55 protein-coding genes and 1 pseudogene (2 of these 56 only partly in view) are annotated in these 57671 nt (G+C 45.4%); 39 read left to right on the top strand and 17 right to left on the bottom strand.

The window, feature by feature from the left end; all coding sequences use genetic code 11:
• The 10 genes from MKX41_RS19390 to MKX41_RS19345 all read left to right on the top strand — a co-directional run.
• A protein-coding gene (locus MKX41_RS19390) for a CgeB family protein (protein WP_340974987.1) crosses the window boundary here: on the top strand, positions 1-747 show its 3' portion. Its footprint begins 369 nt before the window's first position; only the last 747 of its 1116 coding nucleotides appear in the window; its start codon lies off the left edge, out of view; it ends in the stop codon at positions 745-747.
• Between the two features lie 511 nt (positions 748-1258).
• A complete protein-coding gene (locus MKX41_RS19385; protein WP_340972707.1) occupies positions 1259-2722 on the top strand; it encodes a glycosyltransferase family 4 protein in 1464 nt (487 codons plus the stop codon).
• Between the two features lie 637 nt (positions 2723-3359).
• A complete protein-coding gene (gene wecB / locus MKX41_RS19380; RefSeq protein ID WP_340972705.1) occupies positions 3360-4454 on the top strand; it encodes a non-hydrolyzing UDP-N-acetylglucosamine 2-epimerase in 1095 nt (364 codons plus the stop codon).
• Positions 4444-5430, top strand: a complete 987-nt coding sequence (locus tag MKX41_RS19375) for a polysaccharide biosynthesis protein (RefSeq protein WP_076285977.1) — start codon at positions 4444-4446, stop codon at positions 5428-5430. Before wecB ends, MKX41_RS19375 begins: the two co-directional genes overlap by 11 nt.
• The gene (locus MKX41_RS19370; RefSeq protein ID WP_339266961.1) at positions 5427-6266 is read left to right on the top strand and encodes a dTDP-4-dehydrorhamnose reductase family protein; all 840 of its coding nucleotides are present in this window, start codon (positions 5427-5429) and stop codon (positions 6264-6266) included. Before MKX41_RS19375 ends, MKX41_RS19370 begins: the two co-directional genes overlap by 4 nt.
• Positions 6263-7246 carry an NAD-dependent epimerase/dehydratase family protein gene (locus tag MKX41_RS19365; RefSeq protein WP_340972704.1) on the top strand — a complete coding sequence of 328 codons (984 nt, stop codon included), beginning with the start codon at positions 6263-6265 and terminating at the stop codon, positions 7244-7246. Before MKX41_RS19370 ends, MKX41_RS19365 begins: the two co-directional genes overlap by 4 nt.
• The gene (locus MKX41_RS19360; RefSeq protein WP_340972703.1) at positions 7243-7959 is read left to right on the top strand and encodes a glycosyltransferase; all 717 of its coding nucleotides are present in this window, start codon (positions 7243-7245) and stop codon (positions 7957-7959) included. Before MKX41_RS19365 ends, MKX41_RS19360 begins: the two co-directional genes overlap by 4 nt.
• A gap of 7 nt (positions 7960-7966) precedes the next feature.
• Complete coding sequence (locus MKX41_RS19355) at positions 7967-8542, top strand: class I SAM-dependent methyltransferase (protein WP_340972701.1); 576 nt, start codon at positions 7967-7969, stop codon at positions 8540-8542.
• Between the two features lie 31 nt (positions 8543-8573).
• The gene (locus tag MKX41_RS19350) at positions 8574-9296 is read left to right on the top strand and encodes a glycosyltransferase (RefSeq protein ID WP_339266954.1); all 723 of its coding nucleotides are present in this window, start codon (positions 8574-8576) and stop codon (positions 9294-9296) included.
• Complete coding sequence (locus MKX41_RS19345; RefSeq protein ID WP_339798431.1) at positions 9293-10333, top strand: glycosyltransferase family 4 protein; 1041 nt, start codon at positions 9293-9295, stop codon at positions 10331-10333. Before MKX41_RS19350 ends, MKX41_RS19345 begins: the two co-directional genes overlap by 4 nt.
• A gap of 66 nt (positions 10334-10399) precedes the next feature.
• Here MKX41_RS19345 and MKX41_RS19340 read toward each other — a convergent pair whose 3' ends face one another.
• Positions 10400-11470, bottom strand: coding sequence for a glycosyltransferase family 4 protein (locus MKX41_RS19340; protein WP_340972700.1), 1071 nt, complete (start codon positions 11468-11470; stop codon positions 10400-10402).
• Between the two features lie 201 nt (positions 11471-11671).
• On the opposite strand from MKX41_RS19340, the gene MKX41_RS19335 reads away from it, so the two are divergent.
• Positions 11672-12781, top strand: a complete 1110-nt coding sequence (locus tag MKX41_RS19335; RefSeq protein WP_339798427.1) for a YhcN/YlaJ family sporulation lipoprotein — start codon at positions 11672-11674, stop codon at positions 12779-12781.
• Between the two features lie 88 nt (positions 12782-12869).
• On the opposite strand, the gene nagA is transcribed toward MKX41_RS19335, so the two are convergent.
• The 8 genes from nagA to MKX41_RS19295 form a co-directional block, all read right to left on the bottom strand.
• A complete protein-coding gene (gene nagA / locus MKX41_RS19330; RefSeq protein ID WP_340972699.1) occupies positions 12870-14057 on the bottom strand; it encodes an N-acetylglucosamine-6-phosphate deacetylase in 1188 nt (395 codons plus the stop codon).
• Positions 14045-14773, bottom strand: coding sequence for a glucosamine-6-phosphate deaminase (gene nagB, locus MKX41_RS19325; protein ID WP_042191461.1), 729 nt, complete (start codon positions 14771-14773; stop codon positions 14045-14047). The genes nagA and nagB overlap by 13 nt, the downstream gene beginning before the upstream one ends.
• A complete protein-coding gene (locus MKX41_RS19320; RefSeq protein ID WP_042191459.1) occupies positions 14773-15651 on the bottom strand; it encodes a MurR/RpiR family transcriptional regulator in 879 nt (292 codons plus the stop codon). The genes nagB and MKX41_RS19320 overlap by 1 nt, the downstream gene beginning before the upstream one ends.
• A gap of 236 nt (positions 15652-15887) precedes the next feature.
• Positions 15888-16865, bottom strand: a complete 978-nt coding sequence (locus MKX41_RS19315) for a LacI family DNA-binding transcriptional regulator (protein ID WP_340972696.1) — start codon at positions 16863-16865, stop codon at positions 15888-15890.
• A gap of 291 nt (positions 16866-17156) precedes the next feature.
• Positions 17157-18956, bottom strand: coding sequence for an FTR1 family iron permease (locus MKX41_RS19310; protein ID WP_340972695.1), 1800 nt, complete (start codon positions 18954-18956; stop codon positions 17157-17159).
• Positions 18957-19014: 58 nt separating this feature from the next.
• Entirely contained in the window at positions 19015-20346 is a 1332-nt protein-coding gene (gene efeB / locus MKX41_RS19305) for an iron uptake transporter deferrochelatase/peroxidase subunit (RefSeq protein ID WP_340972694.1), read from the bottom strand.
• A gap of 5 nt (positions 20347-20351) precedes the next feature.
• Positions 20352-21251, bottom strand: a complete 900-nt coding sequence (efeO, locus tag MKX41_RS19300) for an iron uptake system protein EfeO (RefSeq protein ID WP_340972692.1) — start codon at positions 21249-21251, stop codon at positions 20352-20354.
• A gap of 616 nt (positions 21252-21867) precedes the next feature.
• Positions 21868-22035 carry a hypothetical protein gene (locus MKX41_RS19295; protein WP_179085837.1) on the bottom strand — a complete coding sequence of 56 codons (168 nt, stop codon included), beginning with the start codon at positions 22033-22035 and terminating at the stop codon, positions 21868-21870.
• A 246-nt stretch (positions 22036-22281) separates the two neighbouring features.
• Here MKX41_RS19295 and MKX41_RS19290 point away from each other — a divergent pair, with 246 nt between their 5' ends.
• The 8 genes from MKX41_RS19290 to MKX41_RS19255 all read left to right on the top strand — a co-directional run bounded on the left by MKX41_RS19290 (position 22282) and on the right by MKX41_RS19255 (position 31496).
• Entirely contained in the window at positions 22282-22506 is a 225-nt protein-coding gene (locus MKX41_RS19290; protein WP_019908812.1) for a helix-turn-helix domain-containing protein, read from the top strand.
• A 317-nt stretch (positions 22507-22823) separates the two neighbouring features.
• Complete coding sequence (locus MKX41_RS19285) at positions 22824-23813, top strand: LacI family DNA-binding transcriptional regulator (RefSeq protein ID WP_340972691.1); 990 nt, start codon at positions 22824-22826, stop codon at positions 23811-23813.
• A 21-nt stretch (positions 23814-23834) separates the two neighbouring features.
• Complete coding sequence (locus tag MKX41_RS19280; protein WP_340972690.1) at positions 23835-24812, top strand: N-acetylglucosamine kinase; 978 nt, start codon at positions 23835-23837, stop codon at positions 24810-24812.
• Positions 24809-26107 carry a 6-phospho-beta-glucosidase gene (locus tag MKX41_RS19275; RefSeq protein WP_340972689.1) on the top strand — a complete coding sequence of 433 codons (1299 nt, stop codon included), beginning with the start codon at positions 24809-24811 and terminating at the stop codon, positions 26105-26107. Before MKX41_RS19280 ends, MKX41_RS19275 begins: the two co-directional genes overlap by 4 nt.
• A 24-nt stretch (positions 26108-26131) precedes the next feature.
• A complete protein-coding gene (locus MKX41_RS19270) occupies positions 26132-27058 on the top strand; it encodes an ABC transporter permease (RefSeq protein WP_042191444.1) in 927 nt (308 codons plus the stop codon).
• A gap of 95 nt (positions 27059-27153) precedes the next feature.
• The gene (locus MKX41_RS19265) at positions 27154-28044 is read left to right on the top strand and encodes a carbohydrate ABC transporter permease (protein WP_042191442.1); all 891 of its coding nucleotides are present in this window, start codon (positions 27154-27156) and stop codon (positions 28042-28044) included.
• Between the two features lie 34 nt (positions 28045-28078).
• A complete protein-coding gene (locus MKX41_RS19260; protein WP_340972688.1) occupies positions 28079-29725 on the top strand; it encodes an extracellular solute-binding protein in 1647 nt (548 codons plus the stop codon).
• A 37-nt stretch (positions 29726-29762) separates the two neighbouring features.
• On the top strand, positions 29763-31496 hold the full coding sequence (locus MKX41_RS19255; protein WP_340972687.1) for a family 10 glycosylhydrolase: 1734 nt from the start codon (positions 29763-29765) through the stop codon (positions 31494-31496).
• 258 nt (positions 31497-31754) lie between these two features.
• Here the strand turns inward: MKX41_RS19255 and MKX41_RS19250 are convergent, their stop codons facing one another.
• Complete coding sequence (locus tag MKX41_RS19250) at positions 31755-32075, bottom strand: hypothetical protein (RefSeq protein ID WP_042191436.1); 321 nt, start codon at positions 32073-32075, stop codon at positions 31755-31757.
• Positions 32076-32309: 234 nt separating this feature from the next.
• On the opposite strand from MKX41_RS19250, the gene MKX41_RS19245 reads away from it, so the two are divergent.
• The 4 genes from MKX41_RS19245 to MKX41_RS19230 all read left to right on the top strand — a co-directional run bounded on the left by MKX41_RS19245 (position 32310) and on the right by MKX41_RS19230 (position 37572).
• The gene (locus MKX41_RS19245; RefSeq protein ID WP_042191434.1) at positions 32310-32624 is read left to right on the top strand and encodes a hypothetical protein; all 315 of its coding nucleotides are present in this window, start codon (positions 32310-32312) and stop codon (positions 32622-32624) included.
• Between the two features lie 233 nt (positions 32625-32857).
• Positions 32858-33883 carry a helix-turn-helix transcriptional regulator gene (locus tag MKX41_RS19240; RefSeq protein WP_339266925.1) on the top strand — a complete coding sequence of 342 codons (1026 nt, stop codon included), beginning with the start codon at positions 32858-32860 and terminating at the stop codon, positions 33881-33883.
• A gap of 171 nt (positions 33884-34054) precedes the next feature.
• On the top strand, positions 34055-35836 hold the full coding sequence (locus tag MKX41_RS19235; protein ID WP_340974985.1) for an ABC transporter ATP-binding protein: 1782 nt from the start codon (positions 34055-34057) through the stop codon (positions 35834-35836).
• Positions 35833-37572, top strand: coding sequence for an ABC transporter ATP-binding protein (locus tag MKX41_RS19230; RefSeq protein WP_339266923.1), 1740 nt, complete (start codon positions 35833-35835; stop codon positions 37570-37572). The genes MKX41_RS19235 and MKX41_RS19230 overlap by 4 nt, the downstream gene beginning before the upstream one ends.
• Positions 37573-37735: 163 nt before the next feature.
• Here MKX41_RS19230 and MKX41_RS19225 read toward each other — a convergent pair whose 3' ends face one another.
• The 3 genes from MKX41_RS19225 to MKX41_RS19215 form a co-directional block, all read right to left on the bottom strand.
• Positions 37736-38905, bottom strand: coding sequence for a DUF4179 domain-containing protein (locus tag MKX41_RS19225; RefSeq protein ID WP_339266922.1), 1170 nt, complete (start codon positions 38903-38905; stop codon positions 37736-37738).
• Entirely contained in the window at positions 38892-39425 is a 534-nt protein-coding gene (locus tag MKX41_RS19220) for an RNA polymerase sigma factor (protein WP_339266920.1), read from the bottom strand. The genes MKX41_RS19225 and MKX41_RS19220 overlap by 14 nt, the downstream gene beginning before the upstream one ends.
• A 288-nt stretch (positions 39426-39713) precedes the next feature.
• Positions 39714-40751 (bottom strand): helix-turn-helix domain-containing protein, encoded by a 1038-nt coding sequence (locus tag MKX41_RS19215; protein WP_340972684.1) that lies wholly within the window; start codon positions 40749-40751, stop codon positions 39714-39716.
• 364 nt (positions 40752-41115) lie between these two features.
• On the opposite strand from MKX41_RS19215, the gene MKX41_RS19210 reads away from it, so the two are divergent.
• The 6 genes from MKX41_RS19210 to MKX41_RS19185 all read left to right on the top strand — a co-directional run bounded on the left by MKX41_RS19210 (position 41116) and on the right by MKX41_RS19185 (position 45301).
• Entirely contained in the window at positions 41116-41406 is a 291-nt protein-coding gene (locus tag MKX41_RS19210; protein ID WP_405176794.1) for an ArsR/SmtB family transcription factor, read from the top strand.
• A 16-nt stretch (positions 41407-41422) separates the two neighbouring features.
• Complete coding sequence (locus tag MKX41_RS19205; protein WP_339798397.1) at positions 41423-42421, top strand: NADP-dependent oxidoreductase; 999 nt, start codon at positions 41423-41425, stop codon at positions 42419-42421.
• Positions 42422-42577: 156 nt separating this feature from the next.
• The gene (locus MKX41_RS19200; RefSeq protein WP_340972683.1) at positions 42578-43222 is read left to right on the top strand and encodes a hypothetical protein; all 645 of its coding nucleotides are present in this window, start codon (positions 42578-42580) and stop codon (positions 43220-43222) included.
• A 150-nt stretch (positions 43223-43372) separates the two neighbouring features.
• Positions 43373-43930 carry an RNA polymerase sigma factor gene (locus MKX41_RS19195; RefSeq protein WP_076300428.1) on the top strand — a complete coding sequence of 186 codons (558 nt, stop codon included), beginning with the start codon at positions 43373-43375 and terminating at the stop codon, positions 43928-43930.
• Positions 43927-44874, top strand: a complete 948-nt coding sequence (locus MKX41_RS19190) for a hypothetical protein (RefSeq protein WP_340972682.1) — start codon at positions 43927-43929, stop codon at positions 44872-44874. Before MKX41_RS19195 ends, MKX41_RS19190 begins: the two co-directional genes overlap by 4 nt.
• A gap of 103 nt (positions 44875-44977) precedes the next feature.
• Positions 44978-45301 carry a hypothetical protein gene (locus MKX41_RS19185; RefSeq protein ID WP_076300430.1) on the top strand — a complete coding sequence of 108 codons (324 nt, stop codon included), beginning with the start codon at positions 44978-44980 and terminating at the stop codon, positions 45299-45301.
• Between the two features lie 88 nt (positions 45302-45389).
• Here the strand turns inward: MKX41_RS19185 and MKX41_RS19180 are convergent, their stop codons facing one another.
• Positions 45390-46112 (bottom strand): YheC/YheD family protein, encoded by a 723-nt coding sequence (locus tag MKX41_RS19180; RefSeq protein ID WP_340972680.1) that lies wholly within the window; start codon positions 46110-46112, stop codon positions 45390-45392.
• 237 nt (positions 46113-46349) lie between these two features.
• On the opposite strand from MKX41_RS19180, the gene MKX41_RS19175 reads away from it, so the two are divergent.
• Positions 46350-46742, top strand: a complete 393-nt coding sequence (locus MKX41_RS19175; RefSeq protein WP_042130783.1) for a hypothetical protein — start codon at positions 46350-46352, stop codon at positions 46740-46742.
• Between the two features lie 50 nt (positions 46743-46792).
• On the opposite strand, the gene MKX41_RS19170 is transcribed toward MKX41_RS19175, so the two are convergent.
• Positions 46793-47485 carry a DUF421 domain-containing protein gene (locus MKX41_RS19170; RefSeq protein ID WP_340972678.1) on the bottom strand — a complete coding sequence of 231 codons (693 nt, stop codon included), beginning with the start codon at positions 47483-47485 and terminating at the stop codon, positions 46793-46795.
• 217 nt (positions 47486-47702) lie between these two features.
• Between MKX41_RS19170 and MKX41_RS19165 the strand changes: the two genes are divergently transcribed.
• From MKX41_RS19165 to MKX41_RS19150, 4 genes are all read left to right on the top strand, one after another.
• Positions 47703-48161 (top strand): hypothetical protein, encoded by a 459-nt coding sequence (locus tag MKX41_RS19165; RefSeq protein ID WP_340972677.1) that lies wholly within the window; start codon positions 47703-47705, stop codon positions 48159-48161.
• Positions 48162-48939: 778 nt separating this feature from the next.
• Complete coding sequence (locus MKX41_RS19160; protein WP_076286012.1) at positions 48940-49320, top strand: FlxA-like family protein; 381 nt, start codon at positions 48940-48942, stop codon at positions 49318-49320.
• 188 nt (positions 49321-49508) lie between these two features.
• Entirely contained in the window at positions 49509-50381 is an 873-nt protein-coding gene (locus MKX41_RS19155; protein WP_340972676.1) for an AraC family transcriptional regulator, read from the top strand.
• A gap of 156 nt (positions 50382-50537) precedes the next feature.
• On the top strand, positions 50538-51932 hold the full coding sequence (locus MKX41_RS19150) for a hypothetical protein (RefSeq protein ID WP_340972675.1): 1395 nt from the start codon (positions 50538-50540) through the stop codon (positions 51930-51932).
• Positions 51933-52111: 179 nt separating this feature from the next.
• On the opposite strand, the gene MKX41_RS19145 is transcribed toward MKX41_RS19150, so the two are convergent.
• Complete coding sequence (locus MKX41_RS19145) at positions 52112-52303, bottom strand: hypothetical protein (RefSeq protein ID WP_340972674.1); 192 nt, start codon at positions 52301-52303, stop codon at positions 52112-52114.
• Between the two features lie 84 nt (positions 52304-52387).
• On the opposite strand from MKX41_RS19145, the pseudogene MKX41_RS19140 reads away from it, so the two are divergent.
• The 3 genes and pseudogenes from MKX41_RS19140 to MKX41_RS19130 form a co-directional block, all read left to right on the top strand.
• Positions 52388-53749, top strand: a pseudogene (locus MKX41_RS19140) (SMI1/KNR4 family protein); the annotation flags it as partial.
• A 42-nt stretch (positions 53750-53791) separates the two neighbouring features.
• On the top strand, positions 53792-54100 hold the full coding sequence (locus MKX41_RS19135; RefSeq protein ID WP_340974982.1) for an immunity 51 family protein: 309 nt from the start codon (positions 53792-53794) through the stop codon (positions 54098-54100).
• A 305-nt stretch (positions 54101-54405) separates the two neighbouring features.
• A complete protein-coding gene (locus MKX41_RS19130) occupies positions 54406-54870 on the top strand; it encodes a hypothetical protein (RefSeq protein ID WP_042191399.1) in 465 nt (154 codons plus the stop codon).
• Between the two features lie 188 nt (positions 54871-55058).
• Here MKX41_RS19130 and pdxR read toward each other — a convergent pair whose 3' ends face one another.
• Complete coding sequence (gene pdxR / locus MKX41_RS19125) at positions 55059-56489, bottom strand: MocR-like pyridoxine biosynthesis transcription factor PdxR (protein ID WP_340972672.1); 1431 nt, start codon at positions 56487-56489, stop codon at positions 55059-55061.
• Positions 56490-56661: 172 nt separating this feature from the next.
• Between pdxR and MKX41_RS19120 the strand changes: the two genes are divergently transcribed.
• Entirely contained in the window at positions 56662-57210 is a 549-nt protein-coding gene (locus MKX41_RS19120) for a pyridoxamine 5'-phosphate oxidase family protein (protein WP_340972670.1), read from the top strand.
• 245 nt (positions 57211-57455) lie between these two features.
• Positions 57456-57671, top strand: partial view of a phosphotransferase gene (locus MKX41_RS19115; protein ID WP_076300484.1) — the start only. It continues 714 nt past the right edge of the window; 216 of the gene's 930 nt are visible here — the first part of the coding sequence; it begins with the start codon at positions 57456-57458; the stop codon falls past the right edge of the window.

Below are 57671 nucleotides of genomic sequence, written 5' to 3'. Positions count from 1 at the left end.
GGCATTCGGACAGCTATTTGGCTTACTGATGATCCTTATTACACTGACTTTACGGTCAAGATTGTGGCTCACTACGATTTTGTATTCACACTTGAACGTAATTGTATTGATTTCTATCGGGGACTTGGTTGCCCTGAGGTCCATTATCTTCCTTTTGCTGCTCACCTGGAGCATTACCGTCCTACTACAACACGTTCGTCAGTGAATCGGGAAGTTAGCTTTATTGGCTCCGCCTATTGGAACCGGGTGAACTTCTTCCGTGAGATTCTTCCTGATTTAATGAACTATAACACAGTGATTAACGGAATCTGGTGGGATCGTCTGCCTGAGGCCCCGCTCTACGGTGACCGTATTGAAATTGGCAAATGGATGTCCCCACAAGAGACGTCAGTAGCTTACAGCGGCTCCAAAATCGTCATTAACCTCCACCGCTCGCACATTGATGAAGTGGTTAATAACAATACGCTTTCGATTCCTGCCGTTTCTCCTAATCCGCGTACCTTTGAAATTGCAGCAACGGGCACGTTGCAATTAGTAGATGCTAGAGATGATATGGGATCTTTCTACAAACCGGATGAAGAAATTGTGACCTTTGCGAGTCCTCAGGAAATGATGGATAAGATCCGTTATTACTTAACCCATGAGGAGGAACGCCGGGCAATCGCGCTGCGTGCTTTTGAACGGACGCTCAAGGATCACACTTACGCAAAACGTATTTACCAGATGCTACAAGTAATCTACGGCTAGGCTTGGGTCTGAACTGGATATGGAAATGTGCGCTTAGCAGGGGACAGGTGTCGTGCCGGCATCTGTTCTTCCTCGATATACTGTAGAACCGGACCTCAGCATACGCCTGCAACCTGATGAAAAGAAGCTGATGGAGCGGCTTGGATAGCTGAACGGAGGCAAAGGTGGGTTATGGGCTGAGAGGGCGAGGCTCGGGCTAAGCGAATGCTTCCGAAGCGAGTTTTATTGCGAAGTAAGAAACTTGAGCAACGCTTCGTAAAACTAAGCGGATGCTTTCGAAGCGAGTTTTACTGCGAAGTAAGAAACTTGAGCAACGCTTCGTAAAACTAAGCGAATGCTTCCGAAGCGAGTTTTACTGCGAAGTAAGAAACTTGAGCAACGCTTCGTAAAACTAAGCGAATGCTTCCGAAGCGAGTTTTACTGCGAAGTAAGAAACTTGAGCAACGCTTCGTAAAACTTTTAGGGAGGTGAATGGCTGCTCCAGGCCCTCGTTAGGGAGCGCCGAAACGCCATGGCTGATAAAGCTACAATCGTCCTCTTTTCACATGTATCTAATACACGCAGTATTACCGGAGCGGAGAAGCTGTTGTTGTTTTTCGCTCAGGAGCTTTCTCCGTACTTTAATTGTATTCTCGTTGCACCACAGGACGGCAAGCTGACTGCTCAGGCTCGAAGCTTCGGAATAAGTGTACAGTTGCTCTCGATTCCTCTTTTATATGGAATGTACACTCCTTATGCAGGGCTCGAGGCAGATGCTCGTAAATTCCAGGAAAGCAGGGAGTACCACGAGTTAACAGACTGGCTGACCTCTCTGCGCCCGGCGTTTATTATTACAAGTACCTGTGTCCATGCTTTGCCAGCAATGGCTGCCAAGTCACTGGGCATTCCGGTGGTATGGAAAATATCAGAGACGATAACAGACAATGAATATACACCCATTAGTGTAGGGCTGATTCATCGGAATAGTGATGAGATTCTGGCTATTTCACAAACGGCAGCAGCTTGCTTTCCAGAGGAAGTAAGAGCGGAGAAAGTGATTCAGCTTCCCCCTTCTTGGAATGACAAAGAGATGATGATTGAGGCTTGGAGCAAGCTTCGGGGCGAACGACGGCGAGAGCTAAAGATTAAACCGCAGGAGCAGCTGGTCGGTTATATTTCTTCCTTTATTAATAAGGAAAAAGGATTGGAACATTTTGTGAAAATGGCTGTGCTTGTGTACGCGGTCCATCCTAGTGCCAAATTTGTTGTCATAGGTTCAGCTGGTGACAAAAGCTACTATGATCGGTGTGTCCGCAAGGTAAAGCTCGAGGGTCTGTATACCCGATTTAAATTTGTTGGTTATGCTGAATGCCTTCCATCTGCTTATTGCGCTATGGATGTGCTGGTTGTTCCCAGCCTGATCCGCGAAGGCTTTGGAATGACCGCTTTGGAAGGAATGGCTTTTGGAAAGCCTGTGGTCGCTTACGACTCCGGGGGCTTGCGGGAAATCCTGCACTCAGCAGGCTGCGGCGAAAATCTCGTGCCCGCGTCGGACATTTCCGCGCTGGCCGAAAGAGTCAACGTTATGCTGGCGCAGCCGGGACTGGCGATAACCATAGGCGCCCAAGCGCGGGAGCGAGTCGACGCCGTTTATGGTCCGGCGGCTTATCGGAGCCGCCTGCAGGGTCTTGCGGAGATGTGGAGCCTCCGCTATTGCAGCGCACCACCGGTGCGCGAGGCTGACAGCGTGGTGGAACCACCCGCTGTCCTGCCTGAATTGCCCGCTGCGTCGCCGGCTTTGCCGCGAAGCAAGGGCCTGCCGAGCCGCGTCGCCCGCAAGCGACGCGGCAAAGCCCGGGCGCGCCGGCGAAGCGGGCGCCCGTTGGTTTTACGCCGCGCTGCTCGCAAGCGGCGTAAGGGTTCTGCCCGGCGGCGGAGCACCGTCGGGGGCAAGCGCCGCCGAGCCCGCCGGGGTGGGCGGCGGCGCGCTGCGTAAGTGCCTCGCTTGCCGCGAAGGTGGCAAGCTGAGCGGAAAGAGGGGCATTTATGCTCCAGATTATCGCGAATTCGGCTAAAAGAGCGAAAAGAGGGGTATAAATGCCCCAGATTATCGCGAATTCGGCTAAACGTGCAAAAAGAGGGGTATAAATGCCCCAGATTGTCGCGAATTCGGCTAAACGTGCAAAAAGAGGGGTATAAATGCCCCAGATTGTCGCGAATCCGGCTAAACGAGCGAAAAGAAGGGTATAAATGCCCCAGATTGCCGCGAATTCGGCTAAAAGAGCGAAAAGATCGGTATAAATCCCGCAAATTGTCGCGATTCGAGCCGGAACCGCCAAATGAACGGTATAAATCCCGCAGATTGTCGCGATTCCAGCCGGAACCGCCAAATGAGCGGTATAAATCCCGCAAATTGCCGCGATTCGAGCCGGAACCGTCAAATGAACGGTATAAATCCCGCAGATTGTCGCGATTCCAGCCGGAACCGCCAAAAGAGCGGTATAAATGCCCCAGATTGTCTCAATCTGCTATTCTACCAATCCTGCTAAAAGCCCAACCCGCGCTTCTAGCAGTCTCAGTCCACCCGACTGAGCCAAGTCAGACTATCATCAAACAGGCAGGGGAGTGAACTCATGAAGATCATGACGATTTTAGGCACGAGGCCTGAAATCATCCGCCTCAGTGTTATCATTCCGCTTCTCGACGAACATGCTGAGCGGCACATCCTGGTGCATACCGGCCAGAACTTCACCGCCAGTCTCAGCGGCATTTTCTTTGCAGAGCTGGGACTGCGGGCGCCGGATTATGTGCTGCAGGATAAGCAAGCGGGACTCGGCGGCCAGCTTGCCGCCATGTTCGGAGGACTAGAGAGCATTTTACAGAAAGAACAGCCAGACCGTGTCTTGCTTCTGGGGGATACGAATAGCGCCTTATGCGCGATTTTGGCCGAACGAATGGGTATTCCGGTGGTGCATATGGAGGCAGGCAACCGCTGCTATGACCTAAAAGTGCCCGAAGAGAAAAACCGCCGTGTCATAGATGCCGTTTCGACCATTAATATGCCATATACACAGCAGAGCAAAAGACACCTAATCAGCGAAGGCTTCCCAAGCAGACGTATTGTGTTAACAGGAAATCCGATTCATGAGGTCATGACTCATTTTGAATCGAAAATCCAGGCTAGCAGCATTCTGGAGCAGCTGAATCTTACCTCAGGGCAGTATTTCCTTGTAACAGCACATCGTGCAGAGAATGTAGATGATCCAGAGTCCCTTGTACAAATTATGTCAGGTCTTAACGCAGTGGCTGAGCATTTTGGAATTCGTTTAATATGCAGCATTCATCCTCGCACTCGCTCCAAACTAACTGAGCAATTTTCTCTTCCAATGAACCCTCTCGTTGAATTTCATGAGCCCTTCGGATTTTTTGATTTTGTTTATTTGGAACAGCACGCCTTGTGTGCCATCACCGACAGTGGGACCGTACAGGAGGAATGCTGCTTGATGAAAGTACCAACCGTTACGATTCGCAGAACAACAGAGCGTCCCGAAACGGTAGATTGCGGAAGTAACGTGGTGTCAGGTGTTGACCAGAAAAGTATTCTACGTAGCGTCAAGCTGATGGCGGCGCTCCGCCCCGATTGGGAGGCTCCGGAAGGTTACTTGACTCCGGATGTTTCGGTAAAGGTAGTTAAATTTTTGCTTGGAGGGAACCTGCATGTTCAATAATAAACGGATTGTGGTCACAGGCGGCACCGGTTCCTGGGGGCATGAGCTGATTAGGCAACTTCTGCCGCAAAATCCTAAGGAAATCATCGTATTCTCCCGCAGTGAGTCCGCTCAGGTGGCGATGAGCCGGGAGTTCGAGGATCAACGACTCAGCTTTATCATTGGCGATATCCGTGACAAGGATGCGCTGGTCGCCGCGTGCCGTGGCGTTGATTATATCTTCCATTTGGCGGCGCTCAAACATGTTCCGGTCTGTGAGGATCAGCCGTATGAAGCGCTCAAAACCAATGTTGTTGGCACTCAGAATGTAATCGAAGCAGCCATTGTGAATGGCGTCGAGAAGGCCATTTACATCTCAACGGATAAGGCTGCAAACCCGTCGAACTTCTATGGAATGACCAAAGCGATTGGGGAAAAATTGTTCGTCTATGCCAATCTAATTGGCTCAAACACCCGTTTTGTAACCGTACGTGGAGGTAATGTGCTCGGAACGAACGGCAGCGTCGTACATTTGTTCATGAAGCAGATCAAGGACAAGGGACAGGTACGTATTACCGATATGAAAATGACCCGCTTCTTTTTCACACTACGCGATGCGATTACGTTGTTATTTAAAGCTTCTGAGGTTAGCTTAGGTGGAGAAATCTTTGTCATGACGATGCCTACTTGCCGGATTATCGACCTGGCTGAGGTGTTAATCGAGGCCTCTGGAGAGCCGAATGTAAGTATTATCGAGACCGGAATTCGTCCGGGGGAGAAAATACACGAGATTCTAATGAGCGATTTCGAAAGCTTAACAACCGTTGTCTACGATGAACAGTATCTAGTGATTCTCCCTACGCTGAACATGCCAGAGTTAAAGGCACATTATAGCGCTTATCCTCATGTCTCTTTTAATAGTTTCAGCTCCGAGACGAATCTAATGGATCAGGAAGAGATCAAAAGCATCTTGATTCGAGGAGGTTTCCTGCAATGAAGCTGCTTATCCTTGGTGGAAACGGTATGGCGGGGCATATGCTGGCGGATTATTTCCGCCGCCAGGGCAAGCATCACGTCTTCCATACAACCCGGGATAAGAGCGATCTTGGCGGGCTGTATGTAGATGCGAACGATATAGCCGGAGTAGAGAAGCTGGTCGATATCGTCTCCCCTCATTGCATCATTAACGCGATGGGGGTACTCAATCAATTCGCAGAACGTGACAAAATAGGGGCTTACCACGTGAATGGCTTTCTTCCTCACCACTTGTGGCGGATGGCGGAAGCTGTTCATGCAAGACTTATTCATATCAGTACCGACTGCGTGTTTGAAGGAACACGCGGGGGGTACACAGAAGAGGATGTTCCTGATGGAACCTCTGCCTATGCGATTTCGAAAAGTCTTGGCGAGGTGCGGCAACCTGGGCATCTTACGATCCGGACTTCGATTATTGGTCCGGAAATCCGCCCAGACGGCATTGGTTTGATGGATTGGTTTCTGGCACAGCGTGGTCAAGTGTCAGGATACCGCCGGGTGATGTGGAACGGAGTCACTACACTCCAATTAGCTAAGGCAATGGATACGCTGCTGGATTCCACGGTATCGGGGCTGATCCATTTAGCACATCCGAAGCCGGTAAGTAAGTATGAGCTGCTTCAGCATATTCAGGCTGCTTTTCATAAAGAGGATGTGGAAATCATCCCTGAGGATGAACATGTTCAAGATCGAACATTAGTGAATACAAGAACGGATGTTGATTTGCCGTTGCCTTCGTACCCATTGATGCTGCAAGAACTGGCTGACTGGATGAAACAGTCAGAGATGTCCCCATGAAAGGTCAAAAACTACTGATTACCGGGGCTGCCGGATTCACCGGTCGACATGCTGTTCATTTGTTCTTGGCAGGAGGCGCTGAGGTTACCGCTGTGGTGCGTCCGCCATCCACAGCGGGTGCCCTTCCTTCCGCTTTGTTTCCAGAAGGAGTGAAGGTTTATTACTGTGATTTAAGCAATCGGAAGGCTGTAGCTGAGATGATCAAGGAAACTGCACCGGAGGCTGTCCTTCATTTGGCAGGAAACAACTCGGTGCCCGAGTCTTGGCGTAACCCTTTGCTCTTTATGGAGACGAATGTGATGGCAACGTTATATTTGCTAGAAGCCATGCGAAGTCTACCTACCAGTCGAATTCTTGTAGTAGGCTCGCGACTTAAATTCAAACCGGGTGTGGTGGCAGGACCCCTACACCCATATAGCCTAAGCAAAACAATAGAAGAACTGGTGTCTCTGGCTTGGGGGACGCTGTTTAAACAGCCCGTTCTGCTGGCTGAGCCCTGCAACCTAATCGGTCCCGGTCCTTCTACTGGTTTCTGCTCTTTATTGGCACAGCATATTGTTCGTAGTGAAGTACATGTAGGCGAAGAAATCCCTCCCTTTAAACTATCATCTCGCTATGCATTACGTGATTTTTTGGATGTACGCGATGCTGTAAGAGCTTATGACTTTATATTGCGCGAAGGTACTAATGGAACCATTTATCAAATCGACTCAGGGACACAACGGCAACTTGGGGATATTGCGGAGCAACTGATAAGCCGCTCCAGTGCTTCAATTTCGATGGACTGGGGACCAGCACAAGCTGCTCTCTCTATTCCGGTTAACGGAGTGGCGGGGGATAAACTAATAACTTCAGATGCCTTTGCAACACCTGAAGACAATGTATCTTCACTGGGCTGGAAGCCGGGAATTGAGTTTGGTCAGTCCTTAACAGATATTTTGGACTATTGCCGCGTGAACTGGGAAGGACGGATGTTATGAGACCGAAAGTATCGGTAGTGATTCCTTTTTATAACTGCCCTTATATAGAGCATGCTTTGCAAAGTGTGCTTTCACAGTCTTGGGAGCCATACGAGATCATCGTCGTCGATGATGGCTCGACTGTTCATACAGATTTGATCAGACCGTATTTTCCACGAATTCATTATTTGGGAAAAAGTAACGGAGGGACTGCCACCGCACTGAATCACGGCATTTTGCATGCAAGCGGAGACTATGTGGCCTGGCTCAGCTCAGATGATTTATTCTACCGAGACAAAATCAATAATCAGGTGCTGTTCATGGAGCAGAACAACCTGTTCATCTCTTATACCAACTTCAATTTTATTAACGCTCAATCTCAACTAGTTCAGATGAACGCATCGCTATTGTTTCCTAGTCACCTCGATTATTTACGTTGTTTTTTACAGGGGAACCCTATTAATGGCTGCACGGTGATGTTCAAACGAGAGGTATTTGGAGCGATTGGGCTATTTGATGAATCACTTCCCTATACACATGACTATGATTTATGGTACCGCGCGATTCTGAACGGGTATGCACCTGTGATGCTGAATCAGTCACTCACCGCTTACCGTAATCATGAAGGGATGGGGACGCTTAAGTATTACGATGTCATTATGGCAGAGGCAGCTGCAACCAACGCTCGCTACAAGGGTCCGCTCCAACACTTGATCACTTCGATGGGGGGGTAAGAAGGTTATGTACCGGGAAATTGAAGTGAATGACTTTCTACCAATCTTATTGGAGCAGTTGAAATTCTGTGAAAGTATACTGGATATCGGCAGTGGCACCGGTACTCTGCTTGAACGGTATGAAGCCGCAGTCGTCCTAGGACTAGAAATTCACAGACCTTACCTACTGCATCGTGAATATAAATCACCTCACATTATTCCAGTGCATGGTGATGCTAGTCATATGGATAAATTATTTCTTCCTAAGACGTTCTCGGCAGTCACTTTTATCGATTCCATAGAACACTTTGAAAGGAAGGAAGGACAGAGATTACTCGGGATGGCCGAGAGAATCGCCTATAATCGTGTAGTCGTGTTTACACCTCGGGGTTTTTTTCCGCAGGAGGGAACGGACCATTATCACTTGCAAGGAGAACATTATCAAAAGCATCGGAGCGGATGGGAGCCGGTGGACTTTATGGAGCTGGGATATGCTGTAACTGTACTTAAAGGCTTTCATCATGCTCAAAATCCATCGTTTCGTGAGGCGTATGGTGAAGGCCATGCTCCGGTAGATGCCTTATTGGCTTGCAAAACAGTATAAAGAGCGAGCTTCAGGTGAAGGAGGTGAGCGCATGAGTGAAGAACCTAAAGTGTCGGTGATCATTCCTTTTTATAACTGTCCATATGTGGATCTCGCCATCCAAAGCGTCTTGGAACAAAGTTATTCGAACATAGAGATCATTGTAATCGATGATGGATCTACTCTTTGGATGGAGAAGCTTGAGCCCTTCAAGGATAAGATTATTTATATACGAAAAAGCAATGGAGGAACCGCCTCCGCACTAAACAGAGGGATAGGAGTTGCTACCGGAACTTATTTTTCCTGGCTAAGTGCTGACGATTTATTTCATCCAAATAAAATCAATCACCAGATGCAAATGCTCAAGAGCACAGATACTTTGTTTAATTATACAGCCTATTATTATGTAAACGAGCAGGGTGGGCGGATTTCAGAGACGATAAGTATGATTTTTGACAGCAGGGCACAGTTTATTGAGACCATGATGTTAGGCTGTCCGGTGAATGGAAGTACGGTTCTTCTCCATATGGATATCTTCCGCACAGTAGGGAAATTTAATGAGAAATTGTTGTATACACAAGATTATGATCTATGGCTGCGTATTTTGCCGTATTATACATGGTCTTATATAGAGGAACCGCTGCTTGATTACCGAGTTCATAACGAAATGGGCTCAGTGATTCACAAAGAGGAGCAGAAAAAGGAGATTGAGCAGGTACAAGCAAGACATCGCCGGGTTCTATCACGCTTGTTGCAAAAGGAGAGAGGGAAATGAAATTAATATTTCCTGTTCTAACTCTAACTAGGGGCGGGGCGCAGCGTATGCTCACGGAGCTGGCTAATCGTCTGACAGAAATGGGTCATGAAGTGACGATCCTCTTACCCAGTGATGGTGTCGTAGAATACGAGATGAAATGTAAACTGATCTATGCAAAAGAAGGAGAACTGGCAGCAAGCGATTTTCCTGCAGGAGATGTGATTATCTCCAACTTCTATACCACAGTCGAGGTCTCACAGCGGGCAAGTGAAGAGGGGAAAGGCATTCATGTTCGATTGGCGCTTTGTTATGAGCCTACCTTTTTACCTGACAATAGCCGTTCTTTTTCATCGTATAATATTGCATCCAACCTACTGGTTCTATCACACTGGCAACAGGGAGTTGTCCAGATGAACCATGGGATTAAAGGGAGAATCGTACCGATCGGGGTAGGTCCTGTTTTTAAAAATACGAAAATCCGTGATCGTAATAAAAGGCTGGTAATTTCCGCGATTATGCGCAAACCAGAGGGCGGATTCTCAGCTCACCGTGAGCAGGATTATTTACTTCAGCAATTAAACAAGGTTAAAGCCCACCATCCAGAGGTTGAAATATATTTAATTTCTCCTCCCGGAGAACAAGCGGAATCTGCAACGCTACAAGCCCTAGTGAACGACGAACGTTACCAAATAAGAACTCCAGCGAATGATACAGAACTTTGTTTCCACTATAGTGAGAGCGACATTTTTGTAAGTTCGAGTACGTATGATACGGGTTCGTTACCAGGGATCGAGGCTATGCGTTGTGGTGCAGCGCTGGTTACGGTTTACGCCGGTGGGAATAAGGAATATTGTACACATGGTCATAACTGTTTAATGTCCTACCGATTTCAGAATCGGCTTGCAGATGACATTATAACCTTAATCAGAGACCCGTCTTTACGCCAACGATTGGCTCGTAAGGGGGAAGAGGTTTCACAGGATTTCACTTGGGAAAAAAGTACAAGAATATTTCAAAATATGTTATTTGAGATTGTATCAAGAGATCCATCTTAGTATGTCCCAAAATTATCAAAGAACCTTCAAATCCACAAAAAAAGTGGTTTGAAGGTTCTTTTGCAGTTAGAAGATGGCAAAGGAGTTCATCATCTCACGAAAAGACTGCGCATATTTTTCCGTACCGTAACGTGAAACCATATAATTTCTTCCTTGCTGGCGGAGTGCATTTCGCATTGGCATATTGTTCATTAGCTCTAGCCCTTCATTGACGGCCATTTGTATGTTGCCAAGAGGATAAAATTTACCGGAAATATTATGCACAATAAAAGATCTAACGCCGTCGGAATCCGTGCTAAGCACGGGACAAGTGCAGCAAATGGCTTCGGCAACAGCATATCCAAATCCCTCTGTAACCGAGGTGGATAACAGAAACCCTCCAGAATTGGCTATGGAGGAATAATAAATCGGCATCACATGATTTGGAATATTGGTAAAGGTGCTCAGACGGTCGTTCAGACCTAAGGTCTGCAATTCTTCTTGGAAGAGCTGCTTTTGATCCTCTGTGGCTAATTCAGGATCATGAAACATCCATAAATGAATGTTTGGTTTGTGAAGGCGAATTTGATGGGCGATTCTCAAATATTCCCGCCAATTTTTGTTGCTTTCCAGACGTCCGACCCAAGCAATGACCGGATTAGCCGGAGGCTCAGCAGGGATGTGCTGAAAGGACTGAACATCAACAATATTGGAAATGACATACCGATGCAGCCATGGACAGATTTCAATAAACAGCTCCAGTAAATGATCCGTTGGTGGGATTAGGACAGCGTTACAGTAGGAGCGGAAATAAGGAATAGCGTCTTTGATTAGATCTTCCGCATGACTCCGTTTTCCAAGACCTTGAGATTCGTATATCAAAATACCGCCATAACCGAGCTCACGCAGACGCTTAAGCAATAAATAATCGGATGTAACAATAATGGCATCATAGTTATGCGTCTCAAGTACTTCTTTGATCTCCTCATCTATAGAGGAAATGAAGACCGGAAAGTTAGCCTTATTCTGGCTTCCTGAACCAGGCATTAGATATAAAACATGACATTCGATCCCATTACGCTGGAGACTCTCGCACCGCAGTTTATTTAAAGTCTCCACCCCGCCACTCGGTATATAAAACGTGAATAAAACTTTCATGCACGTGCCTCCTGACTTTTGCGGAGCAATACCGACTAGTTGAAATACGGCTTACTGTTTATAAGATACGCCGATGTGCATTCGCAGGTGACGGTAAACAGACATAGTTCCAAATCCTTTCAGGATAGCTTGTTCTTCGGAAGGTCATGCTAACGACTGTTACGCTGCACACATACAACAATAGAGATGGAGGATGAATTCATGATGCGATCCAAGATCAGCATGTCAGTCTCAGCCGCATTACTTCTAGGCTTGGTGAGTATTACAGGGTGTGGGACGAACACGGCAGAAAAGACTAATGTGCAAACTAATAGTGTCCGGGGGGTAAATGACGGACGTATCGGTGTAAACTCCGTGCGCGGAGGAACAATGGGTACGCATAATATTACAAAAATGGAGGTCAGTCAGGAGCTTGCTGATCGTATTGCTGCTATGCCTGAAGTTCGCACTGCGAACGTAATGCTTGCAGGTAAAAATGCGTATGTCGCCGTAACGTTACATGATACAACTACTGGTCTTCGGGCCAAAGGTACTACATCTTATCGAGCCAAATCGTCTACAGTTCCTCACAATTATGGACCGACTGGAGTAATGTCGGGTACAGGAAGAGTGAAAATAGGACGCGATGGAATGAATGATACAGGGGCCGTAACGAATGGAACGAACGGAGCTCTGAGAGGCACTGTGAATACAGTCCCTGGTACAACAAGCACTGGACCTGCAACACTTGGCATGGGTACTCACAGAAATGGAACAACCGGAATGGGAAGTCTGGGAACAGGTACAGGTACAGGAACGACTGGGACAAGAACCCATACTTATAATAATGGACCTCTGCTGAATAGCAACGGTTCGAAACATGATGTCAATATGGGAATGGGTATTGGTAACGGAATGGGCATGGGAACCAGAAATACAACCGGAACCGGGACAGGAATGACAGATGGTTTGGGGACTGGAATGGGCATTCGCAGTACCACTCCAAACTACACCAATAGTACGCATGGAACGAATTACAGAAGTAATTCGACACACATGAACAGTACTCATTCGACTCACATGAACAATACAAATAACACTATGAATATGAAAGAAACAGATACAGTAACTAAAGAAATTAAAGCGAAAATCGCTGCTGAAGTTAAAAAACATGATGCAACAATTAAGGATGTATATGTATCAGCAAACCCAGACTTTGTAGAGCGTGTTAACGTTTATGCAGAAGAGGCCCGTGCGGGTCATCCGATCAAGGGTTTTGTGGATGAATTCCGAACGATGGTTGAACGAATTTTCCCGACGCGTAATTATTAATCAATAGTTCGATTTTATAAACCAAAAAAAGCAACAGTCCTCACCTTTGTGGCGAGAATTGTTGCTTTTTTATTATATTACCACCTTATTAAATGGTAATTTGGCGGCCGCCAATCCATACGCCTCGCAAATTCAATTCAGCGTCAAGACGCAGGATATCACCACGTTTTCCGGCTTCCAAGGTACCGATGGAACGCTCCATTCCAATCGATATCGCCGGAGTAAGGCTTGCAGCACGGGAGGCTTCTTCTAAGCTGAGCCCTACTTCTTGTATGAGATAACGGAAGCCACGAATCATTGTAAGTGTACTACCCGCCAATGCGGCAGGATTATCTTTAAGTGTGGCGATGCCATCTTGAACCAGCACAGGTAAATCACCGATTGTATATTCACCATCACTAAGACCAGTAGCAGACATGGCATCTGTAATTAATAACAAATTGTTATCTTTTTTTAGATTAGCCACTAGAGAAATCGCTGCAGGATGAACATGTATGCCATCGGCGATGATCTCCGCACGTATGCGTTTATCGAATAGTACAGCACCAGCAGTTCCAGGCTTGCGGTGATGTAGCGGTGTCATTGCATTAAACATATGCACGGCTTGATTTAACCCGGCATCTGCCGCGGCAATAACCTCTTCAAAGGAAGCATCGGTGTGACCGAGAGCAGCGGTAATACCATGCTTACGGAGCCAGAGGATAGCTTCTAGTGCACCTTCGCGTTCCGGAGCCAAGGTGACTTGCCGGATCATGCCCGGATAATCATTCTCCCATTGTTCCAGCCACTCAATATTGGCAAGAACAATATGCTCAGGGTTTTGTGCACCGGACCATTTTGGGCTGATGAACGGTCCTTCCAAATGCATGCCCGCGATTTGTGTGTATGGCATCTCAGTGGCGCGATATGCGTTTATTTCAGCAAATACTTGGTCAATGGCTGGCTTAGAGGCAGTCATAGTCGTAGCCAGCATGGTAGTTGTGCCTTGGGAGCTGTGAAATTTAGTGATGGTATTTAAAGATTCAGCATCACTATACATAAAGTCGTGGCCAGCTCCACCATGAACATGCACATCTACAAATCCAGGGATGAGCAGGTCTTCCGAAGCTTGACCATCAGCTGGCCAGTGCGCGTAAGCCTCTGGAAGCCATGCTGCCTCGCCGGCATAATGAATTTGCTCACCTGATACGGCAATCACGCCATGCTCAATTAATCCTTGGGGAGTCAGAACCTTACCAAACAGTAATTTTCCTGGTTCTTTATTTATTTCAGCCATTTTCCTGCTCCTTCATCTACAAGGACGATTACATTCGGATGGCTCTGCAGTAAAGATGCAGGGCATTGGGTAGTAATCGGACCTTCAACGGCATTCCGGATGGCTTCAGCTTTGCCAGCACCGCGTACTAACAATAGAATCTGGCGAGCTTTGAGAATGCCTCCGATGCCCATGGTTATTGCTTGCCGAGGTACATCGTCCAAAGAGTCGAAGAATCTGGCATTTGCTTCCCGTGTGTCTTCAAGCAAATCAACGACATGGGTTTTGCTGCTCAGATTGGTATCTGGTTCATTGAAACCGATATGACCGTTGCTTCCAATCCCGAGGATCTGCAAGTCAACCGGTCCGTTCTCTTCCAGCATTTTGTCGTATGCGAGGCACTCCGCTTCCATATCTGCTGCATTGCCGTTAGGGATATGTGTCTGTCCTGGATCAATATCAATATGATTGAATAATTGCTCGTTCATGAAACTGCGATAGCTCTGCGGGTGATCAACAGGCAATCCGATATACTCATCCAAATTGAAGGAAGTGGCTTTCGAGAAGCTTACAAGTCCTTTTTGGTGCATTTCAACCAATTTGGCATAAACACCAACTGGGGAACTTCCGGTCGCTAGACCGAGCACCGCTTTTGGATTGCTTTGAAGCAGGCTGGCGATAAGATTCGCACCCGTTTGTACAAAATCTTCATCACTATTGAACTTAAGAATATTCATTAAGATTGACCTCCTCGTTTGTTTCGGTAATGTTGGACATTCAAATAAGATTGCTCCAGTCTAGGAATAAAATCCCCAAAACGGGTGCTGACCATTCCAGTAAACAAAATATCAATGATGTGTAGCTGGGCAATACGTGAAGCCATATCTCCTCGGCGCATTCCTTTTTCCAGAGAAGAGGAGAAGAGTGGAATATCAGCCAGAGTTGCCAAGGTGCTGCTGCCGTAAGAGGTTAGAGCGATGGTGCTTGCTCCGCTGGCTTTGGCACAAGTTAAAGCATCAATGGTCTCTGGGGTTTCTCCGGAATACGATACTGCGAATACGACATCGCCTTCAGATAGCGAAGAGGCAGATGTAATCTGCATATGGGAATCAGCGAAAGCGGTGCAATTCACGCCAATGCGGATCAGCTTCTGATAGAAATCTTGTGCGACAATGGAGGAAGTCGCCATCCCGTAAAGATCCACTCGCCGTGCTTGGCACAATAAATTAACGGCTGCTTGTAATCGTTCCAGATCTAGGAGTGAAGTAGTATCCCGAATGGATGTCAGATGGTTCGTTTGCATCGCTTCCACAATTACGGAAAGCGGGTTACCTGCAACGATATCTTGATAAGAAGAACCGCCATCTTGAGGCGCTGCATCGCTATGAGCAATTTCAGCCGCCAGCTTTACTTTGAAATCTGGGAAGCCTTTAAAATGTAGAACCTTACAAAAACGTGTGATAGTAGCAGGACTAATACCGCATTGCTCCGCGAGTTCTGTGATGCCCATATGAACGATTTCACCTGGTGATGACAGGATCCGTTCCGCCAGCTTGCGCTCCATTTGAGACAGCTTGGACTTTTCATGCTCAAGTGCATATAAAATTGGGGACATCAATCCACCTCGACTTCTAATGTAGCTTTTTAAAATTATTTTTAAAATTACTTCTTGAAATAAGAAAATTATTTTCATACTCAGAATAAAACAAAATCTATCCGGATGCAAGGGGTAAAAATGAATACAATAAGGATAATATGCGAGAATTATTAGTCTCTCTTCTATTTAAATAAAAACGGCCCACTCACAGAAGACAGCGAGGTGGACCGTTTTTGAACAATACCTGAAACGTGCTATACCGTAGAACGTTCAATAATACGATACTCAAGCTTACGGTGTACAGGATGACTATCATTATTTTGGATCTGACCATAGATGATCCGAAAAGCTGTAACGCCCATTTCGGGTAACTGGTTATCTATAGTGGTTAGACCTAAAAGTCGTCCGATCGGCTGGTCGTCAAATCCGATGACGGCCAGATCCTCAGGAATACGGATACCGTTCTTCCACGCTTCGATGATTAGACCGGCTGCCACATGATCGCCTGAAATAATTAGGGCATTAGGCCGGTTCTTCATTTTCAGCAGTTGGTGCAGTACACGTCCACCGTCCTCTTCATTCATACAGTTATACATCATCCATTCTTCCTGAAAAGGCTGGCCTGTAGCGGCTAGAAAGTCACTAAAGGCAATTTGCCGGATAGAACTACTGCTGCCATGTTGTCTGCCTTCACAGTAACCTATCTGTTCATACCCCTTATCATGCAAGTACTGCAGGCCGGAGCGAAAAGCGGAATAATGTTCGATATACACAGAAGAGAAGCGGCGTTCACCTCTATCTTGGCAGATGACTATCGGGCCATATGCTGTATATTCATCCATGACTTCTGAGCTCATTCTCGTAGATACAATTACCACGCCATCAATTTCTTTGTTGCGCAGCATCTCCAGTACCTTGAGTTCTTCTTCATGGCGGTAATCGGTCTGGCACAGAATCAAGCGGTATTGCGCTAGCAACGCTTCTTGGGCTAAGCCTTCAATAATTACAGAAAAATAAAAAAGGTTGATATTAGGGATAATAACGGCAATGGCGTGGGTACGGCCGGTAATTAGATGCACGGCATTCATATTACGCGTGTAGTTTAACTTTTCAATCGTATTTAAAACAGCGGTTCGTTTGGTTTCACTTACATAAGGATGATTATTGAGTACTCGCGAGACCGTTGTCACGGAAACACCAGCCATACGGGCGATTTCTTTTATATTAGCCATTCGAGAACAACAGCCTCCCTTTGGTGCTTGTGTGTAGTGTCTAGTCTTTTTATTCTATCATATCGTCCGTAAATTACTTTGCAAATAAAAAGCTTGCTATGGAATCCATTTCATAAATTAGACTGTAGTTGCAAGAGATTACCGGACTAAACCGGCGTAACCTAACGGGCGTGACGGACCGGTACATCTAGTTTCATTTCTAATGTAAAGGTCCGAGGATCGGCTTCATTTAAAATCTACAAAAAACGGTTGTCATCGTTAAAAGATGACAACCGTTTTTTTTCTTTGTAGCTATACAGTTTGTGACGCTTTTGGTGCTCTATTGCGCAGCATCTCCCACACAATGAACGCAATGACAAGCAACTGAGGCACTAAAGTTTCCCAAGTTGGATACATCCCGAGCCAGCTAATAGAAGGTAATCCATCCTGTACATGTGCGGGTAGTTTCCCTGCGACTTGAAGGGAGTGAATGCTCTCTCCAAGAAAGCGGAATACTAAATAGTAAATAAGAAGTGTAGCTGTACGGAAGAAGGCAGCAATCGGCAATTTCGCACTTAAGGCAATAATTGCGTAACCTACAATTGCTAGAATGACTAGAGCACTACCGATCCCTAGCAGCAATTGAGACACTTTAATGGAAGGGGCCATCCCTACATAAAAAATGGTGGTTTCTGCTCCTTCACGTAAAATCGCAAGCGCTGCTACGGAGGACAAAGACCAGAGATTGCCCTTGGCTAATGCTCCATCCACTTGCCGTCCAACATAGTTGTTCCAATTTGCGGTATTTGATTTACTATGCAGCCAGCGTCCAATGGTAAGCATCATAATGACGGCTACAAGACCTGTGATGCCTTCAATCATCTCGCGTGCTCCACCAGATGCGGCGCGGGAAATGGTATAGGTGAGTAGAACGGCTAATGCGATACTCGCTACAAGTCCTACAGCTGCGCCAGACCAAATCCACTTCTGTGCTTTTGTGTTGCCATCACGTTTCAGGTAGGCCAGAAGGGCAGACAATACGAGGATCGCCTCCAGTCCTTCACGCAGAAGAATTAGCGCAGCATCCCAAGCATTATAGGTTGTCTCACCAGCCAAAGGAGTCAGCTCAGTGACCATATTATCCATGATCTTTAAGGCTTGATCTAGCTTAGGTGGATTAGAGAGCAGATAGCCAGTGACTGCTGCACTTTCGTTCTCAATATTGGTATAGACCGCTGGAGATGCGATCTGTACTTGTCCTTCAGCAGAGGGCCAATCTACGATGAATTGCTCCATGATATTAGCTGCTTCTGCGCTGTTGCCTGCTTTGGCAGTGGAAGAAGCTTTGTTGAGATGGCTGATCAGTCCTTCAATAGATGCTGGTTTACCAGAAGTATCCCCAGCATCTATTGCTTTGCCTTCACTGTAATCAGCAAGCAGCTGATATAAGGCTTCTGCTTCTGATTTCGCCGACTCCTCGCGGAGCGGTTCTGCCTGCAGCGCAATGCGCAGCAGGCTGATCTTCGTCTCCAGCAAGCTGTAGACGGCGGAATTGTCGGCCCGGATGTTGCGCTCTGCCGGCTTCCATCCGCTGCCGATGTCGCGGTACGCTGCCGCTGCCGCGCTCCAGTCGGCGCTGCGCACCGCATCCCGCGTGCGCTCCGCCGCGGGCAACAGCTTCGCCGCCGTCTCCTGGCCGGCGGCTCCAGTGTCACCGCCGTCCGTGCCGGAGGCGGCGGTGACATACGCATCCACGCTTCTTGCGAGCGTGGACAGTGCAGCTTTGGCGGGCGCACCATCGCCCGCCGCAAGGGCCGCCGCCGCGTCTGCAAGCGCGGCGTCAACGGCGGCAGCCGGACCGGCAAGTGCCGGGTCCGGCGTGTTCTCGTTCGCGGTGCGCCACAGCGCAGCGAACGCTTCTACATCGGCGGCGGCCGCGTCCCAGCGGCTCTGGCCGGCTTCGACGAGCGCGCTGCCGACTGGCGGCAGCAGCTCGTCGACCGAGCCATCACCCTCCGCCCCCGCCGGGTTAGATAGCATCAGTATACATATGATGCTAAACAGAATCATTACGGCTGCCTTCGATAGCAGCCGTTTATTAAGAGAGTACATCGGGATAATCCCCTTTCAATAATGGACAGGAACATTCGATTGGAAAATTAGGCCTGGCTTAGCCTAAAAGTGCTTCCCCGATGTAGCCGCCTTGGCGAATACCTGGGAAGCAGGCAAATACCGCACTGCCTGTATGCGTCATATATTCGTTTAGCCGATCACTTTTCGAGAGGCGCTGCTGGATCGCAACAAATTGCTTCATTAAATCCCGTTGAAAGCTGATGAATAATAATCCTGCATCGAGTTGACCTGTTGCGATATCTAATCCGCTGGAAATGGAGTAAGAGCGGCGCAGCATTTTGACTGTGCCGTCACCATGCGCTAAGGCTGAATGTGAATCCGGCGGAATGACGGGCTTCCCGGAAGCATCAGCCGCTTTCAGATTCAGATCATCGAATTCATCCTTTGCACCGATAGGTGCTCCGCTATGACGATAACGGCCAAAGGTGGCTTCTTGATCGCTCAGAGAGGAACGGTCCCAGACCTCAATTCGGAAACGTACACGGCGAACTGCCATATAAGTGCCGCCGCTCATCCATGAAGGACCGTCACTGCTGCTGTTCCAGACCACTTCGTTCATTTCTGCTTCGTTCGTAGTATCTGGATTTCCTGTGCCGTCTTTGAAACCAAGAAGATTACGTGGCGTCGCTCCCTTAGGATCTGCTGTTCCTGTGCGCTGGAAGCCTTCCTGTGTCCAGCGGAGTACGGCTGTGCCACGGGCAATACGTGCCAGATTTCGGATGGCATGGAAGGCCACCTGCAGATCATCAGCACATGCTTGGACACAAATATCTCCACCACACCACTTAGGATCCAGGTTGTCTCCCGTAAATGCTGGAAGGTCGGCTAATAGGGTTGGACGCTTGGAAGATAAACCGAATCTGTTGTCAAAAAAAGAAGGGCCGACACCAAAGGTAAGCGTACAGCGTGAAGGGTTTAAACCATCTACTTCACCTGTATCGGAGGGTGGGAGATTAGGGTTGTCATTGACGTCGCCAATGAGGCTGCCAGTTGTAAGAGAAGCTGCGGCAGTTGTCCATGCTTGCATTAGTTTTTTTACATCGGATAGCTTCGTTGTGGTCAGATCAAAGGCTGCGAAGTAAATAAAATTTTGCGCAGGGGTTAGAATGCCGGCCTGATGACTCCCGTAAAAAGGAATGGAATCAGCATCGGAGGCTACTGTTGGCTCAGCTACGGCATTGCGCGCAGCCATAACTCCACCAACACCTCCACCACCTAATAATAGACCAAGGCTAGTGGCGCCAGTAAGCCGCAGCATATCGCGGCGGCTTAGTTTTTTATCTAATATAAGATTGCTCTTGGTTTCTCCATTGAGAGGGGCACCCTCTGCATTCACTGGTACTCCCGTAGATCTATTTTGCTTATTCATGATGATCACACTCCTAGAATAGTTCCCATGTTGGACAATGGCTCAGCCAAGGCATCCAAATTCTGACTCAACTTACGCACATCTTCTTCCTTCAGCTCTTCATAGGAAACATATCCATCTCCAGATTTGAAAGGAGCAAGCTCAGCTTGCAAGGCTGCAAACCGTTCACCAATCGTTTTTTCCAGCTCAGCATCTTTTTTCGCCAGTTCTGGCTTTAACAGCTCGTATATCTTTTGGGCACCTTCAACATTAGCGACGAAATCGTACAGATCTGTGTGGGAGTAACGTTCTTCCTCACCTGTTACTTTAGAAGAAGAAACCTCATTAAGCAGTTCTACAGCACCAGTAACGAGCAGATTGGCATCGATCTCTACGGTCTCTACTTTTGCACGTAGAAGCTGGGCATCTTTCAATAATTGGTCAGCAACTTCGGTCATATCTTTGGTTGTGTTATCCTGCCATAGTGCCTTTTCAAGCTTATGGAAGCCGCGCCATTCAGCTGCATCTACGTCATTCTCGCGGGCATCAATATTCGGATCCAAATCACCAAGTGCTTCTGCAATCGGCTCAATTCGCTCGTAATACATTCGGGCTGGCGCATAAAGTGCCTTTGCATCCTCAATCTTTGCTTCTTTAACTGCGTTCGTGAAATTTTCTGTTTGCTTTACAAATTCATCACATTGCTCGATGACATATGTACGATATTGTTCAACCGCTGATGTAAAGTCGGCAGTAGTTGCTGTAGTAGTATCAGATGTATTTGTTGCCTTGGTACTGTTAGCAGCAGCATTTGCAGAATTATTATTGCTAGTGTTGCTATTACTGTTATTTTTGTTACTGGCACACCCGGTAAATAGTATGGAGGCTGCAAGTAGACCTGCAGGCACGGCATATGTGAATTTCATTGAATGAAGCACCCCTTTTTTATATGTGAATGATAATCGTTATCATTTATGCTGGACTTATCATAAGTCCGTATACATTTACTGTCAATATAAAATTGTGATGTATTTCATAGTTATATTTTGCAAGATAAAAAAACTCCCTGGACTGGGAGTTGAGTTTGTAGAAATATATCTAATTACATCCGGGTATTAGCAAGTTAACACTTCGTTTGATTTGATCATTTTTTTTGCGCGAATGCAGCAGATATCGGACACAGCGGCCCTTAAAAGCAGCATTTTTCAAGATTTGGATCGCTATCGGACCTCATAGTCTCTATTAGCCTAAAAAACAATCAATATTACTCTCTTTCTTATAAATAGCTGCACTGGAGTCCGAAACCTAGCTTAAAATGCGAAAAATTTACTGATAACGTCATCTGGGACCGTAACCCTCTTAAGGAGATGATGAATACACTGTTGAAGCGGGCAGTCAACGACCAACAACACAAAACAGCGATTCTCCAATAATGGATGAATCGCTGCTATGTGCTGCTTACAATTTTTATTATTAACCGGGCCGTCTCATTTATAGGAAAAAACTACTTATTCGACAGCCCCATTCTGTGTCGTCTTTATTTTATTGTTCATTATGGGATTCATGTTCCGTAGTGGGATGATTTTTGAATACTTCTGCGGCTTCCTCAGCAGAAAATTCCGGTTCGAATTTACCAACTAGTGGCAATTTGTTTAATTTCGTAGTTTGTACCTCTGCCTTAGTAGGTTGATTATTTTTCGAGTTGCTCATACTTACACCTCCTTTTAATAAGAAACAACAAGTTGTAGTTTGCCCTGTAAGGAGATGATTCTATCCAAGAGATTTCAAGTTTTGCGGGTGAATGTCCTCACTAAAGCGGTGTAATAAGCTTCGGATGGTTAAGCCCATTTTGTAGTTATGACAGCACCATTAACTTCATCAATACATAATATGTTTTGACTGTATCCCTTTACCTTGTTATACCAAACAAACCCAGGGCAAGGAGGGGTGACACCATTGAAGGGGAACGAACACCACAGCAAATTTCTGTTGACTCATCGTGAGCGCGAAGTTTTCGAGCTTCTCGTGCAGGACAAAACGACTCGTGATATCGCTGGTTTATTATTTATCAGCGAAAAAACAGTTCGGAACCACATCTCCAATGTAATGCAAAAACTAAACGTTAAAGGCCGTTCACAAGCGGTTGTCGAGCTGATCAAGCTTGGGGAGCTGAAAATATAGCTGGCCATGTCTTCGGAAGTGACGCGTTTAAGCCTTCTCCACCTCTAGGGGTGAGGGAAGGTTTTTTGTAGTGTCCGGAATATTAGATTTGACTACATTTTATGGATTGACGGATATTGGGAATGGTTGTAAAATCATCTTAAAGTTAAAACCTTTAAACTTTTGAAATCATTTTGATACTTTCGATAAAGGTGAAGCTGACATTGAATGTTCGATTCTCAGTCAGGACGTAGTTGTGGCGTGAAGAGTTAGTCCTTTTTTATTTCACTAAAAGTTATAACGTTTAAACTATTGAACTTGGAGGCATAGAAGCTTAGATGAACATTCATGATGTAGCCAAAAAGTCGGGGCTCTCTGTAGTGACCGTATCCAGAGTTATTAATAATTCACCTTCTGTACGTGAAGGCAATAGGCGGAAAGTGCTGAGTGCTATGGAGGAATTAAATTATCAGCCCAATTCAGCGGCACGGAGTCTCGTGCGTGGCAAGACGGGAGTCATCGGTATGTCGATTACCAACTTTAACGACTCCTTCTATGACCGCGTGATTCGCGTGGTGAACCGGAAGCTGGCAGAACAAGGTTACTTCTTGGCCCTGTCGATAGCCGAGAATGAGGATGAAGGCGTTAACTTCCTGTTTCAGAAGGACCGCGTTGACGGGATTATCCTGTTATCTCCGCTTGAGGAAAAAGAATATGTGGAGGAGCTGAAAAGAAAAAATATTCCGTTTGTCTTGCTGGATAACCAGCTCCAGCATGAGGATGTTCCCAGTGTCGTCGTCGATAACTATCAAGGCGGGTATGAAGCTACCAAGCACTTGATTGGTCTTGGACACACCCAGATCGCCTATATCGGTGGCCCTTCGGTGTTCCTGAGTGTAGCAGAGCGCAAGCGGGGTTATGTACAGGCGCTGGATGAAGCGGGACTAACGCCTTTCGGCACGGAATATTGCGGATTTACGGTAAGTAGCGGTTATGAGGTGGCCAAGAGATGGATGCGTGAAGATAAGCTGCCGACAGCCATTTTTTCAGGAGACGATTTTATTGCTTTAGGTGTTGTTCAAGCCCTGCGTGAGGAGGGGATTTTGGTACCTCAGGATATCTCAGTGGTTGGCTTTGATGATCAGCAGTTCGTAGGTGAATTTTATCCCCGATTGACGACAGTCAGACAGCCTGAGGCGCAAATGGGCAGCATTGGTGTTGATTTGCTGATGAAATTAATCAATGGGGAGGTGATGCCAGCTGTTGTAACGAAGCTCGCTCCTCAGCTTCTCGTGCGTGAATCCACCGCATCTGTAAGGTTAACCTAAATATTAGGAGTGAAACGAACTGTGAAGTACTTTTTGGGAGTCGATGCAGGGGGCAGCAAAACCTACGCAATGATTGCAAATGAACAGGGAACGGTCATCGGTGTAGGCAAGGGAGGGAACGGGAATCATCAAAATAATCGTGAGCAGGCGGAGAACAGTTTGCAACAGGCTGTATCGGGAGCGATTATAGCGTCGGGGCTGACAAAGGATCAGATGGAGTATTCCTGGTTCGGTCTGGCTGGAGCGGACAGAGAATCCGATTTTCGAATTTTACGACCAATCATCAGCAGACTTGGCCTTCCCCGAACTGAGATTTCCTGCGATACCTGGATTGCCTTGCGATCAGGTACAGAGAGTAATTATGGCATCGTGCTGATCTGCGGCTCGGGAGTGAACTGCGCCGGTAAAAATCCGCGAGGCGTTACATACCAATGTGGTGGATTTGGCTATCGGTTCGGTGATTACGGCGGCGGCTATGATCTAAGTATTGAGGTATTCCGTAGCGTTCTTCGGGCGGATGATGGAAGAGAGAAAGAGACTGTCTTAAGCGAACGCTTAATTCATTTGCTGGGCTATTCCAGTGTTTCGGAGTTAAGGGAGGATTACCTGGATCATTCCAGAGACTTGCCTCCCCAGATTGCTGAGCTGCTGTTTCAAGCGGCAGATGAAGGAGACCAGGTTGCCACCCTACTGCTAACCAAGCAAGGGGATGAGCTCGGTTTGGCAGCGGTATCGACAATCCGCCATTTGGCTATGGAGGAGGATTCCTTTGACATCGTACTTGCAGGCAGCCTATTGACCAAGGGGGATCGCTCAGGCATCATCCGGCGGGCCATTGAACAGAGAGTGAAGCATTCGGCTCCAAATGGCACTTTAAGGATTCTAACCCGGGAACCGGTTGTAGGTGCGGTCATTTTGGCAATGGAAAGCAGCGGTGTGCGTGTGAATCAGGAGGTTCTTGATCGTCTATCACTGGGTAAGGAGGGGCTATTATTATGAAGGAGACTTTGAAGCTCGTTGTCATCGGAGCGGGTTCATCGTATACGCCTGAGCTTATTGAAGGCATCATCATGCATCATAAAGAGCTTCCCGTCCGCGAAGTATGGCTGGTGGATATTGAGGCGGGAAGGGAGAAGCTGCATACGATTGCGGAATTAAGCAAGCGTATGATTGCTGAGTCCGGACTACCGATTACCGTGACCCAGACGCTTGAGCGCAGGGAGGCCATCGCCGGAGCAGACTTTATCTGCACTCAAATCCGGGTAGGTATGCTGGAAGCGCGAAAATGGGACGAATTAATTCCGCTTCAATACGATGTCATCGGTCAGGAGACAACGGGTCCCGGAGGGATGATGAAAGGCTTGCGGACCATTCCGGTTATTCTGGATATTTGCAAGGACATCGAGGAGTTAGCTCCGGATGCCTGGTTGCTGAATTTTACGAATCCGGCCGGTATGGTAACTGAAGCTGTTCACAAATATTCATCGGTAAAAAGCGTAGGCCTGTGCAACTCGCCGATCGGTTTTCAAAAGTGGCTCTCTGAGTTCTTCGGACTTCCTATAGAGAAGATCTATGCGGAGTTTGTCGGTATCAACCATCTGCACTGGGTATCCGATATCGTAATTGACGGTAAAAGCAACCTACAGGAGCTCATTGATTACCCCCAGAACTACAAGGCGAGTAATGTACCGTTTGATTCCTGGGACCACCGGTTTCTGAATGCTTTGAAAGCCATCCCTTCTTATTACCTGAGCTATTACTACATGACGGACGCGATGCTTGCGGAACAGAAGGAAGCAGCAGCAACGATCGGATCGCGCGCTGAGGTAGTGAAGAAGGTGGAGGAAGAGCTGTTTGAGCTGTACCGGAACGTAGAGCTAAAGGAGAAGCCAAAGCAGCTGGAGCAGCGTGGTGGAGCCTATTACTCGGAGGCGGCAGTGCTGCTGATGCGCTCCATTTATAATGATTCCCGTGATATCCAGACGTTGAATGTAAGGAATAACGGAATGATTGACTTCTTGCCGGACGATGCCTCCATTGAGGTGAACTGTTTGGTAACCAAACAAGGTCCGCTGCCGATTCCGCTGCGCAAAATTCCGCAGTCCGTCAAAGGCCTGCTGGCTGCGGTCAAGCAATACGAGAGCCTCACCATCGAGGCGGCTGTACATGGAGACCGGGATATAGCCCTGCAGGCTATGGTTCATCATCCGCTCGTGCCTTCGGTCACCGTAGCTGAACAGCTGCTGGATGAAATGCTGGAGAAGAACAAAGCGTTTTTGCCGTTGTTTCACTAGAATCGTCCAGAGGAGGAAAAACGGATGAACACGGCCGAGAAACCAAGTAGATGGAAGAAATTCACCAGTCAATTGGATTTGCAGTCCATGGTTTGGCCGGGAATTATCTTTGTATTCATTTTTAGCTACATTCCGATGTATGGCGTGGTTATGGCGTTCCAGCAATACGATATTTTTGGCGGCATTATGAAGAGCCCCTGGGTTGGATTTATGCATTTCAGAATGTTCTTCGAGGCGCCGGAGTTCTGGAATGTGATGCGAAATACCATTGTGATTAGTTTGCTTAAATTGATTATCTCTTTTCCAGCACCGATTCTTCTTGCACTAATGCTGAATGAGATCGGTAATATGGGCTTTAAACGCGTCATCCAGACCGTCAGCTATTTACCGTATTTCCTGTCCTGGGTTATTGTATCCGGTTTTGTATTTTCGCTGTTATCTGTTGACAACGGAACGGTAAACTATGTGCTGGAGCGATTCAATCTGGTAGGGGAGCCAGTTAACTTCCTGGCATTACCCAAATACTTCTGGTCTATTCTAGTAAGTGTAAATGTGTGGAAGGAGGTCGGATTTGGGAGCATTGTCTATCTGGCCGCGATTGCAGGCATTGATCCGACTTTATATGAAGCCGCTTCCATAGACGGAGCAAGCCGATTTAAGCAAATTCACTTGATTACACTCCCCAGCATTACCCCCATTATCATCATCTTTATGATTCTTGCCATCGGCAGTCTGCTTAGTGCGGGCTTCGAGGACATTTTGCTGCTGGCAACCAATCCAATCCTGCGACCCTACTCCGATGTTATCGACACCTATGTGTACCGTGTGGGGATATTAAATGCCAGATTCTCTTATGCGACAGCGGTAGGGCTTTTCAAAGCGGTGATCAGTGTCATTCTGCTGGTGATGGCCAACAAAATCGCGCGCCGGGCAGATGTTAGTCTCTGGTAGGTACTACTACTCATAGCGAATGCTTCCGATGCAAGTTTTATTGGGATGTATCGACTGTAAGTAATGCTCCATAAACCTTTTAGGAGAGGTGAACAATGAGACTAAGCCTGGGCGACAAAATCATGCAGCGGACTATTTATATCCTTTTGACGCTGCTGGCGCTACTTATGCTGTACCCATTTTGGAACGCGCTGGTCATTTCCTTTAATCTAGGGAGCGATACGGCGCTCGGCGGTGTAACCTTGTTGCCGAGAGCATTTACCCTGGAAAATTATTATATTGTGTTTCAGGATCATCGCCTGCTGAATTCTTTTCTGATCACCATTCTTAGAACGCTCGGCGGCACGGCATTGTCCGTCTTCTTCACGGCCCTGTTAGCTTACGGAATGTCCAAGAAAACATTGCTTTTTCGAAAACAATATATGGTGTTCTTCATGATTACGATGTTCTTCAGTGGAGGGCTCATCCCTAGTTATTTACTAGTTCGCTCTTTGGGTATGCTGGACACCTTTTGGGTTCTGATTATCCCCGGCATCATCAGCGTCTGGAATATGATTGTCATCCGCACCTTCTTCAACGCTTTGCCGGAGGGGTTGGAGGAATCGGCCAAAATCGACGGTTGCAGTAACTACGGCATTTTCTTCCGAATCGTTATTCCCGTCTCCGGCCCGGTGCTGGCCACGATTGCTTTATTTACTGCGGTCGGTTACTGGAACGACTGGTTTACGGGAGCGATCTATATTACGAAAGACGAACTGCTTCCTATACAGACCCTGCTGCGGCAGGTTATGAACTCCAACATTATGACCCAAATTGGTTCATCGAATGCCATCGCGCTGGATCATATGAACCGAAATCGGACGATTACTACGAAGTCACTGACCATGGCTACGATGATGATCGCTACTATTCCGATTATCCTGACGTACCCTTTTCTCCAAAAGTACTTTGTTAAGGGCGTAATGATCGGTTCATTGAAAGAATAGCAGTCTCCATATTATGTAGAAAGAAGGGAAAAGAATGGGCAATCGTATGAAATGGGTATCGCTTCTGCTGACTTCGCTGGTGCTTCTTCTCGCTGCCTGTAGCGGAGGGGGGAATTCTAACACTTCACCAAACACAAGCGAGAAAAATCTGAATACCGAGGTCGCCACTGATGACGGCAGCGGGATTAAGCCCGTCACCTTCAGCTTCTATGGAAATTACGACTGGCTTACGACATCACCATGGGGGGATAATGAGGCGACAAAATGGATTCAGGAGAACCGTAAGGTTACTGTTGAACCGATTCAATCGGGAGGTGCGGCCGGAGAAAAACTCAACACGATGATCGTCGGTGGTGATTTACCGGATGTCATTTTTACTGACCGGGGATCCTCAGTGGAACGGCTGGTGCAGGCAGGGCAACTTGTTGCGCTGGATGATTACTATGACAAGTATCCGAACTTCAAGAAATATGTGAAGGAATCCACCCTGAATTTGCTCCGTTCAGATGACGGAAAAATCTATCAAATCCCCAACTGGTATACATCCGGGCAATTCGGCAACGGCGGATGGATGGTGAATAAAGATATTTATAATGAGCTCGGCAGACCGGCGCTGGAGACCTTTGATGATTTGTATCAATATTTACGCTTGGTGCAAGAAAAGTATCCGGATGTTGTACCTCTGGAGGTTGGCGAGAAGGGGGCAGGTCTGGAAATTATGTATGGCGGTTTTAAGGAGAACTCCACCAGTAAGTTCATTTCACTCATGGGACATCCGGAAGGCGACAAGCTGTCATCTATCTTGGACGATCCCGCTTACGAGGAGATGGTGCTGTATATCAATAAGCTCTATCGTGAACGGCTGATTACGCAGGATGCACTGCAGCAAACCCAGGATGCGGTCAAAGAAAAGGTCAATACCAGCCGGGTAGCGGTCATGGTCGAATCCAATATCACTACGTATGGAGCCGAGGGACACCGTGCACTGACTGCGAACAATCCGGACAGCGGTTATGAAATTATTTGGCCGATTCATAAAGCCGGACTAGACAAAACACAAGTGTTTGTAAGCGGTTTCGAGACGCTGGGTTGGAACGTCAGTGTCATTACGAAAAAGGCCAAGGATCCGGAGGCCATCTTCGCTTACTTTGACTGGATTACGGGTCCGGAGGGACAGAAGGTGCTTTTCTTCGGTCCTAAAGGCTTGTACTGGGATGAGGAGGACGCAGACGGAGCACCAATTCCGAATGAGAAATACAAGACGACTCCTGCTAACGAACGTACCGAAACGATGAGAAAATTCGAGGACTTTAACTGGGCGGGAAATACGACCTTCATTGATACGGCGAAAATGAGCTTAGAGGCATTGCTTTCCGCGAACCAGAAATCATGGGAGACAGTGGCGCAGTCCACGGTGACCTGGAAAACCGCGCTGGACATTACGGAATTTGTGAATACCGATCCGCTTCCGGATACTGAGATTGGCATCATCGCACAGAATGTCGGGGATATTTATACCCTTGCTTACGCACAAATGGTTCAGGCGAAGTCGGATGAAGAGGTATTGTCGGCACTGGAGACAGCCAAAAAGAACACCCAAAAAGCGGGGCTGGATAAGCTGCTTGAGTTCAGAACCGAAAAATGGCAGGAGAATGTCAAGAAAATCAACGCGACGAAATAAGACTTTTATAAAATCTTATACTTGTGGAGGCGATATTATGGCATTTGCGCTGAGATCGAGATGCATAGCAATGTTAAGCTTCGTATTGGTTTCTTCGATAGTAGGTGGTTCCGTGCCGGCTAAGGCCGATGAGGAGAGTAATCCCCCTTTTGAAACGGAAGTTATTGTACGGACCGTAAACCAGTTTAAAAACACGGCGGATGTCCATAATTTCATTCAGCTGTCCACAAGCTACGGTGTCGATGTCATCAGCATGAACGTGAAGCAGGATGAAGATGATGAGGTTCCGTCTGGAAGTGTATTTTATCAGAGTGATATCGCTCCGATCGCGCAAGGCTACGAGAATTTTGATGCCCTGCAGGCTGTCATTACAGCAGCCCATGCTGCAGGAATTAAGGTTCATGCCTGGATTCCCCAGTTCCATGATCAGCAAGCCTTCCTTGCTCACGATGAATGGCAGATGCAAGCGCTGGTTAATGGGGTTCAGACTCCGTTCACAGGTTCTAACGGCAATGAATATTTTGTCAATCCGATTCACCACGAAGTGCAGCAGTATGAGCGTTCCATCATTCAGGAAGTGATCGAGAATTATGCTGTTGACGGTGTTGTGCTAGACTGGATCCGCTTTGACAATTACAACATGGACGTCAGTGATTACACGGCCCTGAAGTATCAGGCGCAGTTCGGGTATTCCCCGCTCAGCATTGACTTCGATACGGATTCGCCTCAGCGTGAGCAGTGGAATGAATGGAGAACTGAACAAATTGGACAGTATGTAGGCGATATCCGTGAGGATATTTCCGAATCCTCAAATCCGGATGTGCAGCTCGGTGTGTATATTTTGCCGCCGGAATTTACAGAGGTTGGACAGAATGTAGCCAAATTTAAAGATGATATCGACTTTGTCGCACCGATGGCGTACTTTGATGACTGGGAGTTCAATAGTGATTGGGTATACAGCACTTCCTACGGAATCCTGAAGGATACGAGCGACCGGATTAGCGGCAGTGACGTGGAAATTGTTGCGACGCTGGATAATGACTGGACAGATGATCAATATCAGGAGATTTACAAGGGAATCCGCGAGAATTATCCAGGTGTGAAGCGTCTGTCGTTCTTTGCTTACGGGGCCTGGCCAGAAGATGAGCTAGCCAATATCAAAGAACGTGAAACCTGGCCGACGCCAGGCTGGACGCCTCCGGTAGAACAAGACTATCCGGCTCAATTACCAGCAGGATGGAAGGCACGAAATATCGGTTCCATGCCGGGGAACGTTACCTACAATTCATCCAATAAGCAATATACACTCAGCAGCAGCTCTACGGATATTTGGGGAAATGGAGATCAACTGAATTATATATATCAATCCGTGAGCGGCAATGCGGAGATTATTGTTAAAGTGCAGTCCACTAGCCGATTGGACGGCTGGGCCAAGGCCGGCATTATGATTCGGGAGTCGCTGGGTCATAATTCGAAGCACGCAGATATGATGCTTACCCCCGAGAATGGGGCAACCTTCCAGTATCGTGCAGAGACCGCGGGCAATATGGTCGACCATACTGCGGCTGCCTCGGCTCCAAGATGGCTAAAGCTGACCAGAAGCGGAAATACCTTCAAAGGGGCTATTTCGACGAACGGGAATAACTGGCAGACGGTTGGAACTGTTCAGATCCCGATGAATCGCAAGGTGTATATTGGCATAGCGCTCAGCAATCCGGGGGATGATTCGAGGAATAAGGCCGTGTTTGGAAATGTGAAGGTTACGGATTAAGCCTAATACATTTACAACTATACATCATCATTCGCTTTATTTTTTATGGGCAAAGCAAAGATATCAGAGGCTTGATTTGTATTTAGACCTCCTGGAAAGCACCCGAAGCCTGAGGATTTGCTGTCAGGGAGAGAAAGAACGGATACCGGCTGACTTTGGAATCTGAGGATGTAATATAATCGGCAGAACACAGTGCAATGCAGATTGGGTTAGAAGACATTCATCTCCGAAATACGGGTGAATGTCTTCTTTCTTTGCTCATAGTGTTCTGAAAATGTCATTTATCGTGTAATACAAAGCATTAAGTTCTTCCATATAAACTGTTTTTATTTTGGTTTTATCAGGATTGTCACTTATCATTTCCATAAAGACATCAGGATCATTAATGATACCATTAAGACTTGCGCGCTTTAACAATTCTGCATCGGAAATATCATCCTTAAACGACAGTCTTAAGATTTCCATAGTGTCGTTTACTATACCTTTGAAATTCTCTTCTTCCCCAAAGAAAGTTGCAATCTTATTCAAAAAGTCTGCATATTTATCTGGTATTTTTGAATTTTCTGAAAAAAATATCATTTATATCTTCTCCCTATATTAATCGAATTTTTAAATAGTTTTAAGTAATTGGCCAGTCTGAAATCATCTAATTATTGTCAGAAACATTATAATTGGATTTGGAACAATTGGCGGTTAAAAATGATACAGTAGTACTGTTTACACAGATTAAGTGAGTACGATATATCGGAAATTCTAACTTGTTTCATAGAGTTAAGTTATAGTTGACCAATTCGAAAGCGGCGGAGGCTGGGGATGCTAAAGACAGTATCAGTTATTTTTAATGAGCGACCAAAAAGGTGGGGATTAAGAGGGGATCCATATCTTTGGGATGAGCTAGAGAGGTACTTTCAGGAAGTGAATTATCCATGTACAGGTGAGGAGTTTGCAGAGATATTCAAATACGCATTTGAGGAATTAACAGGAAGTAGCTTAGGTGATTTAGATAAACAAATCTATTGTGAGAAATACAGTCATGGTGGTATGTCCAGTGGGCATGTTTGTCTGGAGTTTTGGATTGAAGTAGCGATTCCATTGCTAATTGAACGATTGGAGGGATTAGCAATTTAAATTGGTGAACAATAAAACGTTAAAGACCGTTCACAAGCGGTTGTCGAGCTAATCAAGCTTGAGGAGCTGAAAATATAGCTGGCCATGTCTTCGAAAGTGATGCATATAAGCCTTCTTCACCCTTAGGGGTGTGGGAAGGTTTTTTGTTGTTTATGCATATTTGCTAAAAGAACATTCAATTGATAATCATTCTCAATACATATATAATGAATCCAAAGTAAGGGGAAGTAGGGATGAGCATGAAGCGTAGCGATGGTCTGAATGAAGCGGAAACGATTGATGCCCATAAGACGCTTAGATGCGAAGGGTTTAATATTACTTACCAGTTGGACGGAAGCCACTTTGAGATAAAACCACCGGTCGAGCTAGGGAAGGGTAGCTGCCGGAGCCTGCTTACTCAGCGTTATCTTCAAATGACGGATTTTGATCTCCAATTTAATCGGGATATTGAAGCGAAGGGCGAGTTTAGAACACCTCGTACGGAGCTGATATTCTGCATGGGACATGGAATTGAATGGGGGACCTCGCTGAAGCAGGACTATTTTGCCATAGATACAGGAGAAAGTGTGCTGCTTCACGGCGGAGTAAGAAGTGAAAATTGTATATACCTTAGCGGAGCGGGCTACAGATTCCTCAGCATAGATATGAGTCCGGCACAATTTGAGCGGATGACCAGCGGACTGACCGAGGATACACGGCTCCAAGCCGGAGGAGGAGCTGGGTTATTTTTTGGCAAAAACGCTATCACACCATCTATCCGACTCATTCTGTCTCAAATTGCGGATTGTTCCTATAGTCAGGGTATGCGGGAACTCTATCTGGAGGGGAAAATGCTGGAGCTAATGGCTGTCTATCTCAATGAATCTTTATTTGAAGCTGATCGGATTTCCCACACAGTCAAGCTATCTAGAGATGATATGAAGAGCCTGCGACTAGCCAAGGAAATTCTGCAACGTGATTATTTACATCCACCGACGCTAGCAGGGCTCTCTCGCATTATTTGCCTTAATGAGTTCAAATTGAAGAAGGGCTTTAAGGAAATGTTCGGTTATACTGTCCATGCCTATGTGATCGAACAACGGATGCAAAGGGCACAGCAGCTGCTAGAACATGGAAATATGACGGTAAGTGAAGCAGCATCCAGAGTCGGATACGTGAATGTCAGCCATTTCTCAGCAGCCTTTCGTAAAAAATTCGGTGTGCGTCCTGGAGAGTATCTGATCAGTGGTAGACAGCGTTCTTTAGGAACAAGGATGTAAGCTCGCATCGAAAACAGATGCTCCTGATTTGGTTGATTATAATCCCGGAAATGGTAGCAACTATGAAGAGCGTTCCTATACACTAGTGCACAGAGAATCATTCTCAGTGCACTTTTTTTGTGCGTAATTATAAAGAGTGGGGGAACAGCTGTGAGTAAAACCAAAACTGGCATGTCGAGACTGCTGGAGATTGCCGGAGAGAAGCGGGGCCTGCTGATCCTGTCTGGCGTATTGTCATCTGTCAGCGCCGTGCTAATGATGGTACCATTTTTGTCAGTTTATTTCATCTTGGCCGAGCTACTGCGGCATGCAGCATCTCCTGGACAGGTTGACGGTGATGCAATGATCCGCTGGGGATGGATTGCACTCGGCGGCTTGGTTGGAGGGTTGGTGACCTCATATTGCGGTATTATGTGTTCGCATATTGCGGCTTTTCGTATTCAGTATAATCTGCGTGTGCGAATGACCGAACATCTAGGCAGATTGCCGCTCGGCTTCCTGAATGGAACTTCGACCGGCGCAGTGAAGAAGACGCTGGAACAGAATGTTGACAAGGTGGAAAATTTCGTAGCGCATCAGCTCCCTGATCTGGTCAGCGCGCTGGCGTCTACGGTGCTGATGATTGTGGCGATGTTCTGGCTGAGTCCGCCGTTAGCTGTTGCCTGTCTTCTACCGATCCTCATAGGAATGGTTGTGCAGTCAGCACTTATGATGAGCGGTAAGGGAAAAACCAGTGTGAAGCAGTATCATGATTCTTTGGAGCAGATCAATGCTTCGGCGGTGCAGTATGTGCGGGGGATGCCAGCGGTGAAGGTGTTCGGGCAGACGGTGCATTCCTTCCGAAAGTTCTACAGTGATATGACCAGATACCGTGATTATTGTCTGGAGTTTACGGACCGTTATCAGTCAGGTTATGTTCTGTTCAAAACATTGCTGGCCTCCTCGTTTACCTTTATTTTACCGGTGGGTGTTTTTATGCTAAGCGGCCAGCCGGACTCCATGTCCTTTGCGCTTGTGCTGCTGTTCTTTCTAATTATGGCGCCAGGCGTATCATCTCCGCTTTATAAACTGCTTATGCTGGCTTCGAGCACTCGGGATATCGGCGAAGGCGTAGAGCGGATGGATCGTCTTTTGGCACAGCAGCCTGTACCAGAAATAGCAAAGCCGCTATCACCGCAAGCTTTCGACGTTGAATTTATGGACGTAACCTTCTCCTACAATGAAGAAGAGGGGGCTGCGGCTGCGCTTAGCGAGGTCTCTTTCCGGGCAGTACAAGGGAAGGTTACAGCGCTGGTTGGACCGTCAGGATCAGGTAAATCGACGGTGGCCAGCTTGGTGCCGCGGTTCTGGGACCCGCAAGAGGGTGCGATCCGTATCGGTGGAGTGGATATCCGTCATATGGCGATTCATGAACTGATGAATACAGTTGCCTTTGTATTTCAGGAGACCTTCCTGTTCTATGACACTTTGTATGAGAATATTGCCGTCGGCAAACCGGGAGCCACGCTGGATGAAGTCCAGGCTGCAGCAAGAGCTGCGCAATGCGACGAGTTCATCTCTCGGCTTCCGCAGGGATACGATACGTTAATCGGTGAAGGTGGCGTCTATCTCTCCGGTGGTGAAGAGCAGCGTATTGCGGTAGCCCGGGCTATCCTCAAAAATGCACCGGTACTTGTACTCGACGAAGCGACTGCTTTTGCCGACCCGGAAAATGAGCATCACATGCAGCTGGCACTAACGGAGCTTATGCGCGGGAAGACGGTTATTGTTATTGCTCACAGACTCTCCTCTATTCGTGAAGCCGCACAAATTCTGGTACTGCGAGATGGGCAAATCGTGGAGCGCGGAGATCACGAAAGTTTGATTGATCTCGATGGACTTTACACTCAAATGTGGCATGCCTACAGTGACGCTGGAGATTGGCATTTGGAAAAAGGAGGGGAACAGCTATGAAGGTATTGCACAATATTACTGCTGGCAAACCGCAGCAGCTGCTGAAGCCTGTACTTTTTTCCTTACTGGCTAACATAGTTAGTGTGCTTCCGTTTGCGCTTGTAATTGAGGCGGTGCGGTTGATTTTTGCTCCTTATATTACGGTGGGTGCAGAGCTTCAGATAGAACGGCTTTGGTGGATTTGCGCGGGACTAGCCGCTGTTATGGTGCTGATGTTCCTGAGCGAGATCCCCGCATACCGCACTGCATACCGCGGGGCTTACAATGTTGCGGCACAGGGACGGGCGGAATTAGCAGAACATCTGCGTAAGCTTCCGCTAGGCTACCTGACGCGCCGGGATCCTGGTGATTTGGCCAATATGATGATGGGCGATTTCACGCTGGTTGAGACAGGAATTTCACATCTGCTGCCACAGCTTGCAGGGGCTTTTGTACTGCCGATATTCGCACTTGCGGGTTTACTATTCCTCGACTGGCGGATGGCGCTTTCCATGTTCGTGGCACTGCCGGTTACCCTCCTAATTATGTACCTGTCAGGCAGACTACGGCGCAGATTAGGGACGAATCATATGAAAGCGAAACTGAACGCCGCGAATCGGCTACAGGAGTATTTGAATGGTATTCGGGTGATGAAAGCCTACAACCTGACGGGAGAACGCTTTGTCCGTCTGGATAGCTCTTTTCGAACTTTGATGAAGGAAAGTGTGAAGCTTGAAGGGATATTCGGACCGGTCATTCTAACGGCTATGGCTCTTCTTCGTGCGGGTCTGACCTTAATGGTATACGTAGGTGTGCATCTATTGTTAGGCGGGGAGCTCGGTATTTTGCAGCTGGCGGTATTCCTTATTGTCGGCACACGCATCTATGATCCACTGACGACGGCGCTCGCCAACTATGCTGAATTCCGGTACAACGAACAAGCGGGTGAACGCATCGTAGACCTGCTTCGCCAGCCGGTAATGACAGGGACTACAGCTCCACTTCCCGATAGCAGTACCATTCGCTTTGACAATGTTACCTTCAGCTATGGAGGTGAGCCTGTTCTCAAACAATTAAGCATAGAAATGCCGCAAGGTTCATTGACTGCAATCGTGGGTCCCTCCGGCAGCGGAAAGAGTACAGTGCTGCGTTTGATCTCGCGTTTCTATGATCCTGACGAGGGAAGTGTTCTGCTAGGCGGACGCAATATTAAAGATATTGATCCAGAACATTTGCTAGGTTCTGTGTCGGTTGTGTTTCAGGATGTGTACCTGTTCCAAGATACCATTGGAAACAACATTGCCTTTGGGCGGCCGGGCGCGTCGCAGCAGGATATTCAACAAGCAGCAGAAATGGCCCGTTGCCATGATTTCATTATGAAATTACCGCTAGGTTATGACACGCCGGTAGGCGAGGGTGGCAGTACGCTTTCCGGAGGGGAGAAGCAGCGGATCTCCATTGCTCGTGCGATTCTTAAGAACGCTCCTATTGTATTGCTGGATGAGGCTACTGCATCGCTTGACCCGCAGAATGAAGCCGAAATCCAGAAGGGAATTGATGCGCTGATTACGGGCAGAACCGTTATTGTTATCGCGCATCGGCTCAAAACCATACGAGGTGCAGACAACATTATTGTGCTGGAAGATGGCCGACTGGTGGAACAGGGACGACATGAAGCTTTACTACTACGAGGCGGATTGTACGACCGTCTCTGGAAGCTGCAGCAGCAATCCGTCGGATTCCGCATCACGTCATAGGGAACGTCATTCACGCTTTAAGGAGGGCAAACGTATGGCTATCACAATGGATGAATCTAACTGAAGTCATTTAAATAAAAAGACGAAGCCATTTATGGCTTCGTCTTTTGTAGGTTTGCATACCCTTTTAATCCAAGAGAATAATGTCCTTTTTACAAATGAACTATTGCACCGAAAGTACAGTCTCCAGCTCAGGGATATATTCCTTGACCATATTGTTGTCTTCCCACCGTCCTTTAGTCCCAGCTGGGGCTTGACCTTCGGAAACGACTAAGTACGGTTTGATGGTTACGGTACTCGGTAAAGTCTTGAAGGGTTCAAAACGAACATTATAAGATTCGCTTAAGGGGTGAGCACCGATGGGCTTCAGTTGAACGCCACGTTCATCCACAATGTCAAATTGAAGAGCGATGACGCCTCCGTTAGCACCCTTATATTTCGAAGGGATAGAAGCGAGCATTTCTTCTACGCTCTGGCCCGGTTTGGTTTTGTACTCAATGGATAACTGCGTTGTGATTGGGGTGATTTCCACCTTACTGATCTGCAAGTTAATGTTATCGTGATGCTTGGTCTCCTCTGAAGTTAGTGCAGTTACGGGTGTTGATTTTGTAACAGGCAGAACGAATTCGAACGGGGCATCGTAGCCCTTTAACGTTACATTTACAGTCAAGTCAAACTGATCAGGGAACTGGACATTCTGTGTTGTTGTGTTCGGCTCATAATAAGTGTTCAAAACCTGAACCATTATGCTGGAAGCAGTCTCACCATCCATTTGTTCGTAACTCCAGAGCAGAGGTTGGCCTTTATAGAGAACCTCAAACTTATCCACTGCCCCTTTATTGGCATCTGAAGGCGGCGAATTGGGCTCCGAAGCCAGACGGTTTCCAGGAGTGGTTATGTTCATAAGAATTCGGGTTCCGTCAAATAACAATGTTGGAATATTCATGGTCACATCGCCATGCGTCACGCTTTGGTTTATGTTTGTGATGAAATCCTCGGCTTGTTGAACACCGGGATCTCCGTTGTTTTCGCCCCATAATGAATAGATTTGTCCCAAAACCGGAATTTGCTTGAGTGCATCAGCCATTGCGGGCGATACAAAGCCGGAAGCAAGGACTGTAACTCCAAGAATTGCAGCGGCTGCAGTGGAAATCAACCATTTATTAAAAGTTTTAGATACATTTTTCTTTTTCTGAACGGGGGAAATGGAATTATCGGTTTCCCTGATGATTTGGTAAGTCTCATTCAGCTTGGAGCGGGCAATATCGGATAACTGATCAGGAAGTAGGCTTTGGCAGTTTTTTAATTGTTCTTCTAACTTAGTGTTTACCATGTGGCAACTCCATTTCTTGATTGAATTGAGATGAATGCTTTAGCTTTTTGCGGGCGCGATGCAGCCGGGTCTTCACGGCTACCGTAGAAATTTCGAGAATGTCGGAAATTTGACTGATCGGCATGTCCTGTAGGTAATGAAGGTGAATGACAATCCGTAGATTCTCCTCAAGATGTTGAACGGCATCCCATATTTCGATTTTCTCATAATCCTTGGAAATGGAAGGGACTTCGGGAAGCTCTCCATAAGGGAGGGCTCTTGCGTTGTTTTTGATCATTTTGTTGCATTCATTAATCAGAATCCGGAAGATCCACGTTTTGAAAAAAGCGGGCTCTTTAAGTGTATGGATGGATCTAAAGGCTTTAAGCATCGTCTCTTGCAGGGCATCTGCACAATCCTCGTCTTTGTTGACGATGGACCTTGCAGTTCTATACAGAGGTAACTCTATCTCTTGCATCAGCTGCACGAATGCTTCAGAGTCCCCAGCTTTGGCTTTGACGACAATAGGATTAATATGCAAAGATTTACCTGCTTTCTTGACTAAAAGTCTTAGGATGTTCGTAACGTTACTTAAATATTAGATCGGGTAGGCAGCTAGAAGGTTACAACGAAAGTAAACCTAAGATATCCAGGGACTGAACCGCTTGGGCAAATCAGCACACACGGGATTCTCCAAGCATTCTGGGTTCACAAAATAATGTAGTATCTGGTGGGGCAGTGTTGCTTACTGAAAGAAAAAGCCCCCTCCGCCGTTTTGGCGGAAAGGGCCAGTCGTCCATGTTATTTGGTATTTTTATAAATGTTAGGTTTAGTTATTCAACATTATCTTTAAATTTTCTATTTCTCTCTTATAAAAATCAACGGTCTTACCCACTGTGACTCTCCAGTCCCTTTCTAGCAGCTCAATTATTTCGTGATGCTTTTCAATAGACTTATCATATTCCCCTTTTATTTTATATATATGAGAAATGGCTTCAAATGCATCTGTATACTTTGGACTTGGCTGTAGTTCGTAACCTTTGGAATAGTATTCTATGGCTTCGTCGTACCTGCAAAGTTTAGCCATACAGTCTCCTCTGGAGGACCATGCAAGCCAATCCTCAGGATACAAATCAGTCATTTGCTCCCAGAGAGCCAGCGCCTGAGAAAGGTCGCCCTCTTCCTTGCATATCAGCCCTCCATATTTTTGATATAAATGACCAGGATGGATTTGGTTCAATTGTTCCAGAATTTCTTTTGCTTCAATACATCTGCCGTCTGCGATTAAGTAGTTCATAAGCCAAACATAAGCCTGCCAGTAATTCGGGTGATTCGGCACGAAATTCTTATAATACGTAATGAGTTTGTGGTGATTTGAAAAGTTCCAATCAAAAATGATTCCATTCTCCGCATCTCGCAAGGCATTATGATTACTTTTGCTGTCCGGAGCTAATTGCAGCGCATCCTTGGCATAATGGGAAGCCATTTCACGGTGCTCATCTGAACGATGAATGTGTAACTGAGCTAGCAGGGTGAGGGATGGGGATTTTTTTTGCGCATCATTTATTTTTCCTTTTAAAAATTGTTCAGCATAGTTAAAATCGTCTTCGGATATAAAATGTTCAGTACTAATCATATTTCCAATTCGTTCTAAATGGGTATCATCGGTTAATGCAAATAATTCATCAATTGTAACACCAAAAATCACGGATAAATCAGGAAGAATTTGAATATCAGGCATGGTTACATTATTTTCCCACTTAGATACTGCTTGGGATGACAGATTCAGTTTTGCTGCTAGTTCTTCCTGAGTCATTTCTTTTTGTAAACGAAGAGTCTTTATTTTTTTTCCTATCTCAACATTCATTTGGATAACCTCCAATTCGTATCATTTCGACTAGTCAATTGAATTATAACTTTTAGTATAAAATATCCTCAATGACCGCTTGGTTAAGCGAATTAACCCATCAGGTTACCTTGTAGGACATTGGTTCAATTTATAAGAAGGGCGATTTGAGATTTATCGACAATTCTCCTCTGAGGGTTGGAGGCGAGGGAATGTAAAAATTTTACTTGTGATCTCGATTTTCTTTCTCAAGGTTGCGGAGCATATCTTGTTATGACATACTCGTCAGCAAATGGTTCACTAAGTTAAACGATTGAACGAAACGAAAGCGGTGAGAATCATTAATAAACAGCAACAAGTCGAAGTCATCAAAGACGATTTCAAGATGTGTCAGAAGGTCTTTTTAGCTATTGGTAATGAGACAAGACAATCTATTATTACTGTACTTATGGAGACTACCTGTACGAACGGGTTACGCGTAGGTGAGATTACTGAAAAAACGCATCTATCACGACCTGCTGTTTCCCATCATCTAAGAATCTTAAGAGAAGCCGGAATTATAATGGTGAGGAAAGAAGGCTCTAAAAATTATTATTTTATGGATGTTAGAACAAAATTAGGAGTGTTAAAAAATCTTATAAACCATCTCGATGAATTTATGGAACAATATTATTAGAATTGGAGGTTTCTTAATGAAAGCGATGATCATTGAAAAATACGGGAAAAGTCCTCTTCTAATGGCAGACATTCCAACACCTTCAGTAGGTGATTATGATGTGTTGGCAGAAATCCATGCAGCGAGTATTAATCCTATCGATTTCAAGGTGCGGGATGGCAAAACTCGTATGTTGTTGAAATACGATATGCCGCTTGTGTTAGGAAATGATTTTTCAGGTATAGTCACCAAAGTAGGAAACAAAGTAACTAAATTCAAAATAGGCGATGCAATATACGGACGGCCAAGAAAAAATAGAATTGGAACCTTCGCAGAATATATATCCATACATGAGGACGATATAGCCTTAAAGCCACAAAATCTTTCCTTTGAGGAAGCGGCGTCAATCCCATTAGTCGGGCTTACATCCTATCAAGCATTACATGATATATTACAGCTATCGGCAGGGCAAAAGGTATTGATTCAAGCTGGATCGGGCGGCGTTGGGACCTTTGCTATCCAGCTTGCTAAAGCGATGGGAGTTTATGTAGCTACAACTACTAGCGATGCTGGAGCTAATCTGGTCAAATCTCTTGGGGCCGATCAAATAATCAATTATAAAACAGAACAATTTGATAAGGTCTTACAAAATTATGATGGAGTATTCGATACGATTGGCGGAGAGACATTAGAAAAGGCTTTTAAAATAGTCAAACCAGGCGGACAAATTGTATCGGTTTCTGGGCTGCCCAATGCACGCTTCGGAGTTGAATATGGGTCTGGTTTTATAAAAACGAGTCTTTTTCGATTGGTTACCCGTAAGCTAACAAAATTAGAAAAGCAATATAATGCCAAATACAGCTTCTTGTTCATGAAACCAAGCGGGAGACAATTGGAGATCATTTCGGAGCTTATAGAAGCAGGGAAAATAAAGCCTGTAATTGATCAAATATTCTCTTTCGAAGAAGCTCAGAAGGCGATGGAGTATTCTGAATTGGGCAGGGCAAAAGGAAAGATCGTATTAAAGATAAAGTGATAGGGAATTTAACCCCACTCGTAGAATATAACTACTTGTGCCAAGAAAGGAGAATTTCGATGTGTTTTCACTGTTATAGGAAGATAAGAATCCGCCACCTCTCCGAAACCAACGTGTTAAAGTAAGATACTACACAAATCATATGGGGTGTACCGGATGAAGATAAATAATAATTATTTGAAGGAACAATTAAAACATGTTTACTGGCTTAATGGGGGGCCTTGTGCTGGGAAGACTACCATGACCAAGAAATTTGTAGAGGAGCTAGGCTTTCAAACATTGGGGGATGATGTCTTAAAATACAGACCATTCACTAGTCCTGTTGAATACCCTGCCCTTCAATTTCCTAATTCTGATTTGGATTGGAATAAGTGGTTCAATAAACCTGTAGATGAGCACTGTCAATGGCTATTTCAAATCGTCGAAGAGATGATGGACTTCTTTATCATTGATTTGTTAACAATGCCTATTGATAAACCAATTATAATAGATTTAGGAATAATGCCTGAACGTATACTACCGTTTATTCCAAAAGAGAGAATGGTTTGTTTTTATACGTCCGACGAAGAGATAGAGAGATTATATTACTTTAGAGAAGATCATAAGATGATTTTAGATTGTATTAACGCCTACACGATAAATCCAGCAGAAACGATTAAACACGGTAACAAATCTATGGTTAAGTTCTCCAATGAGATTAAGACTGCTTGTAATAAAATGGGGATCAAAACCGTTGAAAGAATACCAAGTATGAGCGTGGAAGAACAATTTAGGTTAGTTAGAGAACATTTTGGATTGTAGAGATGACCAAAAGGCAGATCTATTACAAAGACCCCTTCCTTGTTTAGGAGGGGGTTGTTTTTATATATGGGTGTAAATTTTAATATAAGTGCAACCCATCCTAAGAATTCTCTACTATATAGATAAGAGTGTTTAAAAGGAGAAAAACGAATGGAAGACCAAGGAATAATCCACCTATACTTACAGCGTTCACAGCAAGCCATTTTAGAGACTAAAAATAAATATGGGGCTTACTGCAGAGTCATTGCAAGAAACATTATTTCGAATTTCTCGGATGTTGAAGAGTGTGAGAACGATACATACTTAGCGGCATGGAATGCGATACCGCCCAATCTACCTAGGAATTTTTCGGTATTTTTAGGGAGGATCACCCGTAATATTGCGCTTGATAAGTATGGTTATAATACAGCGAAAAAGCGTAATCGTGAGTTTGAAGTCATTCTAACGGAACTAGAAGAATGTCTAGCTTCGCCTGATACTGTAGAAACAGAGTATGAAGAAGGTGAGATCGCAAACTTAATAAATCAATTTTTATATGGCATAGATGAGCAAGCGAGAAACATATTTATTGGAAGGTACTGGTATTCCTATTCAATAGATGAGCTTTCTATGAGATTTAATATGAGTAGTAGTAAAGTGAAATCCATATTATTTAGGACAAGAAATAAACTTCGAGTTCATCTAGACAAAGAGGGGGTTAACCTATGAAAAAAGAAGATTTATTTAAGGAGATCGGACTCATTGATGAAAACTTAATTGAAGCGGCTGGGCACAATGGAACAGAGAAAAGGAAAAAAGGAATTTCTAAAAAGTGGGTTATTTTGGTTGCCTGTCTTGTCCTATATAGTTCAACCGCTTCAGCTTTATTAGCAACAGAATATTATAAAAATCAAAATTCAGAGCCTTACATACGTTATTTAAATGCTGAAGACATGGAGTTAGAGCCTGCTACTCAATATGATGCGGAAAAATTTCTACATGCTTTAAAAAGTGATAATAATGAATATGTATATATTGCTATTAATAGGCTGGTAGAAAGCTTTAATGATCCCACGTTGAGAGTAAAAGCGTTAAAAGAACTTCAGCCATTTATAAAAAATGAGAATCAAAAAATCGCTGATGCGGCTGCTTTTGCCGTAGATATTTTGTCGAAAAGTTATCGGAGCCCTTATATTGTTAAGCTAGCAGATGGAAGTATGATATTTACGTTGTTTAATAATTATTCGGATTATGGAAGTCAAAATGTCATTTGGAAAATAAAAGACAATGTGCTTAAAGAATATTTAAGTTTTTCTGCACCATCTATGTATATTACAAAAATGATCCCTTCTCCAAATCATAAGTTAATTGCGATCGTAACATGCTCTAATAAAAGTAATTTCGTTCAAATTAGCAATATTGAAGAGGGAATGACAAGTCCAGAGTTAATAGAATCTGCAAGAGTCAAATATGGTGCACAAAAAGAATTAGATACATGGATTCGCACCGATCATGAGAATTATAGCTATGCTGATAACCTGGTGTGGAAAGACAATGATACATTAGTATTTGAAGGTTCTCTTGCCTACCAGAATACTGAGATTATTGAGAATGTTACTGTGAAATATCAGTTTAGTAAAAAGATAATAGAAGTAAAAGAGAAGGGGTTGTGACCATCGGATAAACGTACTTTTATTTCTTGTCCACATTTATACCTTACCAAAACGATGGAATTGCATTTAATGAATAATATCGATAATAAGGGAGGTTTTGAGGATGGGAAATAGAAAAGCTGGCGGTTATGACCCCGTACAGATCTTTAACTCCACATCGTTTAATGCATTTGGAAAAGTTGAATATGCATCCATCTTATGTAGTGATGACAATTATAATGTTCAGCGTGATGAGACTTGGAAAGCTTCTAGCCGTGGAGTCTGTTTGGTGACTAGAATCACTGCAACGGTTAGAACGCCGAGTGGAAATATTCAAGCGGAACCTTATACGTCTTCCGGCACTTCTTACAGCCAGTTTGCCATTATACAGGTAGGGGTAAATAAGTTCCAAGTGACGCGTGTTGTAAGTAACAAAAGACGTAAGTAAAATTGCAAGCGGGGTATTATCAAGGATAGGCACCAAGCATGAAAAGACGACAGACCAAAGATAAGAGGCTGGTCGTCTTTTTTTCGTTCTAATGTTTCTTATACCATAATATTCTGCGATGCATTGAGGAATCTTTCAAGAGTCGGAATGGGCGTAAGTCCGGTTGATAATTGCCTTCAATGATCCAAATCCGGCAGTTCCTGTCGATGCCTATATCGAACCCGACTTGTCTAAGCTTGGGGTAACGCTCTCCCAGTCGTGTGGCTGCCAATAATGCGATCTGTTCCGCTTTGATAAGCAAGCTCCGATCTCCGATTCGGGCTAATTTGAGTGCCTCAAGGACTGGAATGGTGCGGCTAGCCACATTCGTGACTAGATATCCTTGCGCCGCAACTTTCGCGTATGAACCTGTCACGTTCCAAGTGGATGAAGTGCTCTTTTGTCGCTGAACCATTACCCGAATGTCGAATGGCTTGTGTTGAATTTGGGCAAGCTGCAGACGCCTTTGGACGATATATCCACGACCTCTATTTTTTTTACGGAACAATTTAAATAACTTATCGCTGTCTGTCATGGTGAAAGCTTTCTTTTCGTTATGAATACGATAGGCGTTTGCACCGTTTCGTTTAATGAACAGGATATCCCTTCCGTAACTCCCGTTGCGAGGTTTCAATACGACGCTTTGATAGTGAAGCAGCATATTCGTTAATGCGTTCTTCTTAAGCAACTGTGTCTCTGGCAGCCGTCCGGCGAGAAAGGAGCCTTTGCGAAGGATGCGATATTGCAACCATTTGTCTCTTTTGATTAACATTAGAATCACAGCCTTTTTCAATCTTCTACGGTAATTCTAAGTCAAATTAGGAATCAGCATAAGTGGATATTCGTCCATATTTATGAGCCGAAGCAGGTGAAAAAGGCTTTTAGGCGGCTTAATTTCATTACTGTTCAGCTTCGGCTGGGCGCGGATTATTTATTGGCATTCGCCCAAACACTCTTTCCGCGAATGCATATGATGATTGTGCCTACTCATTGAAAGGAGTGATCACATATGGGATTTTTTCCAACGCCGGGAAGCGGCCAATTCCCAGGGTTTCCGGGTGGACCAGGAGGACCAGGAGGACCAGGAGGACCGGGTGGACCAGGTGGATTTCCTGGGACTCCGGGACCTCCAGGAGCTGCACCGGGAGGCGTTCAAGCGCCGACGGCACCTCCACCGCAATTCGTACCGCAAATGTCGGCCACCGCATTTGCCATCGACCCCGGTGCGATCAGAGGCTGTCTGTTCCGCAACACATACATTTGGCTGAACAACGGCGAGCAATTCTGGTTCTTCCCGGTATTCGTCGGGCGTAATTCTGTTGCAGGGTTCAGATGGTTCGGTCTCTTCTGGGGGTACTTCGGTATTGATCTGAATCGGATTCGCTCGTTCACCTGCTTCTAAGGCAGACAGCGAAAGAGAACAGTCTGGGGGCTGTTCTCTTTGGGGGTCTTTTATGGATTCATATCCTGGTATTTGTCGATATACAGACTCCCGTCCAATTGGAGCTCTGCGTAAAATACTTGATCTAAAGAATGAATGTTGGCTTTCTTTAATTGTTGGTTGAGCCAGACAACGGAGACATCTATTTTATTAAGATTCTTTTCTACGATTTTACCATCAACGATAAGCTCAGTTGGGATATTGTGAATAGGTGCAACATTTACTTTTATATCTTTTTTTGTTGCAGGCAGCAGTTCTTCTTTTATCAACACGCTAAGTTTACCGTCAGGTTCCAGAATTGCAAATTCGACGTCTTCGGGTGAGAAGACATCCTTATTCCGAAGCAACATGCTTAAATCGTCGATGTTGAGGTGCTGCTTAGCTAATGCCTCTTCCAGAATCTTGCCTTGTTTGACGAGAATCGTAGGTTGGCCGTCGAGAATCTCACGTGCTTTGACAGAGCGCAGTCCGATCAATGCAACGCTGAACGCCAAGAGTGACCATAAGACCAAGCTAGATATTCCTTGCAGCAGCGTGATTTGTCTGTTGACGATAATTTCCGCAGTGGTGGAGCCGAAGGTGATCCCTGTTACATAATTGAAAAACGTTAGATGTCCGACTTGTTTTTTACCGAGAAGACGCGTCAAAACGAGTAGAGCAACGAAAGACGTTGCCGTACGAAATAGAATTTCTCCATATGTCATATGCTGAGCCCCTTCTTGCATAACAGATAGTCTTAAAGTGACCCCCATTTTCCTCGCTTATACTTGTTAAGTGAAAGGAATCGAATGAACATGAACGGCTGGACGAACGTTTAGATAGGACATGCCGTTATGTTTTTAGTTAGAAACTGACAAAAAAGTATCCTGACTTTATAATTGTTTTATATATCCAAGTTGTGTCGCTGATCAGGAGGACGGAATGCAATTTCAACCAATGTATTATGACGGGGAATTATTACTACCGATGATTGAATTAAATATGACATTGAACCAATCGGTTGCCATTATAACGGACTTGAAGCGAAAGCAGCTTTTAATGAATCAATTGGTGGACCATTCTCAATATTATATATTTCGGGCTGGGCAAAGCGAGTATATGCGTTTAACGGTGGAAGAGCTAATTACTTTTCTTATCCAAGTAACGGAGAGGAATGAGCGTGCCGAGTTGTTAATGGATTATTTTGTTCTAAAAGAAGAACGGAAGGTGAGGATCAAGGATCTAAGCTCATCGAAAAGGATGTATGTGACCTTGCTACGTGTTTTTTTGCGCATCAGCCTACACTTGTACTGGAGGAACCTTATTTTTACTTGGAAGAGGAGGATCGTCGTCAATTCAAACGGATTCTGGATGATCTTTCGCAAGAAAAGCAGATATTGATTTTAACTTCGAATTTAGAGGATGCCCTTATTTCCTGTGATACCATTTATCGGTTGAACGAGTCCGGATTTCATCCATTGGATATTCGGGACATCGAAGAGGATAAGCAGGAATTACGGAAACAAGACGAGACCAATATAACCTTGCAGAAGATCTCAACCAAAAGAAATGACAAAGTAATTTTATTTAATCCGCCTGAAATCGATTTTAGCCCCCATAAATATGAACGCCACAGGGAATATAGATAATGAGGCTTCAAGCAACGTCTTGGAGAATAAACCGCAAATCGTCCCGGCTGCAGTGTACAGAATAATCGAAAGAATGATTACTGCCACAAACGCCCATATATTAGCTGGCTCATAGCACCATGGGGAACGTTACTAGTGGATGATTTTCCTATCTTCAAAGTGCTGGAGTACGTACCAAGCACTCAACTTGTGTATTTCTTAGAAATAAGCAATATAAGCTTTACGACGGGAGATTTATTAAAACCCCTCCTCATTACCTTGGCATGGACAGTTGTGCTAACAGTAGTGTCTGTCATTTTGTATCAGCGGCGGTTGAAGGACGAGTAAGGGAGCTCTGAAGGGACTTTAGCCAGCCTTCGATGGGTCTTTGGTAGGGTCGAAACAAGCGGCCGACTGAGACTATATGACGATTATTCTCTAATTGAGGCTGTGATGTTGTCATGACGGGGCCTGCTGGGTAATAAAGATGATTAGAACTTTCAAATTTGGCTGAATTTGGATTGGTAGCCATGGAAACGGAGGGAAAGATCATGGCGGCACAGACAGTATCAGGCATCAGCTCCGTACAGACCATTGCGGCCTACGGCGGTACACAGAGTGATGTCAGTTCCCTGGAGAAACAGCGGAACCGGCTGATGATGGAACTGGATAAAGTGAATGCGGCACAAGGAAGTGAGATGCAGACTCCTTATCGCCGAGAGCAGCTGCAGCGGCAAATCCGGCTGCTGGAGTCCCAACTCGTACAGAAAAGCGGGAGTAGCGCCCCCGTAAATTTTGTACCGGCTTCTCCGCTTCAAGATCACCTCCCCCTCTCGCGGATTGAGTGGAAGGGAGGCCTCAAGGGCATCGGTCTGACCGATCCCCGGACGGCGACGGTGAACTCGGAGGGCCATTTCGACGCGTTAATTTAGGCAAGAGAGAGAAGGTGCGAAAAGCGTCCGGTGATGAACCGGCTTTTCGCACCTCTTTTTTGAATGCGCGGTGAACCGTATCTTAAGTAGCGGCAAGTTTCTCCTAGGTACCCAGCAAAACTGTGCATGAGATGTCGGATGGATGCCGACGATACTTGCTATATTGTTAGTGAAGGGAGTTCATTCGAATGGATTTGCTTGCAAATCTGAACGGGGCTCTACAATACATTGAAGAGAATCTTGCTGATGATATAGACCTGAAGGAAGCGGCGAGGTTGGCTTGTTGTTCCGAATATCATTTTTCTAGAATGTTCTCATTTCTTGCAGGCATCACGCTATCAGAATACATCCGTCGGAGACGCCTGACATCTGCGGCATTTGAGCTTCAAGCTGGAGAATTAAGAGTTATGGATGTGGCGGTGAAATATGGATATAGCTCAGCAGACGCATTTTCTAGAGCTTTCCAAGGCTTGCACGGTATTCCGCCCTCTTCGGTAAAGTTGCATGGCCCTTCATTAAAAGCCTATCCGCGCTTGACCTTTCAATTAACGATTCAAGGGGGAAGTGCAATGAACTATCGTATCATTGAAAAAGAGTCATTCTGTATCGTAGGCATTACGAGAAGGGTACCTATCCAATTTAATGGCGTAAATCCGGAAATCGCATCTATGTGGAAAAGCTTAACTAGCGATGACATCGACCAGCTCAAAAAGCTCTCGAATGTCGAACCTCAGGGACTGATTCAAGCATCGATGAATTTTTCTGAGGGGAGAATGGAAGAAAAGGGGGAACTTGACCATTATGTTGGCGTTGCTACAACCAAGGAATGCCCCGAAAATTTAACGAAACTAGATGTTCCTGCAGCAACATGGGCTGTATTCGAAGCCGTTGGATCATTCCCCGATACATTGCAAAATGTCTGGGGACGCATCTATTCTGAATGGTTCCCTACCGCTAATTATGAGTTGGCAAGAGGCCCGGAGATTTTATGGAATGAGAGTAAGGATATATCTTCACCCACCTTCAGAAGTGAGATTTGGATACCGGTTTTGAAAAAATAATAAACGGTGATTACTATTGTACTTCTGATTTGTCAGGCCATCCCATCGAAGGATGGCCTTTTTTTGTTGTGGGGGATGGTTTGTAAAGTTGAGATTGACCCTTATTTTTACATATGAGAGAATAATGGAAATTTAAAAATGAAAGGAAAATAATGTATGAGAAATCTTTTCCGATTCATTCCTATTAGTCAACTAGCAGATAAATTTCCGGAAGGATCTTGGTGGGCGAAGTTTTACCAGGATTTCAGTGACGAGCAGCTAGCCGCTTATTATGAAGGGGATTTGACGCTGCCTTCTCTTAATCTGGATTGGGAGCAGGCTTTCCCGCAACAAAAAGAGGTAATTATCATTTTTATCGATGGGAATTTTACTGTAGAGAATCTCTATAATAAAGAAACAGATGGTGCCATAGGGCTTATGGTAACCGGTAATTTGAATGCGAAAAATATAGCTGTAGGCGGTCAGGAAATCTATGTTTCGGGCAATCTGATGGTTGAGGAAATATTGTGCGGCACCTACAATCATGGGGAAACAATTGTTATAGGTGATCTTAGCGCTGCGGTTTTAGTTCAGGATGACGAGTACAGCATCAAAGTAGACGGGCAGAAATCTATTGCATGCTTAGTAAATGTATGGGAGGGAGACGGCGTATTTCAGGAGCTTCCGGTGGACATTCATGAGGTGTTGATTGATGAAGTTTTTCTGGATATGGATGAGGAGGACATGGAATTTTCCTTTTGCACGCTGGTGAATGTTATTGTAGAAGGGCGTTCCGCATTGAAAAAAGTAAATGAACCCCTCAAGAGAAAGAAACCTGTTCATTTATATTTTACCCATAACACGATCAATGAGGAAAATATATTGAAATTGACTCAGTGTATTCTAATGACGGATGACAAACCATCTTTTGATTTTCAGGAGCAAGGCGTATTTTTCAAAGTTCAACTGGAGCATATTGATGCAGACGGGGATGAGCGGGATCTCAGCGTTTATATGAATGATAACCGGCATCACTATTATATTTGGCTGGAGCAAGATCATTCCATCGGTTTGTTGAGGAGAACCATAGATGAAGGGTCTGAGTGGGAGCACATTACAGAAGAGTCTCAGGAACAGCTAGCGGAGATTAGCGATTGCTGGACTATGTTGCTGACCTGTATTAATATGGCTGAGCTTTATTTACGAAACATTGAGGTCCAATATGTGCAAGACATTTTGCAACACGCTGTAATTCAGGAATTATATTCGGAAGAAGAGGAGGATGACGGGTTCTGGGACGGCTCAAAATATTACAGCTTCCGTAATGCGCATACGGACGAGGACGGAGACTACCTGCATGCTCGGATTGAAATCAAAACTCCAGATGAGGCGTATTATTTTTATACAGTGGATCATGGAACTTATGTTTCCCGGCATTATCAGCCGCCCAATCAATATGGCAAACAGGACATGTCTTTTTTGGACCTTAGGCGCTGGGAGGCATCAGAGCAGTATTTTACAAGATTCAAGCAATTTATTGATCAGAAGATAGAGTTTGGTGTAAATAGTTAGGCTTGATGGCGTTCTAAGAGATGAGCTTTGTCGTCAAGGAGGTCACGCATCACGCATGGCAACTGATCTTCCACCGAGGAGACCAGCATGGCTGAAACAACAAAACAGGCGAGAGGGAAGCACCAATACTTCCTCCTCGCCTATTCGTGTTCATGCATTTTGTCTAGGGTTTATCCACTTTACTCCGGTGTTCCTTGGGTTAACCCATGGATATACGTGAGCGTCGGAGAATCGACGGCCCCTTGCCCCGGATTATAGGTGAAGGAGTACTCGATGGTATCGCCGTGTTGCAGGTTATTTACAGGGTAGGTATAGTTACCGTTCCCTGCTGGGGTCATGGCTACGTTTAGCTGCCCTATTTCGATTTTCAATACCTACATCCCATCTGGTAGAATAGGGAAAACCATATTTCTCTATATTCTAGTAACTTGATTATAAGCTTTGGGAGGTAGACCATGGACAAAGAACTAATCGCACAGCTGACACAGTGGCATGAAGATGATGAACACCAGAAGATTGTAGACACCCTGATGGCGATTCCTCCAGAGGACAGAGATTACGAGGTAGTCAGCAGTCTGGCAAGAGCGTATAACAATTTGGGACGTTATGAAGAAGCGCTTGGACACTTCGCGATGATTGCGGAACAGGGGCAGAATGACCATCTGTGGCATTTTCGTGTGGGATATTCCTACTACTATTTGAATCGATATGAGGAAGCAGTGAGAGTGCTGAGTATTGCCCATGACCTCGATCCGGATGATGAGAATACGGCCATGTTTCTGAAATTCAGCCAGCGCAAGCTACGCAAAGAACAACACGCCGCAGCCAGACAGGCAATCAGAGAGCAACATAATGATTCGGGGACGACTGCAACTCCTTTTGAAGGGATGGACCTCTCCGAATTTTGGAAAGATAGCGATTATGCGCTAAAAGAATATGTTTCTGCCCCGCCTACGGATGAGCTGATTGCTTCTGTAGAAGAAGAACTGGGTTACAAGCTTCCTGCCTCTTATATCAGTCTGATGAAGCAGCACAATGGGGGAGTTCCTTATAATACTTGTTTTCCGACGGAGGACGCGACCTCATGGGCTGAGGATCATATTGCGATTACGGGCATTATGGGCATCGGACGCGAGAAAAGCTATTCACTCTGTGGCGATCTCGGCAGCCCGTTCATGATTGAGGAGTGGGGGTATCCTGACATCGGCGTAGTAATTTGTGACTGCCCTTCGGCAGGCCATGATGTCGTGATGCTGGATTACCGGAACTGCGGGAGGGACGGCGAACCTGAGGTAATTCATGTGGATCAGGAAGATAATTATGAGATTACGTTCTTGGCCCAAGACTTCGAGACGTTTATACGCGGTCTGGTGAGTGATGAGGACTACGACACCTCTGAAGAAGATAAAGAGGAGGATTTGCGCAAAGTAGCCGTAGGCCAATTCTCGCCTTTACTTGCGAAGCTGTGCAGCCATGTGTCTGAGGTAGATCAGCTTGAGCAGAAGATCCGTAGAGTCTGTACCCGAATCGTAGAAGAGAAGGGACACTTTTCCTTTCATGCGGATGAGCTTTCTACTCTGATGTACGATGTGCAGTTCTGGCTGTACACAAGCTCTTATCCAAATACGAGCCGTCAACAATATCTGGATGTATATGAGGAAATGATCGCTTTTGGCGGCGAGTTCGGTCAAGGCGGGTATGCTCCGGGCTGGATCAGCGACTGGCTGGATGGGCGAATACGGGAAGGGCTGATTGTTCAGAAAAACGGGGTGCTTTGCTTCACGGATCAAGCCCGCTCTGAGGTCATTGCACGGCTGGATGCAGAATCCGCAGAAGAGGACGTTGCCCCTTTTATACTCGTGGATCAGCAAGGTGGAGGCATGTCTGTCATTCTAAATGTGGGTAGCTACCGATCGGAAGTGTTCGAGGCCCGGGCAGACGAAGGATTTGAAGGCAACGGGTACGATTGGGCTTCTTTGGCGGCTGTGTTTGTGAACGAATATATGCCTGAATGGGTAGATACGATTCATTTTGACCCGGAAGCGGATATGTTCTGTGCTTATTCGGAGAATAGCGAAGCTATTAAGCAGTTCGCGGCGCGGTTGAAGCAGGCCTGTGAAAATGAGACGTTGATCCGGGATCTTTTTTCCCGCGCGGAGCTCGATTGATCACAATAGTATTCAAGGGCTGGATCACGCAGAAGGTTGAGAGAATGCATCAGGTAGGAATCCGTTTCAAGGTTAGTTTTCGTTGGCACCAATATATGGATGATACGGTTTTTAGCTGACCGTCAGCATCTGCTGCAAGGATGAAGGCTATAAGTCTTGGCCGCCTTGCAGCAGGTGCTCTTTTTTAGAAAGTTACGGGCATAGATTTGAACATGTGAAGTGGATTATTTTTGATATAATATAGTTAAAATTTTAGTTATTGTATTCTATTGATAGGGAATAATGAGAGAAAAGGAGAGATGGAAATGACGTATATCGTTGATTTTAAAAATGTGTCTACGGTCGGAGTAGAGTCTTCACCCGTAGCAGAAGCGCTTGCTGGTTTACGTGCCAATGAAGCTCGTTATTTTATGAACAAGTACAAGCATGAATTTACAGTTGTCCCAGCTAGCGAAAGCCAGGAAAACCTTGATTATGTGAGCCGAATTTTAAAAGAAGAACGTAATATTGAGTTTGCGGCAAAACCTTTAGAAACATCGCGTTTTCAAGTGGAAAATATTAAATTCACTTATGTCTTTTATGAAGATGGACTTGAGGTTAATGTCATGTATACGGTTGATGATCCTAAGAAGCGAGCCGTTGGTTTTAAGCTTTCTGAGGGGATGGAGATACCAAAGGAGTTAGAAGAGAAGTTTAAATTTGCTAGGCAAAAGTCTAAACTAGCCGGTACAATCCGTGGCTCGTATTTTGTAATCAAAGGAGAGTACTAAAGGAGTAAGAATAATACAAGCCTCTATTCCGAGTGGCGGGATAGAGGCTTTATTTATTTGCTATCTGCATAAGCCAAGTATCTTAAAATGAGGGCGTAACCAAGGGATTCACGGTAACTGTAACCATCGGACCAAGTAATTTAAAGTCCATACTTTCTTTTAATTTATCTAATCCTGCGGAAATGATTTTACAGAATTATCTCCGCAAGGCGATGTATCCCCTGCTCAATTGATGCTTCATCTACTTTTGCAAACCCCAATACCCATCCCTTTCTTTTGCTATCCAGACAATAGGGTCCAAGAGGGTAAACACGTATTCCATGTTGTAGGGCTAAATTTGTCACAGTTTCTTCGTCGTATGATTCCTCAGCCTCAAGTAACATATGCAATCCTGTTTCTACTCCACTGAGTGTAAAACGCTCCCCTAAACCACTAGCCATAATAGCTTTTGTCATGACTTCGTGTCTTCTTCGATATACATTTCTGACTCTTCTCATATGCCGCATAAAATGACCATTTTTAATGAAATGGGTTAGTGTTAGCTGATCCATAATCGGAAGATGACGGTAAGTCAGCTCCTGTACCTTCGCTAGTTGAGCAATTGCCTCGACTGAACCTATAATAGCCGAAATACGAATGCCAGGAGCAATCATTTTAGAGAAACTCATGAGATACAAAGTATTATTGGATGCCTGACTAAACAACGTTGGCAGCGGCTCCCCACGATACCGGAATTCACTATCATAATCGTCTTCAATGATCCAAAACCGTTCTTGAACCGCTTTATGTAGCAATTGTTGCCGACGGGGCTCCGACATAACGACCCCTACTGCGCACTGGTGAGAAGGGGTGGCAAAGATCAGTTTGGATTGAGGGTGAATATGCTCCACCACTAGACCATACTCATCAACGGGAATAGGTACCACATTCATTCGTCGATATTTCATCGCCATCCAAGCAGCTGGGAAACCTGGATCTTCTACTGAAACTGTGTCCCCATCAGCTAAAAGCGACTGTGCGATTAAATCGATACTATGCTGAGCTCCTGAGGTCAACAGAATCTGATTAGTTTGGATATGTATGCCCCGTTCAAGGGATAAATAACGCTGTATTTGCTCACGTAATGGTGTGTAACCGTAGCAATTACCGTAAGCCCAGCTTGATAAATCCATTTCAGCAGATGCGTGGAGCAGCGATTGCCGCCAGCTTTTTTGAAATTGTTCATCCAAATAGGGTTCATGAGGACTGAAATCAATATCCACTTCTAGCTGTTCTTTACCTCTGAACCAGTCATGTAAATGATCAACAGCTGAGTCTAACAAGGAGAGTGAAGGAGGTGTGGGACCCTCTGTTTCTATTTCCTTCGTTGATACATTGAATTGCTTCCATCTACTAACTCGCGTTCCTCCTCGGCGAGAGGTGACTGTATAACCTCGACTTAACAATTCCTCATAGACGATTTGAATAGTTGAGCGTGAGACACCTACGATGTGAGCAAGTTCGCGGGTAGGTATTAGTAATTCTCCTGGCGCCCAGACTCCGCTAGTAATATTATGAATTGCTTGATCAAGCAATTGCTGCCAGATCGGTCTCTTATCATTACGAATTACTTTCATCATCGTACACACCTCCAAATAGAAGCCCAATCATAATAATATTAATTATGGATTGCTTTAAACGGTCATTTTTGGATATTTTAATGCAATCCATACATTGATATACTACCGTAACAACGCTGGTATTCGCAATTTGGTCGTTGCCGCACGCTAGAGTTAAAGGAGAGATATCGATATGAATTCGGTTCGTTACAAGAGCAGGGAATGCCTGGATCAAGAGAAGATTGAAAGGTTCCTTCAGCAAGCGAGATTGGGTTATCTTGGGTTGGCTGATGGCAATCTCCCCTATGTTGTGCCACTTAATTATGTATGGACAGAAGGGAAACTCTATTTTCACGGGGCTGGAGACGGAAGGCGTAATCAGGTGATGAGTGATAATTCAGAGGTGTGTTTTACGGTATGTGAGGAATACGGAACCATTACGGATCCGGTACCTGCGAAAACGGATACAGCTTATATGAGCGTAATGATATTTGGACAAGCAGAACCGATCACGGATTTGGATGAAGCCACTCATGTACTTCAGGAAATGATGAATAAGTATGTACCAGGTTACTATAATCGCCCCCTGTCCAAGCAGCATGTGGAGAAGTATAGATCAGCTGTATTCGGCGGTCCGGTTCAAGTTTATCGGGTCATTCCAAGCCAAATGACGGCAAAAGAGAGTCCTATTGAAGCTGAAAAAATGTATAAAAAGGACATGGATACTGAACGCCAAGTTTAACCACAAGATATGCTGGTTTCGTTAGAAATTTCATCAAAAAAAAAGCCTTTTGGAATAAAATCCAAAGGCTTTTTGTATGCTTATTTTTTTCAAGACCTTATTCAACATCATAATTGATCAGAAAGAAAAAGTCTATACTTTGGGCTGGATTTTATTTACTATTGTGAAGCCGGCAAAACTTAATCAATGGAGTGTTGTTAATGGACGTTACCTATCATCTCGATCAGGCCGACTTACAGGATTATATTGGACGGATTTTTGGCACCAGTTATTTAGTTACTCGTGTTTCACGAATGCATGGTGGCGCACAAAAGGTGGTCTACAAGATTGAGTGCAGTAATGGATTTTCCTGCGTTTTGTATGTGTGGGATCTTTCCATGAATTATTTTGAAGAAGAAAAAGCGAATGAAGATATAAATGAACAGTCCTATGGAAGTGATTTGTTTGAATTAAACAATAAG

Origin of the sequence: Paenibacillus sp. FSL R5-0475 (genome assembly GCF_038004585.1) — a bacterium.
Classification (GTDB): Bacteria; Bacillota; Bacilli; order Paenibacillales; family Paenibacillaceae; genus Paenibacillus_AQ.
The sequence above is the reverse complement of the archived record's forward strand: the minus strand, read 5'-3'. Positions and strand labels throughout refer to the sequence as shown.

What these genes read in the sequence shown, in the direction of transcription:
- MKX41_RS19130 (WP_042191399.1), top strand. Translation starts at nt 54,406, where the DNA reads ATGACGTATATCGTTGATTTTAAAAATGTGTCTACGGTCGGAGTAGAG.
- MKX41_RS19365 (WP_340972704.1), top strand. Translation starts at nt 6,263, where the DNA reads ATGAAAGGTCAAAAACTACTGATTACCGGGGCTGCCGGATTCACCGGT.
- MKX41_RS19210 (WP_405176794.1), top strand. Translation starts at nt 41,116, where the DNA reads ATGTGTCAGAAGGTCTTTTTAGCTATTGGTAATGAGACAAGACAATCT.
- MKX41_RS19370 (WP_339266961.1), top strand. Translation starts at nt 5,427, where the DNA reads ATGAAGCTGCTTATCCTTGGTGGAAACGGTATGGCGGGGCATATGCTG.
- MKX41_RS19355 (WP_340972701.1), top strand. Translation starts at nt 7,967, where the DNA reads ATGTACCGGGAAATTGAAGTGAATGACTTTCTACCAATCTTATTGGAG.
- nagA (WP_340972699.1), bottom strand. Translation starts at nt 14,057, where the DNA reads ATGGCTGAAATAAATAAAGAACCAGGAAAATTACTGTTTGGTAAGGTT.
- MKX41_RS19265 (WP_042191442.1), top strand. Translation starts at nt 27,154, where the DNA reads ATGAGACTAAGCCTGGGCGACAAAATCATGCAGCGGACTATTTATATC.
- MKX41_RS19160 (WP_076286012.1), top strand. Translation starts at nt 48,940, where the DNA reads ATGGCGGCACAGACAGTATCAGGCATCAGCTCCGTACAGACCATTGCG.
- MKX41_RS19360 (WP_340972703.1), top strand. Translation starts at nt 7,243, where the DNA reads ATGAGACCGAAAGTATCGGTAGTGATTCCTTTTTATAACTGCCCTTAT.
- MKX41_RS19190 (WP_340972682.1), top strand. Translation starts at nt 43,927, where the DNA reads ATGAAAAAAGAAGATTTATTTAAGGAGATCGGACTCATTGATGAAAAC.
- MKX41_RS19165 (WP_340972677.1), top strand. Translation starts at nt 47,703, where the DNA reads ATGCAATTTCAACCAATGTATTATGACGGGGAATTATTACTACCGATG.
- MKX41_RS19155 (WP_340972676.1), top strand. Translation starts at nt 49,509, where the DNA reads ATGGATTTGCTTGCAAATCTGAACGGGGCTCTACAATACATTGAAGAG.
- MKX41_RS19285 (WP_340972691.1), top strand. Translation starts at nt 22,824, where the DNA reads ATGAACATTCATGATGTAGCCAAAAAGTCGGGGCTCTCTGTAGTGACC.
- MKX41_RS19385 (WP_340972707.1), top strand. Translation starts at nt 1,259, where the DNA reads ATGGCTGATAAAGCTACAATCGTCCTCTTTTCACATGTATCTAATACA.
- MKX41_RS19345 (WP_339798431.1), top strand. Translation starts at nt 9,293, where the DNA reads ATGAAATTAATATTTCCTGTTCTAACTCTAACTAGGGGCGGGGCGCAG.
- MKX41_RS19335 (WP_339798427.1), top strand. Translation starts at nt 11,672, where the DNA reads ATGATGCGATCCAAGATCAGCATGTCAGTCTCAGCCGCATTACTTCTA.
- MKX41_RS19185 (WP_076300430.1), top strand. Translation starts at nt 44,978, where the DNA reads ATGGGAAATAGAAAAGCTGGCGGTTATGACCCCGTACAGATCTTTAAC.
- nagB (WP_042191461.1), bottom strand. Translation starts at nt 14,773, where the DNA reads ATGAATATTCTTAAGTTCAATAGTGATGAAGATTTTGTACAAACGGGT.
- MKX41_RS19245 (WP_042191434.1), top strand. Translation starts at nt 32,310, where the DNA reads ATGCTAAAGACAGTATCAGTTATTTTTAATGAGCGACCAAAAAGGTGG.
- MKX41_RS19175 (WP_042130783.1), top strand. Translation starts at nt 46,350, where the DNA reads ATGGGATTTTTTCCAACGCCGGGAAGCGGCCAATTCCCAGGGTTTCCG.
- MKX41_RS19275 (WP_340972689.1), top strand. Translation starts at nt 24,809, where the DNA reads ATGAAGGAGACTTTGAAGCTCGTTGTCATCGGAGCGGGTTCATCGTAT.
- MKX41_RS19315 (WP_340972696.1), bottom strand. Translation starts at nt 16,865, where the DNA reads ATGGCTAATATAAAAGAAATCGCCCGTATGGCTGGTGTTTCCGTGACA.
- wecB (WP_340972705.1), top strand. Translation starts at nt 3,360, where the DNA reads ATGAAGATCATGACGATTTTAGGCACGAGGCCTGAAATCATCCGCCTC.
- MKX41_RS19310 (WP_340972695.1), bottom strand. Translation starts at nt 18,956, where the DNA reads ATGTACTCTCTTAATAAACGGCTGCTATCGAAGGCAGCCGTAATGATT.
- MKX41_RS19195 (WP_076300428.1), top strand. Translation starts at nt 43,373, where the DNA reads ATGGAAGACCAAGGAATAATCCACCTATACTTACAGCGTTCACAGCAA.
- MKX41_RS19225 (WP_339266922.1), bottom strand. Translation starts at nt 38,905, where the DNA reads ATGGTAAACACTAAGTTAGAAGAACAATTAAAAAACTGCCAAAGCCTA.
- MKX41_RS19375 (WP_076285977.1), top strand. Translation starts at nt 4,444, where the DNA reads ATGTTCAATAATAAACGGATTGTGGTCACAGGCGGCACCGGTTCCTGG.
- pdxR (WP_340972672.1), bottom strand. Translation starts at nt 56,489, where the DNA reads ATGATGAAAGTAATTCGTAATGATAAGAGACCGATCTGGCAGCAATTG.
- MKX41_RS19350 (WP_339266954.1), top strand. Translation starts at nt 8,574, where the DNA reads ATGAGTGAAGAACCTAAAGTGTCGGTGATCATTCCTTTTTATAACTGT.
- MKX41_RS19205 (WP_339798397.1), top strand. Translation starts at nt 41,423, where the DNA reads ATGAAAGCGATGATCATTGAAAAATACGGGAAAAGTCCTCTTCTAATG.
- MKX41_RS19235 (WP_340974985.1), top strand. Translation starts at nt 34,055, where the DNA reads ATGTCGAGACTGCTGGAGATTGCCGGAGAGAAGCGGGGCCTGCTGATC.
- MKX41_RS19230 (WP_339266923.1), top strand. Translation starts at nt 35,833, where the DNA reads ATGAAGGTATTGCACAATATTACTGCTGGCAAACCGCAGCAGCTGCTG.
- MKX41_RS19150 (WP_340972675.1), top strand. Translation starts at nt 50,538, where the DNA reads ATGAGAAATCTTTTCCGATTCATTCCTATTAGTCAACTAGCAGATAAA.
- MKX41_RS19320 (WP_042191459.1), bottom strand. Translation starts at nt 15,651, where the DNA reads ATGTCCCCAATTTTATATGCACTTGAGCATGAAAAGTCCAAGCTGTCT.
- MKX41_RS19180 (WP_340972680.1), bottom strand. Translation starts at nt 46,112, where the DNA reads ATGTTAATCAAAAGAGACAAATGGTTGCAATATCGCATCCTTCGCAAA.
- MKX41_RS19200 (WP_340972683.1), top strand. Translation starts at nt 42,578, where the DNA reads ATGAAGATAAATAATAATTATTTGAAGGAACAATTAAAACATGTTTAC.
- MKX41_RS19250 (WP_042191436.1), bottom strand. Translation starts at nt 32,075, where the DNA reads ATGATATTTTTTTCAGAAAATTCAAAAATACCAGATAAATATGCAGAC.
- MKX41_RS19270 (WP_042191444.1), top strand. Translation starts at nt 26,132, where the DNA reads ATGAACACGGCCGAGAAACCAAGTAGATGGAAGAAATTCACCAGTCAA.
- MKX41_RS19260 (WP_340972688.1), top strand. Translation starts at nt 28,079, where the DNA reads ATGGGCAATCGTATGAAATGGGTATCGCTTCTGCTGACTTCGCTGGTG.
- MKX41_RS19255 (WP_340972687.1), top strand. Translation starts at nt 29,763, where the DNA reads ATGGCATTTGCGCTGAGATCGAGATGCATAGCAATGTTAAGCTTCGTA.
- MKX41_RS19240 (WP_339266925.1), top strand. Translation starts at nt 32,858, where the DNA reads ATGAGCATGAAGCGTAGCGATGGTCTGAATGAAGCGGAAACGATTGAT.
- efeB (WP_340972694.1), bottom strand. Translation starts at nt 20,346, where the DNA reads ATGAATAAGCAAAATAGATCTACGGGAGTACCAGTGAATGCAGAGGGT.
- MKX41_RS19170 (WP_340972678.1), bottom strand. Translation starts at nt 47,485, where the DNA reads ATGACATATGGAGAAATTCTATTTCGTACGGCAACGTCTTTCGTTGCT.
- MKX41_RS19295 (WP_179085837.1), bottom strand. Translation starts at nt 22,035, where the DNA reads ATGAGCAACTCGAAAAATAATCAACCTACTAAGGCAGAGGTACAAACT.
- MKX41_RS19215 (WP_340972684.1), bottom strand. Translation starts at nt 40,751, where the DNA reads ATGAATGTTGAGATAGGAAAAAAAATAAAGACTCTTCGTTTACAAAAA.
- efeO (WP_340972692.1), bottom strand. Translation starts at nt 21,251, where the DNA reads ATGAAATTCACATATGCCGTGCCTGCAGGTCTACTTGCAGCCTCCATA.
- MKX41_RS19340 (WP_340972700.1), bottom strand. Translation starts at nt 11,470, where the DNA reads ATGAAAGTTTTATTCACGTTTTATATACCGAGTGGCGGGGTGGAGACT.
- MKX41_RS19120 (WP_340972670.1), top strand. Translation starts at nt 56,662, where the DNA reads ATGAATTCGGTTCGTTACAAGAGCAGGGAATGCCTGGATCAAGAGAAG.